50 protein-coding genes, 1 other RNA gene, 2 pseudogenes and 1 riboswitch (1 of these 54 only partly in view) are annotated in these 57,671 nt (G+C 44.6%); of the genes and pseudogenes, 49 read left to right on the top strand and 4 right to left on the bottom strand.

Annotated features, from left to right (window positions below):
- The first annotated feature begins 192 nt into the window (after window positions 1–192).
- The 10 genes from QYF49_RS16035 to QYF49_RS15990 all read left to right on the top strand — a co-directional run bounded on the left by QYF49_RS16035 (window position 193) and on the right by QYF49_RS15990 (window position 10,552).
- Window positions 193–765, top strand: a complete 573-nt coding sequence (locus QYF49_RS16035; RefSeq protein WP_290400614.1) for an SLOG family protein — start codon at window positions 193–195, stop codon at window positions 763–765.
- A 152-nt stretch (window positions 766–917) separates the two neighbouring features.
- Window positions 918–1,226, top strand: a complete 309-nt coding sequence (gene gpsB, locus QYF49_RS16030) for a cell division regulator GpsB (RefSeq protein ID WP_290400613.1) — start codon at window positions 918–920, stop codon at window positions 1,224–1,226.
- A 79-nt stretch (window positions 1,227–1,305) separates the two neighbouring features.
- Window positions 1,306–1,695: RNase P RNA component class B (rnpB, locus tag QYF49_RS16025), an RNA gene on the top strand.
- A gap of 109 nt (window positions 1,696–1,804) precedes the next feature.
- Complete coding sequence (locus tag QYF49_RS16020; RefSeq protein WP_290400612.1) at window positions 1,805–2,941, top strand: THUMP domain-containing class I SAM-dependent RNA methyltransferase; 1,137 nt, start codon at window positions 1,805–1,807, stop codon at window positions 2,939–2,941.
- A gap of 98 nt (window positions 2,942–3,039) precedes the next feature.
- Window positions 3,040–3,234, top strand: coding sequence for a hypothetical protein (locus QYF49_RS16015; protein WP_290400611.1), 195 nt, complete (start codon window positions 3,040–3,042; stop codon window positions 3,232–3,234).
- Window positions 3,235–3,336: 102 nt separating this feature from the next.
- Window positions 3,337–4,854 carry a carboxypeptidase M32 gene (locus QYF49_RS16010; RefSeq protein WP_290400610.1) on the top strand — a complete coding sequence of 506 codons (1,518 nt, stop codon included), beginning with the start codon at window positions 3,337–3,339 and terminating at the stop codon, window positions 4,852–4,854.
- Between the two features lie 107 nt (window positions 4,855–4,961).
- On the top strand, window positions 4,962–5,378 hold the full coding sequence (locus QYF49_RS16005; RefSeq protein ID WP_290400609.1) for a CoA-binding protein: 417 nt from the start codon (window positions 4,962–4,964) through the stop codon (window positions 5,376–5,378).
- A gap of 177 nt (window positions 5,379–5,555) precedes the next feature.
- The gene (parE, locus tag QYF49_RS16000) at window positions 5,556–7,532 is read left to right on the top strand and encodes a DNA topoisomerase IV subunit B (RefSeq protein ID WP_290400608.1); all 1,977 of its coding nucleotides are present in this window, start codon (window positions 5,556–5,558) and stop codon (window positions 7,530–7,532) included.
- Between the two features lie 3 nt (window positions 7,533–7,535).
- Window positions 7,536–9,974 (top strand): DNA topoisomerase IV subunit A, encoded by a 2,439-nt coding sequence (parC, locus tag QYF49_RS15995; RefSeq protein ID WP_290400607.1) that lies wholly within the window; start codon window positions 7,536–7,538, stop codon window positions 9,972–9,974.
- A gap of 77 nt (window positions 9,975–10,051) precedes the next feature.
- Entirely contained in the window at window positions 10,052–10,552 is a 501-nt protein-coding gene (locus tag QYF49_RS15990; protein WP_290400606.1) for a metal-dependent hydrolase, read from the top strand.
- A 39-nt stretch (window positions 10,553–10,591) separates the two neighbouring features.
- Here QYF49_RS15990 and QYF49_RS15985 read toward each other — a convergent pair whose 3' ends face one another.
- On the bottom strand, window positions 10,592–11,020 hold the full coding sequence (locus QYF49_RS15985; protein WP_290400605.1) for a DUF4395 domain-containing protein: 429 nt from the start codon (window positions 11,018–11,020) through the stop codon (window positions 10,592–10,594).
- A gap of 137 nt (window positions 11,021–11,157) precedes the next feature.
- On the opposite strand from QYF49_RS15985, the gene QYF49_RS15980 reads away from it, so the two are divergent.
- The 4 genes and pseudogenes from QYF49_RS15980 to splB all read left to right on the top strand — a co-directional run bounded on the left by QYF49_RS15980 (window position 11,158) and on the right by splB (window position 13,443).
- On the top strand, window positions 11,158–11,439 hold the full coding sequence (locus QYF49_RS15980) for a hypothetical protein (RefSeq protein ID WP_290400604.1): 282 nt from the start codon (window positions 11,158–11,160) through the stop codon (window positions 11,437–11,439).
- A 67-nt stretch (window positions 11,440–11,506) separates the two neighbouring features.
- Window positions 11,507–12,049 (top strand): annotated as a pseudogene (locus QYF49_RS15975) (GNAT family N-acetyltransferase).
- Window positions 12,050–12,156: 107 nt separating this feature from the next.
- On the top strand, window positions 12,157–12,399 hold the full coding sequence (locus tag QYF49_RS15970) for a transcriptional regulator SplA domain-containing protein (RefSeq protein WP_290400603.1): 243 nt from the start codon (window positions 12,157–12,159) through the stop codon (window positions 12,397–12,399).
- Window positions 12,400–12,414: 15 nt separating this feature from the next.
- Window positions 12,415–13,443 (top strand): spore photoproduct lyase, encoded by a 1,029-nt coding sequence (gene splB, locus QYF49_RS15965; RefSeq protein ID WP_290400602.1) that lies wholly within the window; start codon window positions 12,415–12,417, stop codon window positions 13,441–13,443.
- 39 nt (window positions 13,444–13,482) lie between these two features.
- On the opposite strand, the gene QYF49_RS15960 is transcribed toward splB, so the two are convergent.
- Entirely contained in the window at window positions 13,483–13,785 is a 303-nt protein-coding gene (locus QYF49_RS15960) for a WCX domain-containing protein (RefSeq protein WP_290400601.1), read from the bottom strand.
- A 439-nt stretch (window positions 13,786–14,224) separates the two neighbouring features.
- Window positions 14,225–14,325, top strand: a riboswitch (SAM riboswitch).
- Window positions 14,326–14,502: 177 nt separating this feature from the next.
- Here QYF49_RS15960 and QYF49_RS15955 point away from each other — a divergent pair.
- A complete protein-coding gene (locus QYF49_RS15955) occupies window positions 14,503–15,465 on the top strand; it encodes a bile acid:sodium symporter family protein (protein WP_290400600.1) in 963 nt (320 codons plus the stop codon).
- A 305-nt stretch (window positions 15,466–15,770) separates the two neighbouring features.
- Window positions 15,771–17,489 (top strand): annotated as a pseudogene (locus tag QYF49_RS15950) (ABC transporter ATP-binding protein).
- 116 nt (window positions 17,490–17,605) lie between these two features.
- Here QYF49_RS15950 and QYF49_RS15945 read toward each other — a convergent pair.
- Together QYF49_RS15945 and QYF49_RS15940 are read right to left on the bottom strand one after the other, a co-directional pair.
- Window positions 17,606–17,791, bottom strand: coding sequence for a ribbon-helix-helix domain-containing protein (locus tag QYF49_RS15945; RefSeq protein WP_290400599.1), 186 nt, complete (start codon window positions 17,789–17,791; stop codon window positions 17,606–17,608).
- Complete coding sequence (locus QYF49_RS15940; protein WP_290400598.1) at window positions 17,760–19,847, bottom strand: molybdopterin oxidoreductase family protein; 2,088 nt, start codon at window positions 19,845–19,847, stop codon at window positions 17,760–17,762. Before QYF49_RS15940 ends, QYF49_RS15945 begins: the two co-directional genes overlap by 32 nt.
- A 208-nt stretch (window positions 19,848–20,055) precedes the next feature.
- Here QYF49_RS15940 and QYF49_RS15935 point away from each other — a divergent pair, with 208 nt between their 5' ends.
- The 33 genes from QYF49_RS15935 to QYF49_RS15775 form a co-directional block, all read left to right on the top strand.
- Window positions 20,056–20,790 carry a L,D-transpeptidase family protein gene (locus tag QYF49_RS15935; protein WP_290400597.1) on the top strand — a complete coding sequence of 245 codons (735 nt, stop codon included), beginning with the start codon at window positions 20,056–20,058 and terminating at the stop codon, window positions 20,788–20,790.
- Window positions 20,791–20,935: 145 nt separating this feature from the next.
- Window positions 20,936–21,988, top strand: a complete 1,053-nt coding sequence (locus QYF49_RS15930; protein ID WP_290400596.1) for an anthranilate phosphoribosyltransferase — start codon at window positions 20,936–20,938, stop codon at window positions 21,986–21,988.
- A gap of 99 nt (window positions 21,989–22,087) precedes the next feature.
- The gene (locus QYF49_RS15925) at window positions 22,088–22,396 is read left to right on the top strand and encodes a DUF4870 domain-containing protein (RefSeq protein ID WP_290400595.1); all 309 of its coding nucleotides are present in this window, start codon (window positions 22,088–22,090) and stop codon (window positions 22,394–22,396) included.
- Window positions 22,397–22,661: 265 nt separating this feature from the next.
- Window positions 22,662–24,341, top strand: a complete 1,680-nt coding sequence (locus QYF49_RS15920) for a NucA/NucB deoxyribonuclease domain-containing protein (RefSeq protein WP_290400594.1) — start codon at window positions 22,662–22,664, stop codon at window positions 24,339–24,341.
- 136 nt (window positions 24,342–24,477) lie between these two features.
- Window positions 24,478–26,043 carry a PucR family transcriptional regulator gene (locus QYF49_RS15915; RefSeq protein ID WP_290400593.1) on the top strand — a complete coding sequence of 522 codons (1,566 nt, stop codon included), beginning with the start codon at window positions 24,478–24,480 and terminating at the stop codon, window positions 26,041–26,043.
- Window positions 26,044–26,219: 176 nt separating this feature from the next.
- Entirely contained in the window at window positions 26,220–27,683 is a 1,464-nt protein-coding gene (locus QYF49_RS15910; protein WP_290400592.1) for a CoA-acylating methylmalonate-semialdehyde dehydrogenase, read from the top strand.
- A 19-nt stretch (window positions 27,684–27,702) separates the two neighbouring features.
- Entirely contained in the window at window positions 27,703–29,046 is a 1,344-nt protein-coding gene (locus QYF49_RS15905) for an aspartate aminotransferase family protein (protein ID WP_290400591.1), read from the top strand.
- Window positions 29,047–29,362: 316 nt separating this feature from the next.
- Window positions 29,363–30,253, top strand: a complete 891-nt coding sequence (locus QYF49_RS15900; protein ID WP_290400956.1) for a nitrilase-related carbon-nitrogen hydrolase — start codon at window positions 29,363–29,365, stop codon at window positions 30,251–30,253.
- A gap of 29 nt (window positions 30,254–30,282) precedes the next feature.
- Window positions 30,283–31,656, top strand: coding sequence for an NAD(P)-dependent oxidoreductase (locus QYF49_RS15895; protein WP_290400590.1), 1,374 nt, complete (start codon window positions 30,283–30,285; stop codon window positions 31,654–31,656).
- 43 nt (window positions 31,657–31,699) lie between these two features.
- Window positions 31,700–32,986, top strand: a complete 1,287-nt coding sequence (gene preA / locus QYF49_RS15890) for an NAD-dependent dihydropyrimidine dehydrogenase subunit PreA (RefSeq protein WP_290400589.1) — start codon at window positions 31,700–31,702, stop codon at window positions 32,984–32,986.
- Window positions 32,983–34,398: a dihydropyrimidinase gene (hydA, locus tag QYF49_RS15885; RefSeq protein ID WP_290400588.1), complete on the top strand. Its 1,416-nt coding sequence runs from the start codon at window positions 32,983–32,985 to the stop codon at window positions 34,396–34,398. The genes preA and hydA overlap by 4 nt, the downstream gene beginning before the upstream one ends.
- Before the next feature lie 34 nt (window positions 34,399–34,432).
- The gene (locus QYF49_RS15880) at window positions 34,433–34,666 is read left to right on the top strand and encodes a hypothetical protein (protein WP_290400587.1); all 234 of its coding nucleotides are present in this window, start codon (window positions 34,433–34,435) and stop codon (window positions 34,664–34,666) included.
- Window positions 34,667–34,732: 66 nt separating this feature from the next.
- Window positions 34,733–35,980 (top strand): M20 family metallo-hydrolase, encoded by a 1,248-nt coding sequence (locus QYF49_RS15875; RefSeq protein WP_290400586.1) that lies wholly within the window; start codon window positions 34,733–34,735, stop codon window positions 35,978–35,980.
- A gap of 936 nt (window positions 35,981–36,916) precedes the next feature.
- Window positions 36,917–37,579 carry a DUF2642 domain-containing protein gene (locus QYF49_RS15870; RefSeq protein WP_290400585.1) on the top strand — a complete coding sequence of 221 codons (663 nt, stop codon included), beginning with the start codon at window positions 36,917–36,919 and terminating at the stop codon, window positions 37,577–37,579.
- A gap of 340 nt (window positions 37,580–37,919) precedes the next feature.
- Window positions 37,920–39,275 carry an arsenic transporter gene (locus QYF49_RS15865; protein ID WP_290400584.1) on the top strand — a complete coding sequence of 452 codons (1,356 nt, stop codon included), beginning with the start codon at window positions 37,920–37,922 and terminating at the stop codon, window positions 39,273–39,275.
- A 70-nt stretch (window positions 39,276–39,345) separates the two neighbouring features.
- A complete protein-coding gene (locus tag QYF49_RS15860; RefSeq protein WP_290400583.1) occupies window positions 39,346–39,999 on the top strand; it encodes a DUF2642 domain-containing protein in 654 nt (217 codons plus the stop codon).
- A gap of 164 nt (window positions 40,000–40,163) precedes the next feature.
- On the top strand, window positions 40,164–41,165 hold the full coding sequence (locus QYF49_RS15855) for a phosphotransferase (RefSeq protein ID WP_290400582.1): 1,002 nt from the start codon (window positions 40,164–40,166) through the stop codon (window positions 41,163–41,165).
- Window positions 41,166–41,190: 25 nt separating this feature from the next.
- Window positions 41,191–41,907, top strand: coding sequence for a phosphocholine cytidylyltransferase family protein (locus tag QYF49_RS15850; RefSeq protein ID WP_290400581.1), 717 nt, complete (start codon window positions 41,191–41,193; stop codon window positions 41,905–41,907).
- Window positions 41,908–41,919: 12 nt separating this feature from the next.
- On the top strand, window positions 41,920–42,987 hold the full coding sequence (locus tag QYF49_RS15845) for an iron-containing alcohol dehydrogenase family protein (protein WP_290400580.1): 1,068 nt from the start codon (window positions 41,920–41,922) through the stop codon (window positions 42,985–42,987).
- 22 nt (window positions 42,988–43,009) lie between these two features.
- The gene (locus QYF49_RS15840) at window positions 43,010–43,939 is read left to right on the top strand and encodes a CDP-alcohol phosphatidyltransferase family protein (RefSeq protein ID WP_290400579.1); all 930 of its coding nucleotides are present in this window, start codon (window positions 43,010–43,012) and stop codon (window positions 43,937–43,939) included.
- 166 nt (window positions 43,940–44,105) lie between these two features.
- The gene (locus tag QYF49_RS15835; RefSeq protein WP_290400578.1) at window positions 44,106–44,330 is read left to right on the top strand and encodes a hypothetical protein; all 225 of its coding nucleotides are present in this window, start codon (window positions 44,106–44,108) and stop codon (window positions 44,328–44,330) included.
- A 141-nt stretch (window positions 44,331–44,471) separates the two neighbouring features.
- Window positions 44,472–45,089 carry an NUDIX hydrolase gene (locus tag QYF49_RS15830; protein ID WP_290400577.1) on the top strand — a complete coding sequence of 206 codons (618 nt, stop codon included), beginning with the start codon at window positions 44,472–44,474 and terminating at the stop codon, window positions 45,087–45,089.
- 303 nt (window positions 45,090–45,392) lie between these two features.
- A complete protein-coding gene (locus tag QYF49_RS15825; protein ID WP_290400576.1) occupies window positions 45,393–45,998 on the top strand; it encodes a TetR/AcrR family transcriptional regulator in 606 nt (201 codons plus the stop codon).
- Between the two features lie 81 nt (window positions 45,999–46,079).
- Window positions 46,080–47,141: an SDR family oxidoreductase gene (locus tag QYF49_RS15820; RefSeq protein ID WP_290400575.1), complete on the top strand. Its 1,062-nt coding sequence runs from the start codon at window positions 46,080–46,082 to the stop codon at window positions 47,139–47,141.
- A gap of 10 nt (window positions 47,142–47,151) precedes the next feature.
- Window positions 47,152–48,705, top strand: coding sequence for an aldehyde dehydrogenase family protein (locus QYF49_RS15815; protein WP_290400574.1), 1,554 nt, complete (start codon window positions 47,152–47,154; stop codon window positions 48,703–48,705).
- Window positions 48,702–49,949, top strand: coding sequence for an esterase/lipase family protein (locus QYF49_RS15810; protein ID WP_290400573.1), 1,248 nt, complete (start codon window positions 48,702–48,704; stop codon window positions 49,947–49,949). The genes QYF49_RS15815 and QYF49_RS15810 overlap by 4 nt, the downstream gene beginning before the upstream one ends.
- Window positions 49,950–50,111: 162 nt before the next feature.
- Window positions 50,112–51,296, top strand: coding sequence for an acyl-CoA dehydrogenase family protein (locus QYF49_RS15805; RefSeq protein WP_290400572.1), 1,185 nt, complete (start codon window positions 50,112–50,114; stop codon window positions 51,294–51,296).
- Entirely contained in the window at window positions 51,256–52,482 is a 1,227-nt protein-coding gene (locus tag QYF49_RS15800; protein ID WP_290400571.1) for an acyl-CoA dehydrogenase family protein, read from the top strand. Before QYF49_RS15805 ends, QYF49_RS15800 begins: the two co-directional genes overlap by 41 nt.
- 45 nt (window positions 52,483–52,527) lie before the next feature.
- Window positions 52,528–52,890 (top strand): SCP2 sterol-binding domain-containing protein, encoded by a 363-nt coding sequence (locus tag QYF49_RS15795; protein WP_290400570.1) that lies wholly within the window; start codon window positions 52,528–52,530, stop codon window positions 52,888–52,890.
- Between the two features lie 80 nt (window positions 52,891–52,970).
- Complete coding sequence (locus tag QYF49_RS15790; protein WP_290400569.1) at window positions 52,971–54,851, top strand: AMP-dependent synthetase/ligase; 1,881 nt, start codon at window positions 52,971–52,973, stop codon at window positions 54,849–54,851.
- Entirely contained in the window at window positions 54,852–55,685 is an 834-nt protein-coding gene (locus tag QYF49_RS15785) for an SDR family NAD(P)-dependent oxidoreductase (protein WP_290400568.1), read from the top strand. It abuts the gene before it with no gap.
- A gap of 41 nt (window positions 55,686–55,726) precedes the next feature.
- Window positions 55,727–56,890, top strand: coding sequence for a thiolase family protein (locus QYF49_RS15780; RefSeq protein ID WP_290400567.1), 1,164 nt, complete (start codon window positions 55,727–55,729; stop codon window positions 56,888–56,890).
- Window positions 56,890–57,671, top strand: partial view of an enoyl-CoA hydratase/isomerase family protein gene (locus QYF49_RS15775; protein WP_290400566.1) — the 5' portion only. Its footprint extends 7 nt past the window's final position; 782 of the gene's 789 nt are visible here — the first part of the coding sequence; it begins with the start codon at window positions 56,890–56,892; the stop codon falls past the right edge of the window. The genes QYF49_RS15780 and QYF49_RS15775 overlap by 1 nt, the downstream gene beginning before the upstream one ends.

Here is a 57,671-nt window from a genome sequence, read left to right as displayed (position 1 = left end):
CCTGTAAAAATATGCTAGTATATTAAGCGATGGAGAGATGTAACCGTGAGGCAATGGGTAGTATTTGCATTTTTTCTTGTTTTGGGTCTGACGTTTTTTATTGCAAGTGAATTTAGTCATGTGACGTGAGGGAACTGATCATTTTGATTGGTTCCTTTTTTCGAAGTAATCGAAATGCTGGGAGCGAAATTCATGGTGAAAAACTTGCTGGTTACTGGATATAAATCCCATGAACTCGGGATTTTTAAAGAGAAGGATCCGGGGGTACACTATATAAAAAAAGCCATCGAGAAGCAGCTGACGGCCCTCCTGGAAGAAGGATTGGAATGGGTGATCATCAGCGGTCAGCCCGGTGTTGAAATTTGGGCAGGAGAAGTAGCGGTTGAGATGAGAGAAGAAAGGTTCCCGGAGCTGAAACTGGCTGTGCTTACGCCGTTTTTGGATCAGGAGGCGAATTGGAACGCGGCACGGCAAGAGCAGTATCATGAACTGCTGGCACAGGCGGACTTTGTACAATCGATCTCCGATAGGCCTTATTTCAGCCCCAAGCAGCTCGCTGCCAAAAATGGGTTCCTTGTGCAGAAAACGGACGGAATGCTCATTGTATATGATGAAGATACACCGGGAACCCCGCGTTTTTATCTTGACCCTGCTCAATTAAGGCAAGAAAAAGACCCTTCATACGAAGTAATATATATCACACCGTATGACCTTGAACTGATCTATCAGGATGAGCAGGAAGCCAACGGGGAATTTTGGGAATAAAAAGGATAAGAAATTGACTTTTTCTATTGAATTTGAAAAAATATAGGCTAGATTTAAGTTAAAAGTCATCAAGTATAAATGAAGAACGGTGTTTTGGTTTTAACCGTGCAGCGAATGCAGTAAAAAAGAAGTTAAACATTGAGGTGAGCCCGATGAATGGAGAAAAACGATTGAATCTGACTGCAAAAGAAATTCTTGAAAAAGATTTTAAACAGGGTTTTCGAGGTTATGATCAGGATGAAGTAGATAAATTCCTTGATTTAATCATCAAAGATTATGAGAACTTCCAGAAGGAATTTGACAAAGTGATTCAGGAGAACAACAGGCTCCGCAAAGAAGTTCAAAACACATCTGAACAAACAAGAAGAGTTCCTGCTTCTTCTATGAACATTAATTCCGACATTCTTCAGCGTTTGTCCAATCTCGAAAAGCACGTATTCGGAAGCAAGCTGTACGACTGATTTAGTCATTATTATCCATTTGATTTTTAAACAGCTTCCTGTTATACTGAATTTTGCTTTGACAAATTAAAAACTAATAACGTTCGGGTAATCGCGGCATCTTTTTAAGGATGTTGAGGAAAGTCCATGCTCGCACGGTCTGAGATGGCCGTAGTGTTCGTGCCTGGCGAAAAGATAAGCCAGGGTATTCCGGTTTCGACTGGATTAACGGCAGGGAACTCACCTAAGTCTTCGGATATGGTGACACTACCTTTAAAGTGCCACAGTGACGTAGTCTTTCCGGAAACGGCAAGAGTGGAACGCGGTAAACCCCACGAGCGAGAAACCCAAATTATGGTAGGGGAGTTTTCTGAGCGGAATTGAACGCGAAGAAGAACAGATGATCATTCATCTGTAGATAGATGATTACCACCGGAGTACGAGGCGGAAGCCGAATGCAGTACAATGGAACAGAACATGGCTTACAGAACGTTATTGGTGACACTTGAGAATGTGAGAGGCCCTAGTGGCCTTTTTTCTTTTTACATAAGTTATTTTGGGTATATTAATACTGGAAAACAAACATAAGGAGATCACTTATGAATCTGACGTATATTGCAACAGCGGCCATGGGCCTGGAATCCATCGTCGCACAGGAAGTACGGGAGCTCGGCTATGAGGATGTAAAAGTTGAAAACGGCAAGATTATTTTTAAGGGTGATGAATCTGCTCTCTGCCGCTCCAATCTTTGGCTGAGGACTGCAGACCGTGTAAAACTGCTTGTCGGTGAATTTAAAGCAGAAACTTTTGATGAACTGTTTGAAAAGACAAAAGCTTTGCCTTGGTCAGATTTTATCCCTGAAGATGGGGAATTCCCTGTTATCGGAAAATCGGTGAAGTCCAAATTATTCAGTGTATCCGACTGTCAGGCCATCGTAAAAAAAGCGGTAGTTGACCAAATGAAGAACGCTTATCAAAGAGAAACGTGGTTTCCGGAAGACGGTGCTCTTTACCGTATTGAAGTCGCTCTATTGAAAGACGTGGCTACTTTGACGATCGATACAAGCGGGACAGGCCTCCATAAACGCGGTTACCGTGCCCTCCACAGTGAAGCGCCTTTAAAAGAAACGATGGCTTCCGCTTTGATCAAATTAACGAACTGGACGCCGGACAAGCCTTTCGCCGACCCGTTCTGCGGATCGGGAACCATACCGATCGAGGCAGCGATGATCGGGCAGAATGTGGCACCGGGACTAAACCGGGAATTTGCTTCTGAAAATTGGAACTGGATCGATAAAAAAGTATGGTACGGGGCTGTAGAAGAAGCGAATGATCTCGCAAAATATGATACACCGCTTGATATACAGGGCTCTGATATTGACCATAAAATGATCGACCTTTCGATCAATAATGCTGAAGAAGCGGGTTTTGGCGATTTTATTACGTTTAAACAGATGCAGGTCAGAGACTTTACCACAAGAAAAGAGTACGGCTATGTGGTCAGCAACCCGCCTTACGGGGAACGGCTTGGTGAAAAAGAAGAAGTAAAACAGCTATATAAAGACATGGGTGAGGTCTTCCGCCCGCTCGATACTTGGTCGGTATATGTCATTACCTCCAATGAGCAATTTGAGCAGCTCTACGGCAAAGCAGCAACAAAAAAAAGAAAACTGTATAATGGGCATATTAAGACCGATTATTACCAGTACTTCGGCAAAAAACCGCCACGGAGCTAAACTAAGGATCTCCCTCCAGATGAGGGAGATCCTTTTTTTGTTCGGCAAGTAATGAGGAACGTGTGAACCGGCCATACTGTGAGCAGAGGTGATGGACAATGGATGAAAAAACGGAATATATCCTGCAGCTGAAACATGCATATGAAACGATAAAGGCATTGAATGAACAATACGGCGAACGGTATCAACACGCTTTAATAGAAGCGGATCATGCATTAAAACAGGCGCTGTCTTACGAATTTGGCATCAGGGGAGAACATGGAACCTGCTCTTTTCTGGACCGGCTGCATTAAGGGCATTGTTGGGGCTTTTCTTCCTTTGAAGGAGTTTTCTGTTTTCTGCCGAATAGTGAGGTGGTATGGTTAAATTACGTTAAGTTAGAGAGGAAGAACATAATGTCACAAACCTTGCAATCGGTGGAAAAGAAATTTCTTGATTATTTGAAAAAAATGGCGCATTTGAATGAAGCCATCGGATTAATGTATTGGGATCTCCGTACAGGTGCGCCTAAAAAGGGTGTCAGCCAGCGTTCCGAAGTCATCGGCACTCTGTCTGCAGACGTATTCGCCATGTCCACATCGGAAGAAATGAAAAAATACATAGAAGAACTTTCTGAACCGTCCGTTTTCGATTCACTTGCGGAAGTAACGAAAAAAACGCTGGAAGAGGTTAAAAAAGAATATGACCGCAATACAAAGATTCCGGCTGATGAATTTAAGGAATACGTGATCCTGCAGTCCAAAGCAGAAAGCATCTGGGAAGAAGCGAGAGCGAAGTCAGACTTTGCTATGTTCCAGCCCTTCTTGGAAAAGCTTGTAGAGTTCAATAAACGTTTCATTGAGTACTGGGGGTATGAAGGCAACAAGTACAACACCCTCTTAGATATGTATGAGCCGGGAGTAACAGTAGAAATCCTGGATGAAACGTTCGCTAAACTCCGGGACCGCATCGTACCTCTTCTTCAGAAGGTGACGGACGCAGGCAAGCCCGAGACGTCATTCTTGTTTGAGCCGTTCCCTAAAGAGAAACAGAAAGAGTTCAGCCTTCACGTTTTAAAAGAGATGGGTTATGATTTTGAATCCGGCCGTCTGGATGAAACGGTTCATCCGTTCGCTATCGGATTAAACCCCAGAGATGTCCGTGTGACGACCCGCTATGTGGAAAATGATTTCCGCACTGCGGTTTTTGGCACCATCCATGAGGGCGGCCATGCTCTTTATGAACAAAACCTGTCAGAAGATCTTGTAGGTACGCCTCTTTGCACAGGTACCTCCATGGGTATCCATGAGTCACAGTCCCTGTTCTGGGAAAACTTTGTGGGACGCCATATAGGGTTCTGGAACCATCATTATGCTTCGCTCAAACAATGTGCTGGATGCCAGTTTGAAAGTGTAGACCTTGAAAGCTTCTATAAGGCGATCAATATTGTAGAACCTTCCTTGATCCGTATTGAGGCGGACGAGATGACATATCCCCTTCATGTGATTGTTCGGTATGAAATTGAAAAAGGCTTGTTCAATGACGAAATAGAAGTGAAAGACCTGCCACGCATATGGAATGAGAAAATGCAGGAGTACTTGGGAGTAACACCTGAGAAAGACAGCGAAGGTGTCCTTCAGGATGTTCACTGGTCAGGGGGAAGCTTTGGTTATTTCCCTTCCTATGCACTGGGTTATATCTATGCCGCCCAGCTCAAACAAGCTCTTGTGCGTGACCTTCCTGAATTTGATCAGCTTGTTGAAAAAGGGAATCTTAAACCGGTTCAGGAGTGGCTCAGCAAAAATATTCACCAATATGGAAAAATGAAAAAACCGATGGAAATTCTTCAAGATGTGACAGGCGAGGGCTTGAATCCGGACTATCTGATCCAATATTTTGAAGAGAAGTATTCCTCCATCTATCAGCTGAATTAGTCGTTTAACGTGCCAGCCGGATAACGGCTGGCTTTTTCAGGTGTTTGAAAATCCGATTTTAGGTCCATATATAGAGTAGTAGACGATATCTCAAGGGGGAAATCAACATGCATTTTAAAAATCCGACGGATGAAGAAATCAAAGAAATTCTTACCTCAAAAAAAAGAATCGCAGTTGTAGGGCTTTCAGATAACCCGATGAAAACATCTTACATGGTTTCCGCTGTTATGCAGGATGCCGGCTTTGAGATCATTCCGGTAAATCCGTCAGCTGATGAAGTCCTCGGAGTGAAAGCGGTAAAGACCTTGCAGGATATCGACGGGCACGTGGATATTGTGAATGTTTTCCGCAGAAGCGAGTATCTTCCTGAAGTCGCGAAGGATGCTGTTGCGATTGGAGCTGATGTTTTCTGGGCACAGCTGGGACTTGCGAACGATGAAGCATACGATTATCTTAAGGCGCATGATACGGTTTCCATCATGGACAAATGCATCAAAGTCGAGTACGCAAGGTTAGTCAGATAAGCTTGGACCACCCGCTCTCAGGGGGTGGTTTTTTGTGTAGAATCAAAAGGTTTTTGCACGATTGAAGCAGAAAAGATAAAATAGAAAGCGGTCTACTCTTTTTTTGTTTTGTGGAATAGAAACAAATGTTCTGATATGATTAGTTATACTGCAAGTTTTTTGAAGGGAGAAAGTGTTTTGGCTAGTAAACCACAATTAGATTATAACGATGATGCCATACAGGTATTAGAAGGCCTTGAAGCGGTCAGAAAACGTCCTGGTATGTATATCGGCAGCACCGATAGCCGGGGATTGCATCATCTTGTTTATGAAATCGTAGATAATGCCGTAGATGAAGCGCTGGCGGGCCACGGCAATAATATATATGTCACGATACATAAAGACAACAGTGTAAGCGTCAGGGACGAAGGACGGGGGATGCCGACGGGTATGCACAGAATGGGGAAGCCCACACCGGAAGTTATCCTGACAGTTCTCCATGCGGGAGGTAAGTTCGGACAGGGCGGATACAAGACGTCCGGCGGACTCCATGGGGTAGGCGCATCAGTCGTGAACGCGTTGTCTGAATGGCTCGAAGTAACCATCCACAGGCACGGAACCGTTTATCAGCAGCGTTTTGAATTCGGAGGGAAGCCGGTAACAACGCTCGAGGAGATCGGTACGACCAGAAAGACCGGAACAATCATCCATTTCAAACCGGATGCCTCGATCTTCAGCACGACGAGTTATAACTATGAAACGCTGAGCGAGCGGTTAAGAGAAGCGGCATTCCTCCTAAAAGGCGTAAAGATAGAACTGACAGACAAAAGGAGCGGACAGAGCGATACGTATCAGTATGAGTCAGGCATTGAAGCCTTTGTGACCTACTTGAACGAGGATAAAGATGTACTGCATCCTGTCGTCAGCTTCGAAGGTTCGCAGAATGACATCGAAGTCGACTTTGCGTTTCAGTTTAATGACGGATACGCAGAAAATGTTCTTTCATTCGTTAATAACGTCCGGACAAAGGATGGAGGCACACATGAATCAGGAGCAAGAACCGCGATTACACGGATCATGAATGATTACGCCCGCAAGGTATCTCTTTTAAAAGAGCGCGATAAAAACCTTGACGGATCCGACATCCGTGAAGGATTGACTGCCATAATCTCGGTCCGTATTCCGGAAGAAAAGCTTCAATTTGAAGGCCAAACGAAAAGCAAGCTGGGCAGCAGTGATGCACGATCAAGCGTCGACAGCGTCGTTTCAGGCAATCTCTCGTACTTCCTGGAGGAGAACCCTCAGATCAGTGAAATGCTGATAAGGAAGGCCATAAAAGCCGCCCAGGCGCGCGAAGCGGCACGCAAGGCGAGGGAGGATGCGCGAAACGGCAAGAAGAACAAACGAAAAGACACGATGCTGAGTGGAAAATTAACCCCGGCAACTTCAAAGAACCCCGCCAAGAACGAATTGTATCTCGTAGAGGGTGATTCTGCTGGCGGTTCGGCCAAACAGGGGCGCGACCGGCGTTTTCAGGCGATCCTGCCGCTCAGGGGTAAGGTGATCAATACGGAAAAAGCGAAGCTTGCAGACATCTTCAAGAATGAAGAGATCAATACGATCATCCATGCTCTGGGAGCAGGAGTAGGTTCTGATTTTGCGGTTGCAGACCTTAACTACGAAAAAGTGATCATCATGACTGATGCGGATACGGATGGCGCCCACATTCAAGTTCTGCTGCTGACGTTCTTTTACCGATATATGAAACCGCTGATCGAGAACGGAAAAGTCTATATCGCTCTTCCGCCGCTCTATAAAGTCAGCAAAGGCAGCGGAAAGAAAGAAATTATCGAATACGCTTGGGATGATGATGAACTGAAAACGGCAATGAAAAAAGTCGGCAAAGGTTACGTGATCCAGCGCTATAAAGGTCTGGGAGAGATGAATGCCGACCAGCTGTGGGAAACAACGATGGATCCTGAGACACGGACGTTGATCCGTGTGAAAATTGATGATGCTGCTCGAGCGGAAAAGAGGGTTTCCGTCCTGATGGGAGATAAAGTAGAGCCCCGCAGAAAATGGATCGAAGAGCATGTTGAGTTTGGGTTAAACGAGGATACGAACATTCTGGATAATGAAAATTTATCAGATCAGCAGTATTCCGAGGAGGTTTAGATTTTGTCATTATTAGAACGATTTATGGATCTGCCGCTCGAGGAGGTCATCGGAGACCGCTTTGGGAGGTATAGTAAATACATTATTCAGGACCGTGCACTGCCTGACGCGAGGGACGGATTGAAGCCGGTTCAACGCCGAATTCTGTATGCAATGTTTCAGGAAGGAAACACCTCGGATAAACCGTACCGAAAATCGGCAAAGACCGTCGGTAACGTAATCGGTAACTACCATCCGCATGGTGATTCCTCGGTTTATGAAGCAATGGTGCGGATGAGCCAGGACTGGAAAGTAAGAAATGTCCTTATTCAGATGCACGGCAATAACGGCAGTGTTGATGGGGACCCGGCAGCTGCGATGCGTTATACCGAGGCAAGGCTTGCTTCCATTGCTTCTGAATTGCTTCGTGATATTGAAAAGAATACCGTGGAGTTTGCGCCAAACTTTGATGATACGATTGATGAACCCGTTGTTCTGCCAGCGAGGTATCCGAATCTTCTAGTGAACGGTTCTACAGGCATCTCCGCGGGTTATGCAACAGATATTCCTCCGCATCACCTTGGAGAAGTCATTGATGCGGTCACGATGCAGATCGTGGATCCTGATGTAAGCCTTGATGATTTGATGACAGTGATGAAAGGACCTGATTTTCCTACAGGTGGGATCGTTCAAGGTAAAGAAGGTATTCGAAAAGCGTTTGAAACAGGAAAGGGACGCGTGATCGTACGTGCAAAGACTCAGATTGAAGATCTAAAGGTCGGAAGGCAGCAGATCGTCATTACCGAGATCCCGTATGAGGTAAACAAAGCCAACCTGGTCAAGCGAATTGATGAGCTCCGTCTGGATAGGAAGGTCGAGGGAATTTCCGAGGTCAGGGATGAGACCGACCGTACGGGTTTGCGCATTGTCATTGAACTGAAAAAGGATGGCCATGGTGAAGGAGTATTGGCCTACTTGTTCAAGAACACAGATCTTCAAATTTCATTCAACTACAACATGGTCGCTATTCACAATAAAACGCCAAAGTTAATGGGACTCAAGCAGATCATTTCGGCTTATATCGAGCATCAGAAAGAAGTTGTCACGAAGCGTTCGCAATATGATTTGAACAAAGCGAAAGAACGGCAGCACGTGGTGGAAGGGCTCATTAAAGCGATCTCGATCCTTGATGAAGTCATTGCGATCATCCGAGGTTCGAAAGACAAACGCAATGCCAAAGACAATCTGATCCAGCAGTATTCTTTCACAGAAGCACAAGCGGAGGCAATCGTTACCTTGCAGCTATACAGGCTGACGAATACAGACGTAACGACTCTTGAAAACGAAGCTTCTGAGCTTGAAAAGAAAATTTCCCATTTATCGGGCATCCTGAACAGTGAGGCTAAGCTCTTCAATGTCATCAAGAAAGAATTGGCCGAGATCAAAAAGAAATACAGTGATGAACGGCGATCGAAAATTGAAGATGAAATTGAAGAAATTAAGATCAATATGGAAGTTATGATCCCATCAGAGGACGTAATGGTTACAGTTACGAAGGATGGATATTCCAAGCGTTCCTCCATTCGTTCTTATTCTGCTTCGAACGGTGAAGCGCCTGGTATGAAGGAGTCAGACCGGCTGCTCATGGCTTCTCAGCTGAACACAACGGATACCATCCTGATTTTCACGAGCAAAGGGAACTACATCTTCATGCCGGTATACGAACTTCCAGAAGCCCGCTGGAAGGATTCGGGCCAGCACTTGGCGAGTTTGGTAGGATTGGACCGGGACGAAGAACTGATTAAAGTGATACCTGTGAAAGAATTTCAAGAGCATCAATTCCTCCTCTTCTTCACGAAGCAGGGGATGGTAAAGAAAACCGAATTAATGCAGTATAAAGCACAGCGGTATAACAAGATGCTCATGGCTCTTAAGCTTAAAGGTGACGATGAAGTTGTCGATGTTCACCTGACGAATGGCGGTGGGGATGTATTCATTGCTACTCACTACGGATATGGCCTCTGGTTCAGCGAGGAAGAAATCAACGTGGTCGGACAGCGGGCTGCAGGAGTGAAAGGGATCAACCTGAAAGACGGGGATTATGTAGTAAGCGGAAAAGCACTGCATGACAAAGAGGCCAGCCAGCTCGTCTTAATCACCCATCGAGGTTCCGTAAAGAAGATGAAGATTACTGAGTTTGACAAATCCTCAAGGGCGAAGCGGGGGCTTGTGATGCTTAGGGAACTGAAGAGCAATCCTCACCGGATTATTGATCTGGAGCTGGCAAGCACCGGTGTAACTTATGAAGTGAAGACAAAGAACAACAGTATCGTACTTGTTGATCCGGCAAAGCTGAAAAATGCAGATAGGTATAATAATGGTTCGTATGTGGTAGATATCAGTGATACTGGAGAAGTGACGGAAGTTTGGGAACACATCAGCACGGAAGAAAACAAGGAGTAGCACTGGCTGCTCTTTGTTTTCAAACTAGTTAACCTACATAACATTATGTAAACTAACATCAAGGAAAAAGGTGAACGATGAAAGGAAACACACATTTAATGGGAGGATTGGCTTCGGCTGCCCTCGTAAACGAATGGGTGGATGGACCGGCATCACTTGACCACCAACTCGTTTTTTATGGAGCTGGACTATTAGGCAGCCTGCTTCCAGACCTGTGCCATCCAAATTCTTGGGCGGGGCGGAAAACAAAGCTATTTTCAAAGTTTGTTAGCAAAGCATTCGGGCACCGGACAGTTACTCACAGCTGGCTGTTCATCGCAGCTGTGATCTGGCTGACCAATTCTCTTCATTCAGCATACAGTTTGAATCTAAAGTATGGATTGCTGTCTGGTGCGATCAGCCATCTCATACTGGATGCCTGCACATCAAGAGGCATACAATTTTTGTATCCCGTTCCTTTGCGGTTTCGGTCTCCGCTGTACACCAAGACGGGATCAAGTACAGAAACCGCTGTTTCAGGTATCTTAATGATTGCAGCTCTGCTTTTATTGGCGAAACAGCATATCTTTAACATATAACAAAAAAAGCAGTGTTCCCTTCATAGGAGCACTGCTTTTTTAACGGCTGGATGATCTGCGGTATTGGAACTGCTGCCACTGAAATCGGATAAAACAACCGACGCAAAATCCGAGGATCGCGACAAGCGCTGCGGAGAAAACCATGATTGAAAAAACATACGCCGCGATTGAGTAATGAAAAAAGTAAGAAAGATAAGCCAGGAAAAGGCACGCTACAGCAATCACTTGGTTAAACTGCTGCTGTTTCCATTCTTCCGGAATATAAGAAGAAGACGGCTTCTGAAGAAACAGCTTCCCAAACTGCATGACAGGATTAAACCTGAACAAAAGTCCAGACAGTCCAGCAGCTAACGGGAGAAGAAGGAGCCACTCGGCACTTGTGATCCATTCGGCTGCCACTGACAATACGATAAACCACTGATTAAGCCGGACTAATGGACGAGGGACAGAAAACGGAGGCTTGCGCATGTTTATCCGACCTTTCTGATTGGAATAAACCTATTATAGCGAATTTGTTAAGTAAAAGACACTGAAAGTAAGAATATACGAAATAGACGAATAATTATTCCTATGAACGTCTATGATGGTTATAAAGGAGGATCAAAATGAAAAGATTAATTGATTTTGTTTGGGAGGGGCTGACGCTTCAACATCTGCCTGCAAGCCGGTTCACGGTCTTTTATATCGTGCATTATGTCTTCCTCTTTCTGTTTTCAATGACCTTATTTATTTTTTCTTTCAGTGTACTGCTTTTATATAAATCGATTCACGCCGTTCCACCGTTTGGAATCTGGGCAGGTATCTTGGTGTCGGCATCGGCCGTCTGCTGCATCGGGTTCATAGGAGCCGCAGTGTTCAGGAAAAGGAGTAAACAAGCTCCAGTGTGAAAAAATATCCTTTCGTGGTAATGTTTAGTGGTTGTTAATAGAGGTAAAGCAGTAAAAGGGGAGATCAATGTTGATAGGTAAGAGAGTAATACATCAGGCCGTTCGAGTTAAAGGATGCAGAGGTGCTCCTTCAATTGCAGGAGAAGAACCGAGCTTTTTTCGAAGAATTTTCAATGGGGCGCCGGGACGATTTTTACAGTTTAGAAGGCCAGAAGAAGAGGATCAGCGATTATGAGAAATGAAAAAAAATGATCCTGACTATCAGTTTGGGATATTTACCATGGACAAGCATGAGTTAATCGGCACCATTAATCTCTTTCAAGTTTTGCGAGGCTACCTTCAAAGTGCGTTCATCGGCTATTTTCTGGATCAGGAGCTTAACGGGAAAGGCTACATGACAGAAGCGGCCAAGCTGATCGTACAGTATGCATTTGACGAACTTAAACTTCACCGCATCGAACAGGGTGTTATGCCGCATAACATTGGATCGATCAGAGTTTTGGAAAAGGCAGGTTTTCATAAAGAAGGCCTGGCCATCAAGAATATAAAAATCAATGGCAAATGGGAGGATCACCAGGTACTGGCCATCATAAACCCTCACGATGAATAGGGCTTTCCAATGGGAGAGTCTTTTTTAATGGGCCTCTTAACATAAAATGAGGAGACAGAGGCAAGGATAGTAACGGAGTGCAATTTATCAGGAAGGAATGGGCCAACATGGGAAAAAGGGAATATCAAGCGGGGGATCAAGTCTTTGTTATTTATAGAAACCCGCATACGCCAAATGTAGCTAATATCACAGAGGCTGAAATCGTAGAGCACCCTGAACATGAAAATCAGGTGGCTCTGTTTTTGCACGAGTCCTATCATCTTCTGGCTGATGATGATGCCGTCTATGACACATTTGAAGAAGCGGAACAGCACTATAAAAAAATCTTTGATTATGACCAATACCAGTAAAAGGAGAGTGTACTTTTGATAAAACCTTTTGTCCCGCAGCTGGTTTACATTGAACCCAGGGCGCTGGAGTACCGTCTAGGAGTCCAGCTGAAACAGAAATTTGAAAATATGGGACTCGAGATCCGGGAAACAACTTCACATAATCAGGTACGTAATATTCCGGGAGATAACGACCTGCAAAAATACAGGAATGCCAAATCAACCCTTGTGGTCGGCGTCCGGAAGACTTTGAAATTTGACTCGTCCAAACCATCTGCGGAATATGCCATTCCGTTTGCCACTGGCTGCATGGGGCATTGCCACTACTGTTATCTGCAGACAACGATGGGAAGCAAACCATATATCCGCACCTATGTAAACGTCGAAGAAATATTGGATCAGGCTCAAAAATACATGGAAGAACGTGCCCCCCAGATCACACGTTTTGAAGCTTCCTGTACATCTGATATTGTTGGGATCGACCATCTGACTCATACATTGAAGCACGCGATTGAATATTTCGGACAGTCCGATCTCGGCCGGCTAAGGTTTGTTACAAAATTTCATCATGTCGATCATCTGCTCGATGCAGAGCATAACGGCCGCACACGGTTCCGTTTTAGTGTGAATGCGGATTATGTGATCAAATATTTTGAACCGGGAACATCACCCCTCGACATGCGGATCGAGGCTGCGAAAAAGGTCGCCGAGGCCGGATATCCGCTAGGTTTTATTGTCGCCCCCATCTATATTCATGAAGGCTGGCAGGAAGGCTATCGCGAGCTGTTTGAAAAGCTTGATGCGGCACTTCCGCAAAGCGCCAGGGATGATATTACGTTCGAGATGATTCAGCACCGCTTCACAAAGCCTGCCAAACGCGTAATCGAGAAAAACTACCCAAAAACAAAGCTTGAGATGAACGAAGAAGAGCGGAGGTATAAATGGGGGCGTTACGGAATCGGAAAATATATCTACAGCAAGGAAGAGGAACATGCACTGCGGGAGAGCTTGGAGTCTGATATCGACCGATTTTTTCCTAACGCGAAAATTGAATATTTTACGTAAAGCCAAAAACCGGGCTCCCTTTGTGACCCTGGTTTTTTTTCATCTGTAAACGTCCGATAATTCTGTCAGCCGTTTCCTTAGGGGATCCAACAGCTCATGAGGCCGTTTAACAGTCGCTTTTCTGCCCATTCCTATAAAAAATTCCGTAAAGTAGTCTAGGTCGGTGTTAGGAATGGAGCACTCCAGCCATCCAGTGCCATCGTTTCGTGTCTTTAGCTCGGGCGACGTCCAAATCTCAGATTCACACTGCTGGACACATTCTTTGCTCAGTTCAAGTTTTTCCCCAGGCTGGTTTCGGTTGGCAGTCAGCATTAGTTCCAGGATACGTTTCGATTTTGACATCTTATTTTTCCCGAATTTTTATTTATTTTATTTATCTGTCACAAAACGACAGCAAGTACATAAGCGCAGCTAGAAATCAAATAACTGAATGGGAGTGGGCAAAATGCAGGGAATAAAAGAAAAGAAAGAGTTGCTTCTGGAAGAGTTGGAGCTGATTGTATGAACTTCAACAAATTTAATCGGTAAACTATCAACCAACCACTAGGATTACCGGCCAAGAGAAAACATGAGGTCATTGCATGAACTGGTGCTGCACCTCGTTTCCGCCCCTTCTGCTGACCTTCTCATCCTGTAGGAGAAAGGTGAGGAAGAGGTTGGGAAACTCGAAGCTGAGGTTGCTAACGATCAAGCGCCGGATCAATGGTATTGACAACAGGTTTTAAGTTCTTTAATATGATTGCTATATTTAAAATGTTAAGAAAATTCCATATGTTTGATTTATCTATCAAGAGAGGTGGAGGGACTGGCCGTTTGAAGCCTTGGCAACACATTTTATTTTGCCAAATCCAGCAAGCTGAGGCTTGAAATCAAAGATAGGAAAGAATCACATGATCTTTTATGAAAAAAATCATTTACTCTTTCCTTTGAGGAAAGAGTTTTTTATGGAATAGACGACACATTTAAAACGTGGGAAAAGGGTGTATTTTGAATGACAGTATTGATGACAGCTCCATCCAACGAACAGGGAAGAACAGAACATAATAGTGAGGGGACTTCATGATGATTATCGAAAAGATCAGTTCTTTTGCAGGGAAAACATTTACGTTTTGGGTTATTCTTTTTTCAATTATTGCCTATATGTTCCCCGCCAATTTCAATTGGATTGGAGGCTATGTAGTTCCCTTGTTAGGAATTGTAATGTTTGGGATGGGACTTACATTGTCCGCGGCAGATTTTAAAGAAGTTTTCCGGCGGCCAAAGGATGTAGCGATAGGTGTGGTCTGTCACTATATCATCATGCCGGGATTGGCGTTCTTATTGGCTTGGGGGCTGGACCTGCCGCCGGAAGTGGCTGTTGGCGTCATCCTGGTAGGATGCTGTCCAAGTGGAACGGCATCGAATGTTATGGTTTTTCTGGCAAGAGGGGATGTGGCCCTTGCTGTGTCCATTGCATCGGTTTCAACCATTCTTGCACCCATAGTGACTCCGCTGCTTATATTGCTGCTAGCAAGTAAGTGGGTGGACATCAATATGTGGTCATTACTTGTTTCTATTCTTCAAGTGGTCATCATTCCGTTAGCCCTCGGGTTTCTCATTAAGAAATTCTTTGGCAGACAGGCGGAAGCGAGTGTAAAGGTATTGCCCCTTGTATCTACCGTCGCTATTGTTTTGATTGTTGCTGGTGTAGTAGCAGGCAGTCAGGCTAAGCTAGCCACCACAGGGCCGCTTATTTTTGCTGTCGTTATCCTGCATAATGTATTGGGCTTTTTGCTTGGTTTTTTCCTCTCCCGTCTTTTTGGAATGAATTTAGCAAAACAAAAGGCTGTGGCCATGGAAGTAGGGATGCAGAACTCCGGATTGGGTGTAGCCATTGCAACAGCTAATTTCTCGCCATTAGCTGCTGTACCGAGTGCGATTTTTAGTGTATGGCACAATATATCTGGTTCTATTCTCGCATTTATTTTCAGCCGTCTGGGAGACAAAAAAGAGAACATATCAAACTTTACAATTAACAAATGATCTTCTATGCAAGGTGGGGAAGGCATGGAGGCTGTTTATTTGCCCCTAGCCCCTTATCAGCAAAATTTAAGCTGATAGATGTACTGCTTAGTAGGTATAAAAAGCGTAAACCCCTCCTTAGCCAGAAGGAGGGGTTTGCAGCGTGAGAATCTATACTTCAAGAGAAGGCGGACTATTGTAAAGGTTGTTTTTGAATCTTATAATTGATTATTATTCTCAATCTGGATAGGATGATAGTAGAAGCAGAATTTTCTCCTTCTCATTTTTTTGAGATTCCTATTTTCAGCAAGAAGGAGGGGGCATCCATCGATACGATTAAACGATTTGCCTCGTACTATAAGCCATATAAAGGGCTGTTTGTTTTAGATTTTAGTTGTGCGGTCTTTGTGGCCTTGCTGGAGCTGGCCTTTCCGCTAGCGATGAACCGCGTCATTAACGAGCTTTTGCCGACCAATAATTGGAAATGGATTTCGATTGCGTGTATTGTACTGCTGTTTGTTTTTATCCTCAGTACATTTATGAACTATGTGGTTACCTACTTCGGCCATAAGCTCGGTGTTGGTATTGAGACGGATATGCGAAGAGATTTGTTTGCCAAGCTGCAAAGGCAGTCTTTCTCGTTTTTTGACAATAATAAAACCGGTCACCTTGTCTCCGGTCTGACGAATGACTTGATGGACATTGGAGAGGTAGCCCACCATGGACCGGAAGATCTCTTCATCGCGTTGATGACGATTCTTGGTTCGTTTGCCATTATGTTCAACATCAATTGGCAGCTTGCGCTTGTTTTAGCCGTAGCGATCCCGATTATCATTTTTGTTTCTTTGTTTTACAGCAAAAAGATGTCGCAATCCTTCCGCACGATGTATGAAAAGATTGCAGGCTACAATGCCCGGATTGAAAACAATATCGGCGGAATCCGTATTGTGCAATCGTTTACCAAAGAAGAGCACGAAATTAATTTATTCAAAGATACAAACGCAGGTTTCCGGATTGCCAAACTGGTGGCATATAAAATTATGGCTTGGAGCAGTTCGATCAACTTTGCCTTGATGAAAGTGATCCTTATACTCGTCCTAGGGTGCGGCTCCTGGTATGTCATTAACAACCAAATGACATAAGGAGAATTCGTGGCGTTTGTGATGCTGTCGAATGTCTTCATAGCGCCGATCAAGCATATCAACCAGATTTTGGAATTGCTGCCGAAAGGCTATGCCGGGTTTAAGCGTTATATTGAAGTGCTTGATCTGGAGCCGTCCATCAAAGATAGGAAAAATGCAATTGAAGTGGAAAGCCTCCGTGGAGATATTACCTTTCAAGATGTATGCTTTGACTACGAAACAGATCAGCATGTACTTCAAGATATTTCTTTCAATGTACGAGCTGGAGAAACACTGGCACTGGTCGGTCCTTCAGGAGGGGGAAAAACGACGCTGTGCAGTTTAATCCCCCGCTTTTATGATGTAGCAGAAGGAAAGATCACCATCGATGGGATGGATGTCCGCGATTTAACGTTACAATCTTTACGAAGCCATATCGGAATCGTGCAGCAGGATATTTACTTATTTGATGGAACCATTCGCGACAACATCATGTATGGTGACTTTGAAGCAAGTGAAGAGGTGCTTTTTGATGCGATCCTAAGTGCGCAGCTTGAAGAATTGATTGAGAGCCTTCCGGAAGGGCTTGATACGATGATTGGGGAACGGGGCGTGAAGTTATCCGGAGGGCAAAAGCAGCGAATCTCCATTGCCCGCATGTTCTTAAAGGACCCGGCGATTTTAATTTTGGATGAAGCGACATCCGCTTTGGACACTAAAACTGAGTACGCCATACAAGCTGCACTGGATAAGTTATCAACAGACCGCACAACCATCATCATCGCTCATCGTTTATCGACTATTCGAAACGCCGATAAAATCATTGTGGTGAAAGAAGGAAAAATTCAGGAAGAAGGCAGCCATGAAATGCTGGTCGCCGGTGAAGGAGATTATTATCAGCTCCTGCAGACGCAGACAGTGTAGAATCACGAGCAAAAATACACGAGGAATTCAGGAATTCAACCTCTCATTATATATTTCATCGGCCAAAAGCAAGTTAAAGGATGTACACCTCACCTGGGGCGTACATCCTTTTTATCTTATTTTGGAATCCTTTGACTTTTATATTTTTCAAGTACATGCCGCATGCCTTCTTCTAAAAGATCGTTTGCAGGTCTGTCAAGCTTTGCTGCCAATGCTTTTAATTCTTTATACAGTGACTGGCTCAAGGTCGTATTGACGTTCTTTCGGTCATCATTTTTTGGCCGGATGCTGCTCTGATACATCGGTTCCTCCTATTAGTCTCATTTTTTCAATGCTGATGCGGCCAGAGAAGAAGGTTGCCCCGCCGCCCATATCCGCAATTCGGTCCGGGGTCAGCGTGTTGACGAGTTGTTTTGTCCCCGGCAGATCGGCCCACAGGCCCTGGGTAACGGCCACACCAGGCAATACATTGTCACCAACGGCTGCCTGAAGGAAACATTCTCCGCGGTCATTCCAAATCCGAACCATTTCTCCATTTTCAACCTTCAACTCTTGGGCATCCTTTGAATTAAGATGAAGTTGAGGTGTTCTTTCTAGGTGTATATGTTTTTCGTTATTGTTGAACGTCGAATTTAAGAAAGTATGGTTTGGCCCCGGTACGAACAAGAAGGGATGATCACCGTCGGATATCAGCGGGATATATGTCGGCAGTGCCGGATAGCCATCTTCCTCCATCCTTTTGGATAAGAGCTCTATTTTACAACTCGGTGTCGGTAATGGCCCTGAAAATAGGGATGAGTCCTTTGCTTTAGCATACTGATTTGTCTTTAACATTTGGAGATCGATGTCCGAAAGGCAGGGATTGGCTGGATGGTTGAATGCCTGATCAATCATATCCTCATCCGAGTCCTTGAACACATCCTCCTCAAAGCACATCGCTCCGGCCAGAAGGCGGAAGACATCGGGATTGGATTTACTTTCTCCGAAGGGTTCGATCACCGGCAGCTGAATCTGTGTATATTTGTGCCAGTAGGACGTGTAAAAATCCGTGTTCTCGAACGATGAGGTAGCAGGCAGTACGATGTCTGCATAAGCTGCCGTTTCGGTCAGAAAGAGATCGTGAACCACTAAAAAAAGATCTTCCCTTTCCAGTCCTTTGCGTACTTTCTGGCCCTCTGGAGCTACAACCGCCGGATTGGAATTGTATACAAACATCGAGGAAATGGGAGGCTTTGTGTCAAGCAGAGCATTTCCGATCTGGTTCATGTTGATGACGCGTGTCTCTTTATCTTTTAGCAGATCTGGCCGTTGAACCGCAGCTTTATTATGAGCAAGGTAGCCTGAGTTTCCTTTTATCGCGCCTCCTCCTTTTTTTAGCCATTGCCCCGTTATGGCTGGAAGGCATGCGATGGTACGCACAGCCATGCCTCCGTTGTCATGATGCTGCAGACCGTTTCCGATGCGTATGAATGACGGTGAAATTCCGCCATACAATGCTGCAAGTTCTTGGAGCTCTTCCACAGAGACACCGGTGATGGCAGATACGGTATGGGGATCATACTGTTTAACATGCTCCTGAAGCTCTTCATAGCCTACTGTATATTTACGCAAAAATCCGAGGTCGGCAAACCGCTTTTCGAAAAGAATGTTCATTAAGCCTAGGGCGAGTGCACTGTCGGTGCCCGGAAGGATGGGAATAAACCAGTCTGCCAGAATACCGGTCCGGTTTTTATGCACATCGATCACGACAATTTTTGCTCCTTTTTTTCGTGCCTTCTGTGCCAACGCGACCTGATGCATGTTGGTGCTGACCGCATTGATTCCCCAAAAGATGATTAACTTGGAATGAATGGTGTCTTCAGGATCCATTCCAAAACTGCCGCCCATGGTGTAATTGTAGCCGACAGAACCTGCGACAGAACAGATGGTCTGGTCCAGACGGCTGGCACCCAGCCGGTGAAAAAAACGCCTGTCCATACCTTCAGCGCTCAAAATTCCCATGTTGCCATAAAAACTGTAGGGCAGGATGCTTTCAGCGCCTTCAGTTTCTATCAGATTCTTCCATTTGGAGGTGATGGAGCCAATCGCCTCTTCCCAGGTAATGGGCTCAAATTGACCGGAACCTTTAGGGCCGCTCCGTTTTAAAGGAGTGGTAAGCCGGTTAGAATCATAGATTCGTTCCGGCATATTTCTTACCTTGTTGCAAATGTTCCCTTTTGTAACCGGATGGTTTGGATCTCCCTGAACTTTTATTATTTTTCCATCTGTTTTATGGAGAATCAGACCGCATTGATCCGGACAATCCAGAGGGCAGACGGAGGGGAAGATGCCGTTCTGCTGTTTCGTATAGTTGCTCATCATTTTCTCCTTTCAACCTCTTGTTTATCTAAGGATAAGTTCATTTCCCCAGATTATCAATGACTTCTTTCCAAATGAAATAAGTGACCGCCATTTGAATTTAATTAAAATGAAATAAAATTGTAAAAAATGTAATCTTCTTCCTGCTGAGGAGCATATGATTTATTGTTTGGCGACAAACGTAAATTTAAAGTAAGGAAGGGAACAGATGAAGAAACTTTTAGTGCTCCTCTTAACGTTCAGTTTTGTGCTTTTTTTTGCCCAGCCTGCCCGTGCAGCCGGAGCAAGCCAATTCATTATCATCAACAAATCGAAGAATCAGCTGGCATACTATGAAAACAGCAGGCTGAACAGTGTGTTCAAAGTAGCTACAGGCCGGCAAAAATCATTTACGCCTGAAGGTAAGTTTAAAATTGTAAACAAAATCGTCAACAGGCCATACTATTCGGGCCATATTCCTGGTGGAGATCCGAGGAACCCGCTTGGAAACCGCTGGCTCGGACTGAATGCCAGAGGGACATGGGGGACCACTTATGCTATTCACGGGAACAACAACCCGGGCTCCATTGGAACCTATGCGAGTGCCGGATGCATCCGAATGTACAACAACGAAGTACAGTGGCTTTTCAGCAAAGTGAAAGTCAATACACCTGTTGTTATCGTAAGTTCGAGCAAATCTTATGACTCCATCGCCGCTGCATACGGTCTGAAATCATCGTCACTTCCTGCGAACTCTTCTGTAAACCTCAAGCTAGGCAGCAAAGGAACTGAAGTGAAAGAGCTGCAGAGAACTCTTACCAATAAAGGATACAGCACGAAGGGAATCGACGGCATCTTCGGGAAGAATACCGATACGGCTGTCCGCAAGTTCCAGAAAGCAAAGAAACTGAAAGTTGACGGGATTGTGGGTCCGGCAACCAAAAAGATGCTCGGAATGCTATAACAGGAAACACAAAAGAGATTCTTTATAAGAATCTCTTTTATATTTAACCCTGTTTCAGCCAAATTCATTGGAGATTTATTAGGGTTTATTTTCACGGTGAAAAATGAGATAATTCTAAAATTAACAGATAGGAGAGGTGTCGGATATGCAGCAATGGATTAAAGAAGTTGGACGAGGCAAGCGGGGGGCTAAAGACCTGACGTATGAAGAAGCGCTGAAAGCGGCTGCCTGTATTACTGAAGGGGAGGCAACAGATGCCCAAATCGCCGCATTTTTCATGGCTGAACGCATAAAAATGGAAACTCCGGATGAACTTCTCGCTTTTATTCACGAGTTCCGAAACCATACCGGGCATTTAACTCGGAATACCCGAAAGATACTTGACTGTGCAGGACCTTATAACGGCAGAAACTCATTTGCGGCGACAATTCCTGTGAGCATTCTTTTATCGCAGCAGGGTTTGCCGGTATTTTTGCATGCTGATGAATCGCTTCCTCCCAAACACGGAACTTCATTAAAAACCATACTGGAGCATCTAAAAGTTCCGGTCGCTCAGAATTTAAAAGAAATAGAGTCTTCGCTTGATCGAACAGCGATCGGGTTTGGATGGACGGAAAAGCTTTGTCCACCGCTCGGTTCATTAAGGGATATACGCAAAGAAATCGGCGTGAGGACAATTATGAATACGGTTGAGAAGCTCCTGGATATTTCGAGTGCAGCATACATTATCCTTGGTGTCTTTCATCGAACCGCAGTCAATAAAATCATACCGAGTCTTCAGCGGTTAAACTATGAAAAAGCCTTTATCGTACAAGGGGCGGAAGGTTCAGAAGATCTTCCTGTACACAGAAGCAGCTTTATATATGAAGTAACCAGGGAGAAAAGTGAATCGATCATTATTAATCCGGAAGACTATGGAATAAAGCATGCAAAGGAAATAAACAAAGAGAGACTTACTCCAGCTGAGCAAACTACAATCATCGAAAGTGTACTGGCAGGCGAAAGGTCAGAGAAGCTTATTCCATATCGAAATCAGGTCGTTCTAAACGCCGGGCTCCGTTTCTATATACTTGGGCATACCCAGTCCGTAGCCAAAGGAACAGCTCTTGCGGAACAGCTTTTGAACGACCGCAAAGGGCTGGAGCAGCTGCAGTCCTGGCAGCAGCAGGCTAATGCTGCTTATAGCCCTAGGTCTTGAGGCGTACATAAAATTGGACTCAAGGCGAGTTGCAAAAGGGAAAAATTCCTATAAACTAACCATATACTCTATTACTGTTGAAAAGGGAGATTTTGATAATTGGAACATAAAGGACTTCGAATTCTTATTCACGCCAGTACTTGGTTTGCGCCGTTGCTGGTTCCGCTCATCGTTTACCTGCTCATATCCGATCGGGAGGTTAAAAGCCTGGCACTGCAAGCTGCGCTCTTCCACATTGTTATCGGGTTGTTAATCGGTATCTCGGCGTTTTTCTCATGGGTGCTCATCGGCTTGCCATTCCTTATTGTTTTTGGATTAATGGCTATCATTGCGCCTTTAATGGGCATTGTGCGAGCTTTAAATGAGCGGCCATACCGATACCCCATTGTTGGTTCATGGGTCAAATAATTTTTCAGCAAAGCATTCTCCCTTTCTATTGGAGAATGCTTTTTAAGTATGACATTTGCCGTTCACCTATCTACCCAGTTCCTTATATCTTAAAATACTCCATTAGTATTTTGGAAGTATTTTCTATGGGATGTATTGTAAATGATAGATTTGTATAGTAACATGTCTCCGATTTGGGGGATGTAAAAAAGGAAACAATAGGCCGATATGTGGAGGAACTATTAAATCCTAATTTCCAAATCAAAATAATAGAGGAGGTTATGAAATGTCCAGATCGTACAGGCTGATCGTTTCCGCTTCACTCATGTTATTTTTGATCATGGGCCTTATTACACCAGCAGAGGCACAATCCAATCCAGAAGGAGGCGGTTATTGGCTTCGAGGAGCAAACACGGTAAAGGCAACAAAGCTCATGAAGGAAGGGAAATCTGTTGAAAGGTACAGCGAGAAATCAATAAAGGAAAAAACAGAAAAAGAGGTTCAGACGTTAGAGGATCTTAGAAACGAAGACAAGCAAAGCAGTTCTGTTTATGAATCAAAGATGGGACCGCCAAGGTACACTGCATTGGGCTGGGAGCCGCCGGCATTCGATTATGATCATATCAGTACCGTGGAAGAGTGCAGAAACAACCCATCCAGCGGATCAGAAACAGGTTATATTAAAAATCATTACTCTTTCTGCTGGTCCCATGTGGCTACATACCAGATACCAAGGTCATGCCGCTTTGGTATTTGTACGTATGACGGTGTGCAAATTCAGTTTACTGAAATCGGATACGGATCCAATCAGAGCCGGAAAATGAGAGTCTATTACAGCATTGATGATATTCTTGTTACCAACCCTTCATTAAACGGTGCAAAACTGAAAATCGACCTCGTTTGTCAGGCTAAAATCAATCCAGGTGATTGCAAACCCGATTCAAAGACCCCAGCCATAGAACGTACGATCGCCCAGTGGAAAAACACAAATTATGGTTTGAAAACTTTCCTTTCAGACGCTCCCCCGGCCACTGATAATAACCCGGATCGAATCGGATACATGGATTTCTGGCCCAAACTCACTATAAAGCATGCACCCAGGAAATTTACTAAAACGATCGATGGAATCAAACAGAGAGTCCGGTTTGATTCAGCAAAATACATGTTTGCTTTTCCCGACCAGCATTTTTGGCAGGGGGCTATATTCAGTAAAACAGATGCGGTATTGAATGTACCCGTCACCCAGCCAGAGTTCGCTCCATTAAAAGAAGCGGGTGAACATTGGAAGTTTGCCATGGATCAACCAGAGAAGACGAAACCTTATAAGCTGGGGAAAAAAATACCTGGAGCATTGGGGGACCGCCCGCTGACACGTATGTATACGAAAAGGCATCCTGAGGAATATGCACAAAACCGGGCGAAGACGAGATCCGTCTGCAACAAGGAATTTAAGGATGAAGATCGGACGGGAAAGGAGTGCGATGAATTTCCTTTTGCCTCAACTTGGGAAGGGTCATCAACCAATGGGCAGGATTGGTTTTCGGTAAGACTTATTCCAAAGGAATCCAATAATGCGGCAGGAAGATGGCTGGCGGCATGGTATGCGTATGACCGGATTTTGGACAATGATCCGTTTTACGTACAAGTAAAAGCTCCTGTAAAAGTGGGGACCATTTCATCCTATGGTACTCCCAAGCCCGGACAGGATCATAGATCCAGCGATAATTTTTCACTGAAAAACATTCCTGCCTATGCCAGCAAACTCCAATGGAAAGTCACCTCAGGTCCGGCAGGCGCACAGTTTGATGTAATGCATGATGACAAATTCGGCTTCGATGAGACCATTTTTAATGATCTGAGAGACGGATCTACAACGGATATAAAAACTGTGGACGACATCTACCTTGCAAACCCGGAAAAAACAAACGATCAAGAATTTACCGTAGAAATCTATGCCATTCCCTAAAGCAAAGCCTAAAGGCCTCTTTTAGAACAAGAGGTCTTTTCTTTTTGAAAAGAAAGTGCCTCCCAGCAAGGACTGTTGTAAAATAAAAGAATGAATAATAAGTAAATTCCGACAGAAATGGGGTGCCGGTATCGTTTTGCATCTGAATATTACGATGAATGATGTTTTGAAGAGAAACACCTTTTCCAAGGCGAAAATAGCTGCCGGCAGCAAGGGACTGAACCGTCTGGTCAAATGGGTTCATGTGATGGAGGTCACACAGATCGGAAATCTCCTGAACGGAAATGAGCTGATCCTTTCGACGGGCATGGCATGGAAAGACAACGAGCAAGTCTTTCTTTCTTTTGTGCTGGAGCTTATTGAATTAAATGTTTCTGGTTTGTGCATCGAACTTGGAACCCAGCTCTCGGCTGTGCCTTCATGCATTCTTGAAACAGCTGAAAAGCACGGGTTTCCCATTATCCTGTTTGAAGAAGAAGTCCGTTTCATTGATATTACCCAAGACCTGCATACCTATCTCATCCAGCAGCATTATGAGATGATCACAAAGCTTGAGAGTTTTTCACAAGCGTTGAATCAGATTCTGCTGAGCCCAAATCCTCAGGAAAACATACTGAATCTTCTTCACAATTCCATTAACATGCAGGTGGTTTTTATACATAGCCAGAAAAATGTGACACTAGTCCCTGCCCTGGATTCCTCAGAACAGGAAAATTTGCTTGTTTTTATTGAACAGGAACAGGAAACCTCTTTTGTAGTAAGGCAGCCCATTCAGGTGCTGGACCATCCATTTGCAGAGTTGATTCTCTGTTCGAAAGATCGGCCCATGACTGATCTGCACGTCCTGTTGGCAGACAGGACAGCGACCGCATTGGCCAACCAGCTTCTGCGGGAGATGTATGCTGCTGAAAAAAAGAGGGCGGAAGAAAACACCTGGATGCAAGAGTGGCTGGAAGGCCGTCATCGTGACGATGAGATTGAAAAACATCTCAGTTACTTGGGGATGAAGGGCCGGCATCAAGGAGCATCTGTTTTTTGTGTAGAAATGGAAAATAGAGAGGCAGGTGTCTCTGAAACACAATATCCATATATACAGATTGTTATCAGGTCCATTTTCGAACCGCTCGGTTTTTATATTCTCCCCTATGTAAAAAGCGACCATCTCATTTTTATCCTCATTAACCTAAGGGAAGTCATGTCTTACAAAGAAAGGGTGCGCCAAGGGATTCTTCTGGCAAGGGAAAATCAAAAGCTACCATCCCTCTTTATGGCGGTCGGCAAACGGATAAACAGGCTCGGAGCACTCGATAAAAGCTATAATACAGCCCTGAACGCTTTAATGGTTCAAACCAAACTGCCGAACGGGAAAAGCAGTCCGCTATACGATGACCTCCATATGTACCGCCTGATTTCCATGATTCAGGACAAGCACGAGCTCGAAGATTTTATTCAAGATTATCTCAGACCGGTGATTGAGTACGACGCAAAAAATAATACAAGGCTTCTGACCACACTGAAGGTCTTTCTGATGTGCGGTGGATCCAAACAAGAAACAGCAGGTCAGCTATATATTGTCAGGCAGACCTTGTACCACAGGATTAAGCAGCTGGAGGAGCTGCTCGGCAAAGATTTTATGGAACCCGGAAAGCGCCAGGCTGTGGAATTTGCAGCAATGGCACATGAATACCTGGAACTGCCTTAGAGGCTGAACCCCAAATCCACATAGAGATTGGGGCTCAGCCTCTTTTATTTACCGTTATGTATACGTATCAGGTAAATGATTTTACGATATGTCTAATGAATGTCCGCAGTTATCGGGTTATAATGGAATAGAGAAAGTTTAGAATATTTAAAAAATGGATACGGGAGGTTTTTATTGTGACAGTGACGACGAATAAAGCCCAAACGCTCAAAAATTTTGTAAAGGGCAAGTGGGTGGATTCCTCAGCCTCTGAATTCCTTGATGTCCCTAACCCGGCTACTGGAGAAGTGCTGGCGAGTGTCCCAATCTCAACAAAGGAAGAGGTAGGACAGGCAGTTCAGGCCGCAAAAGAAGCGTTCAAAACCTGGAAGAAGGTTCCCGTGCCGAAGCGCGCCAGAATATTGTTTAAATATCAGCAGCTGTTAACAGAAAATCATGAGAAGCTGGCTCAGCTCGTTGTGATGGAAAACGGGAAAAGCTTTAAAGAAGCACATGGCGAAGTGCTTCGCGGCATCGAATGTGTTGAGTTCGCCTGTGGGGCACCTTCTCTGATGATGGGTGAATCCCTTGGAAGCATTGCTGAAGATATTGATTCTGAGATGTTCCGTTACCCGCTCGGGGTTGTAGGAGGGATCACTCCGTTTAACTTCCCGATGATGGTTCCATGCTGGATGTTCCCGCTGGCGATCGCATGCGGAAATACGTTTGTGCTGAAGCCTTCAGAACGTACTCCAATTCTGGCTAACCGTCTGGCAGAGCTGCTTTCTGAGGCAGGATTGCCGGAAGGAGTTTTTAATATTGTCCATGGGGCCCATGATGTCGTTAATGGACTGATCGAGCACGAAGAAGTGAAAGCGGTTTCATTTGTTGGATCCCAGCCGGTGGCGAAGTATGTCTATGAAAAAGCAGCAGCTCAAGGGAAACGTGTTCAGGCATTATCAGGGGCAAAGAATCATCACATCGTCATGCCGGATGCTGAACTCGACAAAGCTGTCCAAAATATACTCAGTTCCTCGTTCGGGAGTGCGGGCCAGCGCTGTATGGCGTGCAGTGCTGTCGTTTTAGTCGGACATCAGGATACTTTTGTTCAGGCGTTAAAGGAAAAAGCCGACGAAATGAAGATGGAGTCCGGTTTAGACGATGATGTGTTGCTGACTCCGGTTATCCGCCATAGCCATCGTGAAAAAGTATTAGGATTGATTGAAAAGGGCAAGGAAGAAGGTGCAGTTTTAGTTCGGGATGGAAGGGAGGATATGGGAAATCATGCAGATGGAACCTTCCTTGGAGCAACGATTTTCGACAGAGTAACAGCAGACATGACGATTGCAAGGGAAGAACTGTTTGCTCCCGTTCTGAGTATTCTTCGTGCTGCGGATTTGGAGGAAGCTTTGGAGATCGTTAACAAATCAAGGTTTGGAAACTCTGCAACCCTATATTCACAGGATGCAAAGGCCGTTCGGCAGTTCCGTGAGGAGGCAGAGCCGGGCATGCTCGGCGTGAATGTCGGGGTGCCGGCACCAATGGCTTTCTTTCCGTTCTCCGGTGCAAAGGATTCGTTCTATGGAGATCTTCATGCAAACGGCAAGGACGGACTTAACTTTTTCACTAGAAAAAAGATGATCACCTCCCGTTTTGTATAATCTGAAAGGAGAGACTGTGATGCAAATCGAGCAGAAGGATCAACTGCAGCAAAAAGATGAACAGTACATCTGGCATTCGATGAAACGGTATAATCCTTCAACCATGGTCGTAAAATCCGCTGACGGATCATGGATCGTCGATAATGAAGGGAAAAAATACCTGGACGGTATGGCTGGGCTATGGTCTGTGAATGTTGGCTATGGCAGAAAAGAACTTGCGGAAGCAGCCTACGCCCAATTAAAAGAGCTGCCGTATTATCCCCTGACCCAAAGCCATCAGCCAGCCATTGAACTTGGTGAAAAACTGAACCAGTGGCTTGGTGGAGATTATGTTATTTTCTTCTCAAACAGCGGTTCAGAAGCAAATGAGGCCGCTTTTAAGATCGCCAGGCAGTACCATCAGCAGAAAGGCGAGCAAGGTAGATATAAATTCATCGCGCGCTACCGGGGATACCATGGAAACTCGATGGGAGCTCTCGCCGCGACCGGGCAGGCTCAGCGAAAATACAAATATGAACCGCTCGGACAGGGGTTTATTCATGTTGCTCCGCCTGACAGTTACCGGTTTCCGGATTACCATAATGCGGAGTCTTACAGTGAACATTGTGCTTCAGAAATTGACCGTGTGATGACATGGGAGCTTTCTGAGACCATTGCCGGTGTTATCATGGAACCGATCATCACAGGAGGCGGTGTTCTCATACCGCATGATTCCTATATGAAAAAAGTAAAAAACATCTGTGAAAAACACGGGGCGCTGCTGATCTCTGATGAAGTCATCAACGGGTTTGGGCGAACGGGTAAAGCGTTCGGTTTTATGAACTATGGCGTACAGCCTGATATCGTCACTATGGCAAAAGGGATTACAAGTTCCTACCTTCCGCTGTCAGCAACTGCCGTAAAACGTGAGATTTATGAATCATTTAAAGGAGAAGGGGAGTATGATCACTTTCGACATGTGAATACATTCGGCGGCAACCCCGCTTGTTGTGCGGTTGCACTGAAGAACTTGGAGATCATGGAGAAGGAAAACTTGATAGAGCGCTCTCGAGAGAAGGGAGAAGACCTTTTAAAAGCGCTCATTGATCTGGAAGCACATCCTCTTGTTGGAAACGTCCGTGGAAAAGGGTTGTTGTTCGGCATTGAGCTTGTTCAAGATAAAAAAACGAAAGAGCCGTTGCCTGCAGACCAAGTGAATGCAGTAATCGGCGCGTGCAAAGCGAAAGGGCTGCTGATCGGCAAAAATGGCGATACAGTCTCAGGATTTAATAATGTGCTGACTCTTGCGCCGCCTCTGAATATAACAGATGAGGATGGAGCTTTTCTTGTAAAAACATTGAAAGAAGCTATTTATACCCTTTAGATCGAACATCATGGCTCCCACTTCACAAGAGCCATGATGTTTCCCTCATACTGAATTTAACGAGGTGTAACAAAATCGTGCTTTACAATTTGACGGTATGTATGATGAAAAATTATTTTAATGCAAGTATAGTAAAAATATTCAAAAATTTAGAATGATTACATAGTGTTCATGGCGAATGATAGTAAGTAAGACGAACTACCCTTCCACTTACATGAAATTTTTTGTTTCATGCCTCACTTTGCATCGGTTGCGCTCTCACATTCGATTTGTATTATTTCCAGTTCACCATCCAATTTAATAAAGGGGAGATATGATGTCAAACGTGGTTAAGATTGGTCTCATTCAAGCTTCCAACGAAGCAGATGGAAATGAATCCGTTTCGGTACACAAAGAACAGGCGATTGAGAAGCACATCAGACTCGTAAAGGAAGCCGCACAAAAAGGAGCTCAAATCATCTGTTTGCAGGAGATTTTTTATGGTCCTTATTTTTGTACGGAGCAAAATTCCAAGTGGTATGATGCCGCGGAGGAAATTCCGAACGGCCCAACGACCAGCCGCTTTCAGGCATTGGCTCGTGAACTGGGTACCGTCATCGTTCTTCCAATCTATGAAAGAGAAGGCATTGCAACCTATTACAATACTGCTGCAGTGATTGATGCAGACGGCTCCTACCTTGGCAAATATCGAAAACATCATATTCCGCAAGTGAATGTTGGCCATGAAGGCAACGGATTCTGGGAAAAATATTACTTTAAGCCCGGTAATCTGGGATACCCGGTATTTGACACTGCGTTTGCCAAGGTAGGGGTTTATATTTGCTATGACCGCCATTTTCCGGAGGGGGCCAGACTGCTGGGGTTAAACGGAGCTGAAATCGTGTTTAATCCTTCTGCCACAGTCGCTGGCCTTTCAGAATACTTATGGAAGCTCGAGCAGCCGGCTCATGCGGTGGCTAATGGATATTACGTCGCTGCGATCAATCGAGTCGGTACAGAAGGCCCATGGAACCTTGGGGAATTTTACGGTCAGTCGTACCTTTGTGACCCGCGTGGAAGCTTTGTGGCCATGGGAAGCCGTGATCAGGACGAAGTTGTCATTGGTGAGATGAACAAGGAATTGATCCGCGAAATAAGAAACACATGGCAATTTTTCAGAGACCGGCGACCTGAAACCTATCAGGAAATGACCACACTTTTGCCTTAATTCCAATGAATAGAGGGGGCGCACGAGAGATGAGTAACGGAAACCGAGCGTTTATATCACTTCAGGATCTTCAGCGAAATTTTGACGAGGTAAAATCAGGATTAACTCCTGCAGAGGCAAGGGATGAATCGAACAGATGCCTTTACTGTTATGACGCTCCATGCATTCAAGCCTGTCCGACGGGAATCAATATCCCATCGTTTATTAAAAAAATCGCTTCCGGAAACTTAAAAGGTTCAGCGAGGACCATCATGGAGTCCAACCCCGTCGGAGCTAGCTGTGCAAGGGTTTGTCCGACTGAGGAGCTCTGTGAAGGAGCTTGTGTACTTAATGACTCCACTAAACCGATCATGATCGGTGACCTTCAGCGGTATGCTACCGATTGGGCGATTAAGAACGAACAGACATTGTTTAAGGCTGGAGAGAAAAACGGCTTAAAAGTGGCAGTGATCGGTGGAGGCCCTGCCGGCTTGTCTTCCGCCCGTGAACTTGCTCTTCTCGGTTATGAAGTTACCATTTTCGAAGCAAAGGAAAAGGCAGGAGGACTAAATACGTATGGTATTGTTTCATTCCGCCTGCCGCAAAAGGTCTCGCTTTGGGAAGTCCAGCAAGTTGAAAAACTCGGTGTGAAAATAAAAACGAATACGATGATCGGCCGAGATATACAACCTGAAGAAATACTTGCAAACTATGATGCTGTCGTCCTTGCAGTGGGCATGTCCAAGGTTCCGATGCTCCGGATTGATGGAGAGGATCTGGTTGGTGTTCATGATGCGATTCAGTTTGTTGAAGAAACAAAGACAAAAGAACTTTCTGAAGCTTATATTGGCAAAAGGGTAGCGGTGATCGGCGCCGGCAACACAGCCATTGATGCAGCGACGTGTTCCGTCCGGCTGGGTGCGGAAAATGTTAAAATCCTTTATCGCCGGACACAGGAGGAAATGACCGCCTACGATTTTGAGTTTGAATTTGCCAAGCAGGATAATGTGGAATTTCGGTGGTTGACCGCCCCGAAAAGAATCATTGGAGATGAAAAAGGACATGTAAAGCAGTTGGAATGCATCCGTATGCAGCTTGGCGAACCTGGCGCCGACGGGCGAAGAGGACCTGCTCCGATTGAAGGGTCTGAATTCCTGTTGGAAGTTGATGTTGTGATTAAAGCCATCGGGCAGACAAGATTTACCGATCTGATTGAGTCCTTTGGCCTCGAACATCAATGGGGAACGGTCAAAGTCAATCTCGAAACATATCAAACTTCCAATGAAAAGGTCTTCGCTGCGGGTGATGTTATTTTTGGTGACGGACAAGGTGAAGCGATGGTTGTAACAGCAGCCCAACAAGGGAAAAAGACAGCTTATGCCATCCATCAGGCATTAAAGAATTCCATTATTGAGACCGCGTAGCCATCCACTCTGTTTTTCAAAAATCATTTAGGAGGGCCTTTATATGGCAGATTTGCGTATAAACCTTGCAGGGATTGAATCGCCCAATCCATATTGGCTGGCTTCTGCTCCACCGACGAACTCGGGTTATCAGGTTCAGCGGGCATTCGAAGCAGGCTGGGGTGGAGCGGTATGGAAAACACTTGGTGAGCCGATCATCAATACGACAGCACGTTTTGCGGCCGTCGGTTTTAACGGAAAAAAAGTGGCAGGGTTCAATAATATAGAATTGATTACGGACCGCCCGCTGGAAGTGAACTTAAAAGAAATCTATGAAACTAAGAAGAGGTTTCCAAACCACGCCATCATCGCATCTTTGATGGTAGAGCCGAATAGAGAGAAATGGCATGAAATCGTCAAGCGGGTGGAGGATGTTGGTGTCGATGGCCTTGAACTGAATTTTGGCTGTCCACACGGTATGGCTGAACGAGGAATGGGAGCGGCGTCAGGCCAGCAGCCCGATCTTGTTGAAGCACAGACGATGTGGGTGAAGGAAGCGGCAAAAACACCGGTTATCGTTAAATTGACCCCAAACATAACGGATATTACGGTTACAGCCAGAGCAGCTGTTCAAGGCGGAGCCGATGCGATCAGCATGATTAATACCATTAACAGCCTGGCTGGTGTGGACATCGACACGTGGAACACCATCCCTCATGTGGCCGGGAAAGGAGCGCACGGTGGATATTGCGGTCCGGCCGTGAAACCAATCGCTCTTAATATGGTGGCCGAATGCGCAAGGAACCCGCATATCAATGTGCCCATCTCGGGTATTGGGGGCATCTCTGCTTGGCGGGATGCAGTGGAATTTATGCTTATGGGTGCAGGCGGGGTTCAAGTATGTACAGCAGCCATGCACCACGGGTTCAGCATCGTGGAAGATATGATCGACGGATTAAGCAATTATTTGGACGAGAAAGGAATCTCCTCTGTTCAGGAAATCATCGGAAAATCAGTAGAACGCTATTCAGACTGGGGCAACCTGGATCTGAACTACAGAATTGTGGCCCGCATCAACAATGACGTTTGCATCAATTGCAACAAATGCCATATTGCCTGTGAGGACACTTCCCATCAATGTATTGACATGCTGACAGATCCTAACGGACAAAAGTATTTGGAAGTTCGTGAAGATGATTGTGTTGGCTGCAACCTCTGCTCGATTGTATGTCCGGAGGACGGTGCGATCGACATGATCGAACTACCTCAGGAGCAGCCGCCGATGACTTGGAACGAACGCCAGGCTGTACTGGCTGGATATAAAGATAATGAGAGGGAGGCAGCAAAATGAAAAAAGTAATAAAGAACGGTACGATTGTTACCGCATCTGATACCTATGTAGCAGATGTCCTCGTAGAGGACGGCAAAATCGCAATGATCGCAAAGAACCTTCCAAGCGAGGGCATGGAGGTCATCGATGCAGAAGGGTGTTATATTTTTCCGGGCGGCATCGATCCCCATACCCATTTGGAGATGCCGTTCGGCGGGACGGTTAGCAGGGATGATTTTGAGACAGGTACAATTGCTGCAGCATATGGAGGAACGACCACAGTCATTGATTTTTGTTTAACCGACAAAGGGGTTCCGCTTAAGAATTCCATTGAAACATGGCACAAGAAATCAAGGGATAAAGCGGTCATCGATTATTCCTTTCACCTTATGATCGGCGAAATCAACGACGATGTGATGAGGGAGATTCCGCAGGTTATTGAAGAAGAAGGAATAACGTCGTTTAAAGTATTCATGGCGTATAAGAACGTGCTTCAGGCAGATGATGAGACCTTGTTTAAGACACTGGTTATGGCTAGGGAGCAGGGAGCACTCGTTATGGTCCATGCAGAAAACGGGGATGTGATCGATTTTCTGACGAAAAAAGCTCTGGAAGAAGGCAAAACGGATCCCATCTATCACGGCTTAACGAGGCCGCCTGAACTGGAAGGCGAAGCTACTGGACGAGCCTGCATGATGACCGGCCTTTCTGGCTCTCAGCTGTATGTAGTTCATGTTTCCTGTCAGGAAGCGGTGGAAAAGATTGCAGAGGCGAGAAAAAAAGGCTTCAACGTCTATGGAGAAACTTGTCCACAATACCTTGTGCTGGACCAATCCGAAATGGAGAGGCCGAATTTTGAAGGGGCTAAATATGTCTGGTCTCCTCCACTCCGGGAAAAGAAACATCAAGAACCATTATGGAATGCGTTGAAAAATGGGCAGCTTCAAACGCTTGGCTCTGACCAATGTTCGTTTGATTTTAAAGGGCAGAAGGACCTCGGGAAAGGAGATTTCACGAAGATACCTAACGGCGGTCCTTTTATTGAAGACCGGTTTTCAGTCCTCTTTTCTGAAGGCGTAAAAAAAGGAAGGATCACGCTGAACCAATTTGTAGATATTGTTTCAACCCGTTCCGCCAAGCTGTTTGGGCTGTTCCCTGAAAAAGGAACGATCGCTGTCGGAAGCGATGCGGATCTTGTCATTTTCGATCCTGCAGCAGAACGCACGATTTCAGAAAAAACACATCATATGGCCGTTGACTATAATGCGTTTGAAGGAATGAAAATCACGGGCGAACCGGTTTCAGTTTTATCCAGAGGTGAGTTTGTCATCAAAGATAAAGCATTTGTAGGGGAGCTCGGGAAGGGCCGCTACATTAAACGGAAACGATTCAATGCGGAAGGACAGAAACAACTGGCAGTCCTGTCAAAATAATAAATAGGAATATTCATAAAGAGGAGGCTGTTCAATGTCAGCGTCACAAGAATATTTTGAGGAAAAAGAAAAAATAGATTTTTTGTTCTATCGGGGATTCAGGGTGACGAGAGTGACTGAGAACCTGGATGGCGCTGCGGTAGAATTTGAGCGAACAGGGGCTGCAGGGCAGGAAAAAGAAGTTTTGCATCTTCAAACGGCAGATGCCAGAAAGTATTTCTCTTCCATCCTGTTTCATCAGCAAAGAAACCTGACACCTGCAGAGTAACAAAGCAACAAGGCTGCTGAGTCAGTAACAGCAGCCTTTTGTTCGTTATTAAAGGAGGCGCGTACGATGAAAGTAGAACAGTTGAAGATCAATAGTGAACGGCTGAATACCCATTTGCAAGCGCTGGCTGAAATCGGAAAGATCGGTGAGACGGGTGTATGCCGGCCGGCCCTTTCTTCAATTGAAAAAGAAGCATTTACACTTGTTGGAACCTGGATGAAAGAAGCAGGGATGTCGGTCAGGATCGATCATTTTGGAAATTTGATCGGCAGAATGGAAGGCAAGGACAATAAAGCCCCCGTCCTCATGATTGGCTCTCACCTGGATTCACAGCCATATGGAGGGCGTTATGACGGACCTGCAGGTGTACTGGCAGGAATTGAAGCCGTTGCCACACTCAAGGAACAAGGGATAACCCCAGATCGGCCAATCGAAGTCGTATCATTTTGTGATGAAGAAGGTTGGAGGTTCAACCGGGGTTTATTTGGGTCAAGAGGAATCTTGGGCAAGCTGGATGAAGGGGATTTAACGCGTAAAGATCAGGACGGGATTAGTAGAGAACAGGCACTGCGTGACTTCGGATGTGATCCCGGAAAATTTCATGAGTCGCAGTATAAGCCCGGCAGCATTCACGCTTTCTTGGAACTTCACATTGAGCAAGGTCCGGTACTGGATAAATCGAATCTTCCACTTGGTGTGGTGGCCGGAATTTCTGGTCCTTTATGGTGGACGGTTAAGCTGAAGGGATTTGCCGGGCATGCGGGATCCGTTCCGATGGCAATGCGCCAGGACGCCATGCTTGGAGCTTCTGAGATCACACTGGCTCTCAATCGGATTGTACAGCAGGAACCAGACGCACCAACGGTTGGAACCGTTGGCCACGTCCAGGTCTTTCCTAACTCACGAAACATTATTGCTGAAGAAGTCACGTTTACTGTGGACCTCCGTGATATTGATCAAAACCGGCGCGACCGTTATGAGAAACAGCTGAGGCGGGAAATAGAGAAGATCTGCGAAAAGTATCAGCTGAACTACGAGATTCAGGAAGATACGAACAGCGAGCCTCGCTATTGTGCCGACTGGATTAAGAAGATCATGCACAGCGAGAGCGGACAGATGGGGCTGAAAACACCGGAGCTCATGAGCGGTCCTTTCCATGATGCCTTAATGCTCTCATATGCATGTGATTACGGTATGATCTTTGTCCGCTGCAAAGACGGTATCAGCCACAATCCAGCAGAATATTCCACGCCGGAAGATCTTGCGAAGGGTACGGAACTGCTTTATCGTACGATGAGGAGAATGCTGATATAAACGTTTGTTCAGATTGCCATTTCGTTTGTTTCATTAAATACCAAAAAAACCTAGGTCCCCTCATTTTGAGCCCTAGGTTTTTTCGTTTTAAATAAATAGTGACGATTTGCTGCTAAAGATTAAACTTTATGACCATTGAATATAAATGCCCAATGGAAGAGAAAATCCAAGTAAAACGGTCACCGTTAATACCGCTAATAAAACAATCCAATTAAGTTTAAGTGAAGCCCCTTTAATTTTCCGAGTAAAAAAGATTTCCATTAAACCTAAAACAGAAAGGCCTAAAATAAATTTAATAAAACGACCAACTGCATATATCGCATTTTAGTATTACAAGTTGGACAACTGTTATAAGAAAAAAGTTAGAAATACAATAATGTGTTTTTTCATTTTGGATTACTGCGTGTTTCAATAGGTTCTCCTCCCAGATACTCAAGTCGAAACGATCAGGGACAGAAAAACCGAGATTGCAAGATTAGTAAACGGTATTTTGGAAGTTTGGCCTGAACAAGAAAGGCAAATCTACTTAAGTGTAAGAACTCCGACAGAGCATACCGGACTTTGGCTGCATGATCCGGGAACCATAGCTTTAGCGTTTAACAGACCTTTATTACTGAAACACTGCTGCATGCTGCTGCAGCATACGCACAAACACTCATACCGCGTGATTTATTAATAAGACAAGACAGAACCATCCCCAAAAAGCTGCCCGCTAATTGTAGCAGTCGATATCGATGCGACGAGATTTATTGAGCACTTTACAGACTTATCTGCAGTCCGGTTGCCGACCTTATCCAGTAAATGGTGTTTATTGTAAAATTTTATCTATAAAGCCGCCCCTTTTTAATCCATTCATTGTAATTTTCTTTTCTAAAGTGTTCAGTTTGTACATATATATTGTAATACTATCCTGTTTTCATGGTAGGGGGAGTTTACTTGGGCATTTCAGTATTATGCGGAAAGCAAGTTGATGTCGTGATTTCGGGAAACACGTTTTTTCAAGGGATACTTATTGAGACCGGTAAAGATATTCTTGTATTATTTGATGGCCGAAAATTTGTTTATATCCCATTATTACACGTTCATAGAATAAATGTGAGTTCCATTAACAATGATGATATAAGTGCGCCAAATGAAACCTCTTTAGCAAAAGATAAAGAATCCATTTCCTATCGTAAGATTCTAACCAACGCAAAAGGTCTGTTCACCGAGGTTTATGTGACAGGCAACGTCTCCATACATGGGTATATTATGAATGTTCGCAGTGACTATTTTGCGTTTTACTCACCTGTCTACAAAACAGTGCTCATTTCATTGCATCATTTGAAATGGCTGATTCCCTATCATTTAAAAAACCCTCCGTACAATCTTAGTCATGAAAAGGTTCCAGTGATCCCCTCCAACATCCCCTTACTTAGTTCATTTGAAGATCAAATCAAGAAATGGGAGGGGGAGCTTGTGGTTTTCGATATGGGCCATAATTCAACGAAGATAGGATTAATAAAAAAAGTCAGTGAGGCAATGATTGAGCTTGTTGATGCCAGTGGCGAGGTCATATACTTAAAGCTCTCTCATATTAAATCGGCGCATTTACCTTAATTTTTCTTAAATTTAAATAAGTAGTCGAATTACGGGACCGCCTGTTTCCCACGGTGAGGTCCTTTTTTTTTGTATTCTTCTAGGCATACACCCATAGTCAAACCATTTCCGTATTTATGGAATAGTCACCTGTCTAACTCTTAAAGGATAAATAACGATGGTTACAGGCAAACATCTACTAAATATAGAGTGAATCAAAAACCCATTATGGCAAACAACCATTTTTGCCTTTCTAGTCTCGTATCTAGTTCCTTCTTTATAGATTTACATATGCTATAGGACAAGCAAAAAAGTTACATTGCTTATATTTTGTAAAAGAAAGAAGGGACAAAAAACGACGATGGATATTCATATCATGATTTCAGTTTTCGTGTTCCTAATGACCACTTTAGTTATATTTTGGAGACCGAGGGGGATCAATGAAGCCTGGCCGGCCGCTGTAGGCGCAGCGATCATTTTACTGACCGGCGTGGTATCACAAGCGAATATTGTGGACATTATCCAAAAAATTGGCGGTGCCTCGATCACCATTATCGCAACGATTGTAATGGCTGTTATATTGGAAAGCTTCGGTTTTTTTCATTGGGCAGCGGCACGGCTGGCAAGCTTATCTAGGGGTTCGGGTTATCGTCTCTATTGGAACATTCAGTTGCTGTGTTTTTTGATGACACTTTTGTTTAATAACGATGGCAGTATACTTATTACAACTCCGATTCTAATATTACTTCTTAGAAATCTTCAAATGAAGCCCCATCAACAAATCCCCTATCTATTAACTGGGGCACTGATCGCGACAGCATCAAGCGCGCCGATTGGGGTCAGCAACATTGTGAATTTAATTGCATTGAAAATTGTCCATATGACGCTATATATGCATACTGCGATGATGTTTCTGCCCGCAATGGTTGGATTGGTGTTTATGTCATGGTTGATGTATATATTAGTCAAAAGAAAGCTGCCGAAACAACTGCCAAACTCCGCATATGATATTGAACAAATATTTTTTACCAGAAACTTCCATCCGTTAAAAGGGCAGATTACCGTCGAAACCAAAAGCCAGCGCACCAAATTGATGCTGAAAATATTGCTGTTTGTCTTTATTATGCGCTGTTCACTCTTTGTTGCCTCTTTTCTTGCGATTCCCATAGAGATTGTTGCTGTATTCGGATCTCTTGTTTTACTCGTATGGAGATGGTATCACTTACGCACCAATCCAGTGGATATATTGAAAAAAACCCCGTGGCAAATATTGGTTTTCGCATTTTCAATGTATGTGATCATTTATGGTCTTCATAACTCGGGGCTTACAGACCTGCTGCTGAAAATTTGTGAACCTATCGTACATCAGGGCTTATTCGAAGCTAGCTTTCTAATGGGGGGATTGGTTTCCTTATTATCTAACTTCTTTAACAATCATCCAGCCTTGTTAATAGGAACGATTACGTTAACAGAAATGAATCTCGATCCCGTAACGATGAAGACAATGTATCTTGCCAGTATTATTGGCAGCGATATCGGGTCATTGTTACTGCCTATCGGGACACTAGCCTCTTTAATTTGGATGCACATATTACGGCAAAATAAGATCAAGGTGCATTGGAAAGATTACTTGAAGGTTTCATTGATCGCCGTGCCGCTAACGTTAATCGTAACGCTATTTTTACTCTATTATTGGATCCAATTCATCTTTACGTGATCGCGTATCTGATAATAGATGAAACGACGAGCAGGTTTACTGCATTTAAATGAAAAAGGAGAGAATGTTTTTGAAAAGCGTAATGCAACTAATCAATCAGCAAATCATGGTGAAAGTCACAGGAGGGAATTTCATCCAAGGGATTTTCACAGATATAGGAAATGACATTTTAGTTTTATTTGATGGACAAAGGTATCGTTATATTCCTTTGATACATGTCCATAAAATAAAGCTTAGCAGCCAAGAAGAAGAGGAGATAAGCCAGCCAACCGGAAATTCTTTAATTCAGCAAGAAAAGGAGATTTCTTATCGTTCCATTCTAACCAATGCGAAAGGACTTTTTATCGAGATCCAGGTGAGCGGTAAACAGCCATTGTATGGATATGTCACAGGTGTGTTAAGCGATTATTTTGTATTTAATTCACCCATTTATCAAACCGTGTATATACCGCTAACGCATTTAAAATGGTTAACCTTGCACGATCAAAATGCAACGCCTTATACCATTACCAGTTTGCCCATACAGACGCAAAATCTAAGCCGTTCTTTTGAAGAACAATTAAAGAAATTGGAGGATAATTTAGTCGTGTTTGACTTGGGTGAAGATCAGGACAAGATTGGATTACTGAAAAAAATAGAAAACAACCTCATCGAACTTATAACGGCCAATGGTGAAACGGTGATCTTAAATCCGGCCCATGTCAAATCGGTATATGTTCCCTAATGGAGAGCAAAGGTTAACTTGTATCACCGATCCTTTAGAAGATAGGATCGGTTTTTTATGTTCAAACATTAAATCTTTTAATCTTTCAAAGTTTTACGTCCATACCATTTTCTAAAGAGATTCATATATTAAAAGAACCGCTAGAATCTAAGAGGTGATGATAGATGGAGATAACAGAGAAAGCTGTTGCTGAAATCTTACAAAAAAATTATGGGATCCAGCCGGATAAGATGGTCCTAATAAGACGAAAATCGGATAGAGAGTTATGGAAGATTACCGATATAAACAAAGGTGTCTATGCACTAAAATACCTGACTAAATGCGAAAGAGCCCCGATCATCGCTGCAGTCAATGGGTATATGCGCGAAAAAGGGGTTCCGGTCACGACTGTTCTATCAACTTTGGATGGAACTTCGTTCGTAAACGTCAATAAAGGCTGTTTCCTGCTGTTTCAATGGTTGGAAGGGGAGCAGCCCGGATATGCAGAGTCAGAAATGATAGAAAGAATGGCTATGCTGCTTGCAAAATTCCATGTTGCCTCCGAAGGGTATGCTGCTGCAGGACATCCGATTTTTGATACCCGTCTCGATTGGAATGAAATCTATAAAAGAAAGGTTAAAAAGATGGCAAAATGCCAAGTAAAGGCCAATATTAGCGGGGATCCGTTCTCAAAGGTTTATTTGTGCCATCTGCCTTGGCTTCAATCCCGTGTCAACTGGGTACTTGATCAGCTTCCCCATACGGCTTTAAGTCATCTGTTGGCTGCCGCAAGGCTTGATCCACATCTCGCACATGGCGATTATTCCCCTCTTAATCTGCTATGCAGTAACAGTAACGAATTAACCGTCATCGATTTTGATACCGTAAGCATCGCTCTTCCCATGAGGGATATATCCCATCTCATTACTTGGATCAATCATGCTCTAGGAGCATGGTCCGGGGAAAGATTCCAATTCATTGTGGATGCATACCAGCAAATTCGCCCACTTTCTGCTGAGGAATATGATCTTCTTCTGCTTGACCAAATTTTTCCCCATAAAGCGATTCGATACGCACATAAGTATTTCAACGATTCAAGAAACCCGAAACTATTAAATGAATTGGAACGCTGCATTGCGATCGACGAACAAAAACTAACCGACCTTGGGATGGGGCCAATGTCATAAACGGTTATAGATAGGAGGGTTACGTATGAAAGTAGTGATATTGGCTGCTGGAGTTGGAAGCCGGTTACATCCTTATACGATGAACAACCCAAAAGCAATGGTTAGAATTAATGGAAAACCTTTAGTGCAGTACCAGGTAGAAAGTGTGATAAACTCCGGTTTTGCCTATGAAGATATCTATATCGTAGGCGGCTATATGTTTAAGAGAATTGAAGAGTATTTAACAGGAACAGGAGTCCATTTTATATACAATCCACACTATGAATCAATGAACAACATTTATTCATTTTTACTTTCCCAAGCTGTGGATGATGATTTATTGCTGGTCAATTCAGATGTCATTTTCGACCATCGATTAATTTCATTGATCTTGAAATCACAGTTTCCCACTTGTATTTTGGTAGACCGGGAAAAAAAACTAACGGATGAAGCGATGAAGGTAAAGCTGAATGACAAACGCTTGCGGTTCATCAATAAGCAATTGAATAAGGATGGTACGGATGGCGAATATATTGGGATTTCTAAATTGGCTCTAGATGATCTGAAAATTTTATACCAAAAAGCTACAGAGATGATTGAAGCTGGGGGAGCACGGTACTGGTATGAAAACGTGTATGAAGCTTGTGCTGCAGACGTGCCGATTATGGTTGTTAATACGGATGGATACCCATGGATTGAAATAGACGATGTGCAAGATTTGAATTGCGCGAAACAGCTTATTACTGCCATGTGGCCATCTTAAAGGGGGGGTAAAATGTCGAAGAAGGTAAAGGTGGAACTCCCGACTCATTTAATTCTTCAGTCCAAAGCATTCGAACATTTGCATGGAAGTGAAATTGTTGAATTTTTGGCTGAACGGAGAGTGGTTGTAATGAGTGGGAGAGGTCCCACTCGTCAAATAGGTGAACAGCTGATCACCGGCCTGAACCTGCAGCCGACACAGGTGAAGGCACTGTACTGCAAAGACAACACGCTTCAGACGGTTGATGAGTTAGAAAATGAAGCACAGCAGGTTTTTGCAGAAATGATCATCGGAGTTGGAGGCGGTAAGGTATTGGATGTATCTAAGGTCGTCGGTACGAGAATGAATTTGCCTGTCATACTTGTACCGACAGCATTATCCAGTGATGCAATCTGTTCACCCGTAGCCTCGATCCGCGTAAGCCAAACCAAGAATATTAGCATTGAAGTTAGAATGCCTCGGGCTGTCGTGATAGACTTTGACACCGTGGCCCGTTCACCCGCACGGTTATTTTCTTCTGGAATCGGAGACTTGCTATCCAATAAGACGGCGCTTGAAGATTGGAAACTGGCGCATCAAGTGAAGAAAGAAAAAATGAATGGCTTTGCTAGTTTAATTGCCGATAAAGCGACAGAAGCTTTTTTGAATAAAATCAATCAAAAAAACAAAAGCAATGAAGTTTTGATGCAGGTGGCTGCCGAATCACTGATCATGAGTGGAATGGCGATGGCGATCGCGGGTTCGAGCAGACCGTGCAGTGGTTCGGAACACTTAATCAGCCACGCCCTGGATTATTACTGTGGAGGAAAAGCACTCCATGGGGAACAGGTTGCCTTGGGGATGTTAGTTTCTGAATATTTGCAAGGTAATCACAACTCAGAGAACAACATGAGACAATATTTTAAGCGATTAGGTCTTCCTCTCCATTACAGAGAGCTGGGTTATACGAAGGAGGAGATGTGCCTGGCGATTCAGAATGCCGCTACCATACGGAATCGTTACACTATTTTAAATGAAACGGAGCTAACGGCTAAACACATTAGCCATGTTTTAGATGAGGTATTTCCTCTCTCACCATAAGATAATAAGGAGTGTGGTTTATTTGACACCCAACAAATATTCAATGGAAGATATTAAGAATTCTTATAAACAGAAAGATGCCTGGTGGACCGTTTTTTTGGTGGATCCAGTCGCATCCCGATTGATGTTCCCACTAGCCAATTACACGAAGGTTACCCCCAATCAACTTACGCTATTAGCATTCTTCACTGGTCTATTAGCCGCCTATCAGTTTTATCAGGGTACCTATTCTGCGATAATCATTGGTGCTGTTTTATATCATATCAGTTTTTCTTTAGATTGCATGGATGGGAAAATATCCCGCCTTAAAGGAACCGGTTCCATCTTCGGGGCGTGGTTAGACTATATTTTGGATCGTACCCGTGTTGCTATCTGTGCTTTTTCATTGATGCTTGGTCAATATCACCAGACAGGACAAGCCGTTTATTTTTATTTAGCTGCGATCGTTTGCTTTTTGGATAGTACACGATACATGAATTCGTTGCTAGCCTACAAATCGCTGAATGAAATGCGAAAAAAAATAGACAAGGCAAAGAGCACATTTATAAATGAAAAAAAACGTGTAATGACTTCGCGCCTCAAGTTGGTCCAAATGTTTAAAGGCAAGCCATCATTGTGCTGCAGAAAGGCCGCCAAGGAAGACCTGCGTATACAAGAGAAGTTTTTAGGGGAAGTCGTCTACCGGTTTCCCTCCTATATAAAAATAAGATCGTTCTTTTTAAAAAGAAGGGTTCGCTTGCATCTCATGAGCGGAATTGAATACCAAATGTCCATTTTTATCATCGCTCCACTAATCGGCTTCATAAAAGAAGGAGTAATCCTCAGCTCTATTATCATGATACTGTTTGAAGCAGCTCTCATTTATAGGCTTTGGCTGCAGACCCTTCATTTCAAGCGACAGCTGAACGCTTTAACTAAGAATAGGAATAACCCGCCAAGAGGAATCGCTTAAATTCATATTGTAAAAAAATTCTGTATCCACACATTTGTAAATAGTTAGGAATACCATCGTCCGATTTCATTGGTCTCATCATTCTGTGTGTTGAAAATCTACAATAGTTAATTGGTATCGAAAAGGTGTATCCTAGCTGCATAGTACCTTAATGAGGCTGATAGTTATGAGCCACCGAGTGTGTAAAGACACAGAGTATTGGCTTGTTCATTTTTGCAATTTTTGCGACGTCATCTCTTCATTGAAAACAGCTGGTGAAAGCAGTGGTACTGAAGTATGTTATAACAGTTTTAGAGGGGAACCATGCAAGACTTTTCCTCCAGGACAGGATATTGCCTACGTCGGTGACGGGTGGAACGACCAGATCAGTTATGTCCATGTACTAAGGTAATAAAAAACGAGGCTCCGAAATTGGAGCCTCGTTTTTTATAAATGACGGCTTTGATCATTCACAGTCAATTTTCTTCTTTTACAGACTTTTAAGAGAAACATATGGTAATATTTAGGTATAATGGTATTGGTGGTGAGATATATGGAACCCAAATGGCTTGAATGGTCGAAGCAGCTTCAATCTATTGCCCAGGCTGGATTAACCTACTCCAAAGATGTTTACGACTTGGAAAGATTTGAATCGATCAGAAAAATCAGTGTTGAAATATTGTCGTCCTTTACTGATTTAGATGAGTCAGCCATAAGCGATTTGTTTGCCAATGAAACTGGTTATGCAACACCTAAAGTGGATATTAGGGCTGTTGTATTTAGGAACAAAAAATTATTAATGGTCAAAGAAAAAACGGATGGAGGCTGGTCATTACCCGGAGGCTGGGGTGATATAGGACTGTCACCAAGTGAAGTAGCTGTTAACGAAGTAAAAGAGGAATCTGGGTTTGATGTAAGAGCAATCAAGCTGTTAGGAGTACTCGATAAAAAGTGTCACCCGCATCCTCCTTCTCCTTATCACACTTATAAAATTTTTATCAAATGTGAAATAGTAGGTGGACAGGCACTCACTGGAATTGAAACGACCGCAGTGGACTTTTTTTCTCAAGAGGAACTCCCGGCATTATCAATAGACAGGAATACGAGATCTCAAATTGAGATGGCTTTCAGGCAATTGCATCATCCGCATGAACCCGCTTATTTTGATTGACCCAGCTGCCTGCGAATCAGGCTATTAACACCTTTCATCTTAAGTGATCAAGAAAATGGAGGAGATTTACCAAAGAACTGGCTGCAGAAAGCTAAGTTGTTGGACCTACTTGCACTGTCCGTTTATTAAACAGGAAGAAATATGGAGCAGTAAGAATAAAGGATATAAAGAGACTGATTTTACATACAATCGAATAATGGGATACGTATGAAGCCATCGGATTTTTTTCTGAAATTCTTGACATTGATGGCTAAAGATTCGTAAAATACTAATACGTACTAGTACAATCTGAAGAATGGACTGATGAATTTGCTTTTTGTAACAGAAATGCCGATAGAAGCTCGGGACAAGATGCTATATGCTGCCCTCCATCTTTTTACGTCCAAAGGGTTCAAGGAAACTTCGGTTCTTGAAATTGTAGAAAAGGCACGGGTCTCAAAAACTACCTTTTATCAGACCTATGGCAGCAAAGAGGAGATGCTTGCCGCCCTGTGCAGGCAGCTGGCTGAGGAAATCATTGAAGATGTCGAGGAAACGGTAAAGCGTGAAGACAAAATCAGTGAAAAAGCATATGTGGGAATTCGCCGTTATATCGAAATATGTGAAATTTGGAAAACGGCGGCCAAATTATTATTAATTGATTCTGTAGGGGTAAGCCAGACGGTTGAAAAAGTTCGCAGAGAAGCCTACCACCGCTTTGCTGTTTTGCTTTATCAAACGGTGCAGGGAGCCATGCCGGCCTCAGTACCTGACCAGGAGGTTGTGGTCGTTTCCCAGGCAATGGTTGGAGCCATTAACGAAGTAGTGATTCAAAACCTTTTTGAATCAGAATCAACGATGGATCTGGATCGTATTGCCCGGTTACTAAATCGCATTGTGGTCGGTGCTTATGTAAATCTATCTCTATAAGATCGGTAGTTTGCCGATTTTTTTAGGCTATTAATACCAGTACGTATCCGTATTAAATTGATGGAGGAGGGATTTGTCATCATGCAAACGTATTTACTGACAGGCTATCCGGGTTTTTTAGCTTCGAGGCTGCTTGAGGAGTTGATGGAGAGACATGAAGGGGATCATTACGCATTGCTTGTCCATCCCAGTCAATTTGAAAAAGCAAAAAAACTAACGGTGAATAAACGCAATGTTGAACTGTTTCCAGGTGATATTACAAAAAAGGGTTTGAATTTGACTTTTGAACAGGCAGAATGGCTCCGGGAAAATACTGCTTATGTCTTCCACCTCGCCGCGGTCTATGACCTAGCTGTGCCAAAACAAATTGCAGAAGCTGTTAACGTGACTGGGACGGACAATGTCAACCGGTTCGTTCAATCCCTTACCAATTTGAAACGATATATCTATTTTAGTACGGCGTATGTATCCGGACAAAGGACGGGACTTATTAAGGAAGATGAATTGGACGCGGGCCAGACCTTTAAAAATCATTATGAATCTACCAAATTCGCCGCTGAAAGACTGGTTGCAGAGCTCACAGGAGTTACCTACACGATTATACGCCCCGGAGTGGTGGTGGGACATTCACTTACTGGGGAGACCATAAAGTTTGATGGCCCATACTTTATTATGCGGTTTTTAGACCGTATCCGTTATATGCCGATCCCTTATCTAGGTAAATCAGAAGCTTTGTTTAATGTGGTGCCCGCCGATTACATCATTAACGCGACCCTGTGTCTTTCCGAATCCGAAGAAGCTGTTAACCGGGCTTTTCACCTCACAGACCCCTCACCATACGAAAGCCGAGAGCTCTATCGCATGATTTGCGAAGAATTACTAGGCAAAAAACCATCCTGGACGATCTCACCTGCATTTGTTGAATTTGCCCTCTCATTTTCTGCCATCCGGCGTTTATTTAAAGTAGAAAAAGAAGCCCTTGAATATTTTCGCTGCACCTCGCAATATGACGCAAGCCAGGCCAAAGAAGTGCTGGAAAAGCGGGGTGTCCGCTGTCCGGACTTTAAAGATTATGTAGCGAACTTGGTACAGTATTATAAAAATCATCGAATGGATTCTGAAAAACTAATCAACGTCAAATAGGAGGTTCGTTATGGGTACACTAACGGCCGTTAACCCAGCAACAGGGGAAACAATCAGTGAAATGGAGGCTACCCCGCTTGAATCAGCCGGATCCATAATGGCAGATGCTCGGCTGGCTTTTAGATCGTGGAAAAATCTTAGTGTTTCACAAAGAGTAAGCTATTTTAAAGCTCTTCGTTTAACGATGCTTGACTCTCTTGACCATTGTGTGGATGTCATTGCTAAGGATGCGGGTAAGCCGAAAGTGGAAGTCATTACTGCAGAAATCCTGACGACAGCAGAATCCATTAAACACCTTGAGAAGCACGCTGAAAAGCTATTAAAAACAAAAAGAGTAAAAACCCCGATCACACTCCTCGGGAAGAGATCCTATATATCTTATGAACCGAGGGGAACAGTGCTCGTCATCTCGCCGTGGAACTATCCTTTTTCTCTCGCCATGATTCCTGTTCTAAGTGCACTCGTTTCAGGAAACTGTGTGATTTTAAAGCCGTCGGAAGTGACACCGATGATCGGAAGGCTGATGGAATCACTTTTTTTAAAGGCTGGTTTTCCGTCTGGTACCGTCCAGGTGGCACATGGGAAGGGAGACCTCGGCGCGAAGTTAATTGAAGAAAAACCGGATTATATTTTGTTTACGGGTTCAGCAAAAACCGGAAAAATTATTCAAAGGGCAGCAGCTCAATTGTTAATTCCTACTACTCTTGAACTTAGCGGCAAAGACCCGATGATCGTTTATGAGGATGCGAATCTCGAGCGTGCTGCAAAGGGAGCATTGTGGGGAGCACTCACCAACAGCGGCCAGGTGTGTATGTCGATCGAGAGAATTTACGTAGAAGCCAATGTTTACAGGAAGTTTATGAAATTATTAAAAAGTGAAGCGGAAAAACTTTTACATGACGGAAGTGTCGACAGCGACCTCGGTTTCATGACGTTTGAACCTCAGGTAGAGATCGTGAAAGAACACGTAAAGGACGCCGTTGATAATGGCGCGGTTCTTGAGATGGGGAGCCTTCCGGAAAAATGGCCAAAAGAAAAAAACTTTAAGTTGGAGCCTCTCATCCTTTCTAATCTGACTCAGCAAATGAAGGTCATGCAAGAGGAAACGTTTGGTCCGGTGATCTGTGTCCTGCCGTTTAAAGGCGAAGAAGAGGCAATCCGGCTTGCCAATGATTCACCGTATGGATTGAATGCCAGCATCTTTACCCGTGACCTGAAGAAAGCAAAACGAACCGCAGCCAGGCTGGAATCAGGTGCCGTCTGCATAAACGAAGTGATCATATCTTTTGCCAATCCTTACCTCCCGTTTGGGGGTGTGAAGGGAAGCGGCATGGGCCGATATCACGGTGATATCGGCATTGAGATATTCACAGAACCCAAGGCGGTTCTTGTGGATCATGGCTGGAAGAAGTCAGAGGTGAACTGGTTCCCGTATAGAGGGAAATTTCCTCTTTTTTATGATCTTATTCTGGCCTATTACGGCAAACGGAAAAATTGGATGCGCTTTCTCGGGTCTTTCCTGAAGCTGTTGAAAAAATCCTCTATTGAAAGAGGGATGAAATGAAGAAAATCTTAATTGGAGCTATATTGGCTGTATGTTTGTGGATGGGGAATTTTGCACTTCCCGATCAGGCGGCTGCGAGCCCGTCTGCACCAATTAAAAATAATGAACCCATTGTGCTTGTCCACGGCTTGGCCGGCTGGGGAAAAGGGGAATTGGCAGGTTACCTTTATTGGGGAGGACTAAAAGACATCGAACACGATCTAAACCAAAAAGGCTTTAAGACCTATACCTCTGCAGTCGGACCCTTTTCGAGCAACTGGGACAGGGCTGTGGAACTGTATTATTTCGTAAAAGGCGGGACAGTGGATTATGGGGCTGCACATGCCAATAAGTATGGACATGCGAGGTTCGGGAGGACATTTCCCGGCCTTTACAGCCAGTGGAATGAAACTCATAAGGTGCATTTCATTGGCCACAGTATGGGGGGGCAGACGTCAAGAATGCTGGCAGAACTTCTTGAACATGGAAGTGCGGAAGAAAGGCAATATTTCAATTATCATCGAGAAGAGGGCATGTCTCCTTTATACCAGGGAGGGAAGCACTGGGTTAAAAGTGTGGCAAGCATTGGGACACCGCATAATGGCTCAACCTTTGCAGATGAGGACCATCTCATGCCTTATATTAAATCGTTCGTACTTAAGGCTGCCAGTTTATCCGGGAGTACACCTGAGTCGATTGCCTATGACTTTAAACTGGATCAATGGGGATTGAAACGCAAGAAAGAGGAATCATTTATACAATACTCAAATCGCGTTTACAGCAGTCCGATTTGGAACAGTAAAGACATGAGCACATATGATCTGACGACTTACGGGTCTGCAGAAATAAACCAATGGGTAAAAACGCTTCCCGATATCTATTATGTCTCTTACACAGGAAATGCCACTTTTAAGGCGCCGCTTACTGGCTTTGAACACCCATTGCCAACGATGAGCACACTCGTGATTGGATCTGGTTCCTACATTGGCTCCTATTCGAGAAAACACCCCATGCCGGAAATCGATTCATCGTGGTGGGCCAATGATGGATTGGTAAGTGTTACTTCTTCTCGGTTTCCTGCAGGACAGCCGCATCAACCTTTTTGTCAAAGGTTAAAGAAGGGGGTATGGAACGAAATTCCCGTGAATTATGGATGGGATCATATGGACTTTATAGGCATTGACCCCTCTGACCGGATTAGGAATTACAGACTCTATCCATTCTATGAAAAAATAGCCAGGCAGCTATCCGGTGTAAAAGAATAATAGAATATTATTTTATTTTTCAGACAATAATTGTTGAAATTATATATGGGGGATTATATAATGATACCAATACGTACTCGTATCATTTCTAAACTCGAATACCTTTTATTTTTTTGTTTGATACGTACTAATACGTACTAGTATTTTAAAGGAGGAGATCTGTTGATTTCGTTTCAGCCTACCGTGGATGAAATAGCTTTTAGGAATCTTGCCAGAAATTTTGCGAAGGAGAAACTTCGCCCTTTGGCACGCGATTTTGAAGAAAAAAGGCAAGTGTCGGACGAAATATCACGAGGGATTAACGAACTGGGATTTTCGGCTCTCGAACTTCCGGCAGATTGGGACGGCCTTGAACTGCCATTGATCTCACAGGTGCAAATTGTAGAGGCTTTAAGCGCCGGAGATCTTGGCGGCGTCCAGGGATTCAGGGGACCCGGTGAAGCGGCTTCTCTGTTTCGATTGGTCCCTGCTCATCCACTCTTTAATAAAATAAAAAAGACAACAAGAGAAAAAACATGGCCTGCTGTCGCTTTTTTAAATGGCAATAAGCCGAACCATTCGTCATCTCTACGACTGGAATTGCAATCCAGCGGAGGAGGCTATCTTTTAAACGGAACTTCCCGACCGCTTAGAATGGCAAAATACGCTGGCTATCTTTTGGTTGGTTTAAAAGATACTACAGGCGAACAGCTTCTGATTTGGCTTGAAGATCATGGACAATGGAGACTGCTTGAAGGAGATTACCGGCTCGGATTGCTGGCCTCGGGATTCTCAAAAATACAATTTCATGACACCGTCATTACAGACGAACAGGTGCTGGCCAAAGGACACGAAGCAAAGGTGCTGCTTTCACAAATGCTGACAAGAACCAGGGTACTTGAAGCTGCAAAGGAAGTAGGCGCCATGGAAGCAGCATTGGACCATGCGGCAGTTTATACCGCACAGCGTAAGGCATTCGGACAGGAAATCGCCAAGTTTCAAGGCGTATCTTTTACACTCGCAGATATGTCCATTAAAACACAGGCAGCCCGCCATTTAGTCTGGCAGTCTGCACTGAAGGTTGATGATCGTGATCCTGAAGGTGAAGCCGCTTCACAAAGTGCACTCCAATTTGCGCACCAGTCGCTTCGTTTTGTTACAGATTGTGCTGTCCAGCTTCTAGGTGGGCACGGGTATGTTCAGGACTTCCCGGTGGAAAAGTGGATGCGGGATGCCCAGGCGCAGATCATTTTTACGGAAGGAGAAAGCGAGTTGCTGTTGGATCATGGGGAACGGCTGATAGTTGGAGAGGAAAGGGGTGGCCTGCATGATTTCATTCAAAATGTCGCCGCATCAAATCCAGGTTAAGGAGGTTGTCCATTGGTTTGCTGAAAATGAGATGCGTCCGATATCATTGGCTTCCGATCAGCACAAAAGGGTGCCTGATGAGTGGCTGGAAAACATCAATCAGCTTGGAATCCAGCTCAGTACGTCCTCCTTCGGAGATTCAGACAGCACCAGCGAAGAATCAGATCAGACGGAGAAAAGAAAAAAATCAGAACGACAGGGAAACAGATTGGCCGTAATAGCTGCTGAAGAGCTTGGCTGGGGAGATCCTGCCATTGCGCTGACTCTTCCGGGCCCGGGCCTAGGCGGTCCTCCAGTGCAGGCCAGTGGGACTCCTGAACAAAAACGGCGTTTTATGTCTATCTTTTCAAGAGACGAACCGCCTAGATGGGGAGCATATGCGTTAACTGAGCCTGAAGCCGGATCAGATGTTTCAGGGTTGAAGACTACTGCTGTTAAAACGAACGGAGGCTACATTTTAAACGGGCAAAAGGTCTTTATTACGAACGGTGCCCGCGCTTCCTGGGTTGTTGTATTTGCCACAGTGGACCAAAAATCAGGGCGTGCCGGGCACAGGGCATTTGTCGTAGAAAAGGGAACACCCGGTTTTAGCTGCACAAGGCTGGCAGATAAAATGGGTCTCCGAGCTTCTGAAACCGCAGAGCTTCTTCTCGAAGATTGTTTTGTGCCAGAGGAAAACCTTCTTGGGGGTGAATCCTACTATGAAGAGAAAAGTGCGGGTCATACCGGATTTCGTGTGGCCATGCAAACCTTTGACAATACCCGTCCTATTATTGCCGCTATGGCTACGGGGATAGCGAGGGCTGCTTTTGAATACACACTTGATTTCGTACAGCATGAATATCCAAAACACGGCCGCTCTTTCCATACAGCTTCAACAATTCTGGCAAAAGCGCAGCAGGAAATTGATGCATCAAGACTTCTGACCTGGGAGGCAGCATGGAAAGCGGATATGGGTAAGCCCAATGCAAAAGAAGCAGCGATGTGTAAAAGTTTTTCCGGCACCATTTCTCTTGGAGTGTGCAGCAGATGTCTTGAGGTCTTGGGGCCGGACGGCGTCGAAGGGCATCTTGTTGAAAAGCTTTACCGGGATGCAAAGATTTTTGATATTTTTGAAGGCACGAATCAAATACAGCATTTAATCATAGCGCGTCACCTGTATGAACCGCTTGGAGTACGCATCTAGATTAATAGATCTTTAACCTTATCTAATTAAAGGAGGAAACGTAACATGGCAAAGGCAATTGAGGAATATTCTGTACAGGAAACAGGACAAAAAATCGAACAGGTGCTGAATGAAAATCCTGAGCCCATTAAGGAGATGAATGTAATCTATCAATATGACATCACAGATGAGGATTACTCTTTTCAGCTGCATTTGGCTGACGGAACAGCAAAGGTATCAGTAGGATCTCCTGACAAGGCAGACTGCACAATCCAGATGTCTTTTCCAGATTTTAAGAAGATGCTGCTTGGAAAATTAAACGGAACCGTTGCTTTCATGTCGGGAAAACTGAAGATCAGGGGCGATATCGGGAAAGCGATTAAAATAGAGAGCGTTTTGCGCCAGTACAACGTTGTTGATCACTTGTAGCAGCTGGCCGGCAGCTTCACAAAAGAACTCGAGAGCTATGGACGAGGTGGGGAGGAACAGTTCCTGTTTGGAGGTGTTTCATGAAAGCTGAAAATCTAGTTGAAATGGTCAAGTATTCGGTAGATCGGTATTTTGATAGAACTGCTCTCATGTGGAAGAGCAAGGGGCAATTTGAAAGCATGACCTACGGGGAGTTTTGGGGGAGAATCCGGAATACAGCGGCTGGACTGGCGCTGCTTGGTGTAGGGACAGGTGATAAAGTAGCCATTCTTTCTGAAAATAACCCGGTGTGGCCAATTTGCGATCTTGCTATCATGAGCCTCGGAGCTGTTAGTGTTCCGGTCCACGCTGCTCTTCCGCAAGATCAGGTTGCTTTTATTATCAATAATTCAGAGTGTAAGGCGGTTATCGTACAAAATGATGCACTGCTCCGAAAGGTAAGCACCGCAGAGACGGGAGTTCTCTTCATTATCGTAATGGAGCCGGACGAAGGTCATCATGACACTGGACAGGTTTTTACGTATGAAATTCTCATGAAAATGGGTGGGGATCATCCGCTGCAGATGTGGGAAGAGATGTGGAAACACATCGACAGGATGCAGCTGGCCACCATTATTCATACATCAGGCACAACCGGGCATCCAAAGGGTGCGATGCTGACGCACGGGAATATTTTATCAAATGTGGAAGGCGTGCAGTTTTGGGTACTGGAAGCCAGGCCAACCGATGTCCTGCTTTCACACCTTCCGTTATCTCACGTTTTCGAACGGATGGCGGGACAATTTGTTCCGCTATCTGCGGGATCTGCCATCGCTTATGCGGAGAGTATGGAGAAGGTGTCTGAGAACCTTCTCGAAGTGAGACCCACTGTACTTGTAAGTGTGCCGCTCCTTTTAGAAAAAGTGTATACGAGGGTTCAAGAAAAAATTGAAGCGGGGACTCCCCTGCGAAGAAAAATTTTCAGCTGGGCATTAGGAGTCGGTATGAAACGGTATGAGGGTTATGTCACGCAATCGGTGGATGAGATCATGAAACAAGGATCTGTTCCCAAAGCGTTACGAAGAAAATGGGCACTTGCTAATTGGCTTGTCTATAAAAAGGTTAAAAAACAACTAGGTGGCCGGCTCAGGGGGCTAATTTCCGGGGGCGGTGCGCTCAGTCCTGAAATCGGGAGATTCTTTTGGGCGATCGATTTGCCTGCCCTTGAAGGCTATGGGCTGACTGAAACTTCGCCAGTGATTGCAGCTAATCCTATGATACGGACGAAAGTGGGCACGGTAGGTAAAATCCTTCCTAACCTGGAAATGCGTTTGGCACCTGATGGAGAGGTGATGGTTAGGGGCCCGAGCGTGATGACAGGCTATTACAATAATGAAAAGGCAACAAGGGAGGCATTCAGGGACGGCTGGCTGTTGACAGGAGATCTTGGGAAACTGGACGGAGACGGGTTCCTCTCGATCGTCGATCGAAAGAAGAGGATCATCGTCCTGAAAACAGGGAAAAATGTGGCTCCTCAGCCTGTGGAAAATGCCATCAATTTAAGCTCCTATATCGAAAATTGTGTTTTGATCGGCCAAAATCAGAAATACGTCATTGTTCTCGTTACTCCTGATTTTTCGGTCCTAGTGCCGTGGGCAAAGAAGAGAGGTTGGCCTGATCATTATGAAGCGATCGTCAGAAACGAAGAAGTACAGAAATTATTGCGGAGAGAAGTCGATGAGCGCACAAAAAAGTTTCCGCGTTATGAACAACCGAAAAAAGTGGTCATCCTGGGGGATGAATGGACAACCGGTACAGGAGAGCTAACGCCCTCGTTAAAGGTCCGCCTGCCGGTAATCGAGGAAAAATATAAGAATATCATTAAAAAGGTCTATGCTGAAGAACACCCAGTGGCAGCCAGCAGTGCAGCTGATGAGATTGCAGTGGGTTTGACTATGCATCAATCAGGGAGGGATGAATAGATGAAATTGCCGCTAGAAGGGAAGGTGGCTTTCGTAACAGGAGCTTCAAGAGGATTGGGCAGGGTAGATGCTCTTGCATTGGCTGAAGCAGGCGCTGACGTCATCGTGACTGATATTCTTGTGGAAGATGATGAAAATCTGGATGAAACGTCAGAGAGGCTGGGTCCCGTCGCGCAAGTAATGACCATGACCAAAAAAATATTTACAAAAACGACAATGGAACAAATTAAACAAATGGGGCGCAGGTCGGCCGCTTTTCGAATGGACGTGACGAACCGTGAAGAAGTTAGCAGGGTTATGGCCGAGGTGAATGAACAATTCGGGCATATAGATATCCTGATCAATAACGCAGCCACTCTTGATCACACGGTTAAGCTCGAGGATCAGAATGATGCGTATTGGGAACGAGACCTTTCCGTTAATTTAACCGGGGCTTACAACTGCTGTAAAGCGGTCTGGCCATATATGAAAAAACAAAAGCGCGGCCGTGTGATCAACATGGCATCGGTAGCCGGGACACACGGCGGTTATGGACAAGCAAGTTATTCCACAACAAAGGCAGGAATTTTGGGCCTTACTCGGACACTGGCATTGGAAGGGGCAAGATACAATATTACTGTAAACGCTATTGTGCCAGGGATCATTAATACAGAGGCGTTCCAGATGACCAATCCGGATATGCGGGAACGGATGATTGCAAGAACGGCCCTTAAACGTCCGGGTGAACCCGAAGATATTGCCCATGCGATAACGTTTTTGGCGTCTGATCAAGCGAACTATATAACCGGTGCAGGCCTTCCTGTAGCAGGAGGAATTGATTTATTCACCTTTTAAACAACAATACAGCGACATCTTAAAAATTCGAAAATGAAAGGATGAGGATGTTGGCGGACAGGGATGCGGTCATTATTGATGCCGTTCGAACTCCCATCGGCAGAAAAAAAGGGTCACTGTCAGGAACCCGCCCGGATGAGATGGCGGCGTCCGTTTTAAAAGAATTGGTTTCCCGTAATCACTTAAACCCGGCGGAGGTGGAAGATATTAAAATGGGATGTGTAACGCAAATCGATGAACAGGGGGCAAATATCGGCCGTATGGCGGGCCTCATTGCCGGATTTCCAGTGGAGGTATGCGGAGTAAGCGTCAACCGGATGTGTGCTTCGAGTCTGGAAACGCTCGCCCAAGGGACTCATGCCATTATGGCCGGAATGTCAGACTGTGTGATTGCAGCAGGAGTTGAGAGCATGAACCGGGTGCCGATGGGAAGCGATGGGGGAAATTACAGCCCTCACCTTCTCGATCAGTATACGATCATTCCACAAGGGTTTTCCGCTGAATTGATTGGCGAGAGATGGGGTATTACCCGAACTGAGATGGATGAGTTCTCGTTTATAAGCCATCAGAAGGCTCTGAAAGCACAAAATGAGCGGTGGTTTGACCATGAGATTGTTTCGATTGAAGGCCGGAGTGCTGAAGGTGAACAGTTCTTGTTGGAAGTAGATGAAACGGTTAGGCCGGACACAACGAAGGAAGCCTTGGCAAACCTTCGTCCTTCTTTTCGACCGGACGGCCATATAACAGCGGGAAATTCGAGCCAGATCAGCGATGGTTCTGCGGCTGTTCTTCTGGCATCAAGAAAAAAGGCTGTGGAAATTGGCTTGAAGCCGCGTGCCAGGATTGTAGCGACCGCGCTTGCCGGGGTTGATCCGGAAATCATGCTGACAGCAATTATTCCTGCTACAGATAAAGTTTTGAAAAAGGCAGGCCTGGCCCTCACGGAGATCGATGTATTTGAAGTGAACGAGGCATTTGCATCCGTTGTATTGGCATGGCAAAGGGAAACGGGTGCCGATCCTGGTAAAATCAATCCAAACGGAGGAGCCATTGCTTTAGGACACCCGCTCGGTGCAAGCGGTGCAAGGATCATTGCAACGATGACGAATGAACTGGAGCGCAGAAATGGAAGATTCGGTCTGGCCACCATGTGTATAGGCTTTGGGATGGCGGTTGCGGTGATCATAGAAAGGGAGGCGGAATAATGAATAAAACCGAAAAACAAGGTTTGCTTGAGCTAAAGGAGAACGTGGCTCTTATCACCATTAACCGGCCTCCTGCCAATGCGCTTAATAATGAAACATTATATGAACTTCAAGCCGTGTTTCGTCAACTGGAGCTTAATCCTAATGTCGGTGCAATCGTTCTGACCGGTTCAGGAGAAAAAAACTTCTCTAGCGGAGCGGATATTTCCGAGTTTGGGGAAATGGCGGATAGAGGCACCGCAGACGTTACACTTAACCGCATGCATGATTTTTTCAATTATATTGAAAGGTTTCCTAAACCGGTTATTGCCTGTATTAATGGAAAAGCGCTGGGCGGCGGAAATGAATTGCAAATGGCGTGCCACCTGTCCATCGCCTCCGATACGGCAGAACTTGGTCAGCCTGAGATCCGGCTTGGGATAATGCCAGGTTATGGCGGCACACAGCGTCTTCCACGGCAGATTGGGCAGCGCAGGGCCTTGGAACTCCTGTTGACCGGAGATCGAATTTCTGCTCAAAAAGCAGCAGATCTAGGTCTGATCAATCGGATTGTCCCACAGGAACGGCTGTTGGATGAAGCGTTGAAATGGGCGAAACAGCTCGCAGACGGACCGCCTTTGGCGATGAAAGGCATCCTTGATGCGGTTTACCGAGGATCCGAGGTTCAATTGGATGAAGGTATGGAAATTGAACGAAATAATGTAAAAAGAGTGATGACATCAGAAGACGCAGTAGAGGGTGTCATGGCGTTCTTTACTAAGAGAGGGCCGAAGTTCAAAGG

Origin of the sequence: Fictibacillus terranigra, from assembly GCF_030412265.1 — a bacterium.
Taxonomy (GTDB): Bacteria; Bacillota; Bacilli; order Bacillales; family Fictibacillaceae; genus Fictibacillus_C; species Fictibacillus_C terrinigri.
This window is presented reverse-complemented; position numbering and strand designations above follow the sequence as displayed.

Excerpts from the sequence above, each read along its gene's own strand:
- QYF49_RS15780 (WP_290400567.1), top strand. The coding sequence starts at position 55,727 with ATGAGGATGTTGGCGGACAGGGATGCGGTCATTATTGATGCCGTTCGA.
- QYF49_RS15880 (WP_290400587.1), top strand. The coding sequence starts at position 34,433 with ATGTCAGCGTCACAAGAATATTTTGAGGAAAAAGAAAAAATAGATTTT.
- preA (WP_290400589.1), top strand. The coding sequence starts at position 31,700 with ATGGCAGATTTGCGTATAAACCTTGCAGGGATTGAATCGCCCAATCCA.
- QYF49_RS15930 (WP_290400596.1), top strand. The coding sequence starts at position 20,936 with ATGCAGCAATGGATTAAAGAAGTTGGACGAGGCAAGCGGGGGGCTAAA.
- QYF49_RS16020 (WP_290400612.1), top strand. The coding sequence starts at position 1,805 with ATGAATCTGACGTATATTGCAACAGCGGCCATGGGCCTGGAATCCATC.
- QYF49_RS16010 (WP_290400610.1), top strand. The coding sequence starts at position 3,337 with ATGTCACAAACCTTGCAATCGGTGGAAAAGAAATTTCTTGATTATTTG.
- QYF49_RS15790 (WP_290400569.1), top strand. The coding sequence starts at position 52,971 with ATGAAAGCTGAAAATCTAGTTGAAATGGTCAAGTATTCGGTAGATCGG.
- QYF49_RS15815 (WP_290400574.1), top strand. The coding sequence starts at position 47,152 with ATGGGTACACTAACGGCCGTTAACCCAGCAACAGGGGAAACAATCAGT.
- QYF49_RS15945 (WP_290400599.1), bottom strand. The coding sequence starts at position 17,791 with ATGTATCAGAGCAGCATCCGGCCAAAAAATGATGACCGAAAGAACGTC.
- QYF49_RS15905 (WP_290400591.1), top strand. The coding sequence starts at position 27,703 with ATGCAAATCGAGCAGAAGGATCAACTGCAGCAAAAAGATGAACAGTAC.
- QYF49_RS15825 (WP_290400576.1), top strand. The coding sequence starts at position 45,393 with ATGAATTTGCTTTTTGTAACAGAAATGCCGATAGAAGCTCGGGACAAG.
- QYF49_RS15985 (WP_290400605.1), bottom strand. The coding sequence starts at position 11,020 with ATGCGCAAGCCTCCGTTTTCTGTCCCTCGTCCATTAGTCCGGCTTAAT.
- QYF49_RS15810 (WP_290400573.1), top strand. The coding sequence starts at position 48,702 with ATGAAGAAAATCTTAATTGGAGCTATATTGGCTGTATGTTTGTGGATG.
- QYF49_RS15850 (WP_290400581.1), top strand. The coding sequence starts at position 41,191 with ATGAAAGTAGTGATATTGGCTGCTGGAGTTGGAAGCCGGTTACATCCT.
- QYF49_RS16035 (WP_290400614.1), top strand. The coding sequence starts at position 193 with ATGGTGAAAAACTTGCTGGTTACTGGATATAAATCCCATGAACTCGGG.
- QYF49_RS16015 (WP_290400611.1), top strand. The coding sequence starts at position 3,040 with ATGGATGAAAAAACGGAATATATCCTGCAGCTGAAACATGCATATGAA.
- QYF49_RS15835 (WP_290400578.1), top strand. The coding sequence starts at position 44,106 with ATGAGCCACCGAGTGTGTAAAGACACAGAGTATTGGCTTGTTCATTTT.
- QYF49_RS15970 (WP_290400603.1), top strand. The coding sequence starts at position 12,157 with ATGGGAAAAAGGGAATATCAAGCGGGGGATCAAGTCTTTGTTATTTAT.
- QYF49_RS15935 (WP_290400597.1), top strand. The coding sequence starts at position 20,056 with ATGAAGAAACTTTTAGTGCTCCTCTTAACGTTCAGTTTTGTGCTTTTT.
- QYF49_RS15980 (WP_290400604.1), top strand. The coding sequence starts at position 11,158 with ATGAAAAGATTAATTGATTTTGTTTGGGAGGGGCTGACGCTTCAACAT.
- gpsB (WP_290400613.1), top strand. The coding sequence starts at position 918 with ATGAATGGAGAAAAACGATTGAATCTGACTGCAAAAGAAATTCTTGAA.
- hydA (WP_290400588.1), top strand. The coding sequence starts at position 32,983 with ATGAAAAAAGTAATAAAGAACGGTACGATTGTTACCGCATCTGATACC.
- QYF49_RS15865 (WP_290400584.1), top strand. The coding sequence starts at position 37,920 with ATGGATATTCATATCATGATTTCAGTTTTCGTGTTCCTAATGACCACT.
- QYF49_RS15955 (WP_290400600.1), top strand. The coding sequence starts at position 14,503 with ATGATGATTATCGAAAAGATCAGTTCTTTTGCAGGGAAAACATTTACG.
- QYF49_RS15900 (WP_290400956.1), top strand. The coding sequence starts at position 29,363 with ATGTCAAACGTGGTTAAGATTGGTCTCATTCAAGCTTCCAACGAAGCA.
- QYF49_RS15920 (WP_290400594.1), top strand. The coding sequence starts at position 22,662 with ATGTCCAGATCGTACAGGCTGATCGTTTCCGCTTCACTCATGTTATTT.
- QYF49_RS15940 (WP_290400598.1), bottom strand. The coding sequence starts at position 19,847 with ATGAGCAACTATACGAAACAGCAGAACGGCATCTTCCCCTCCGTCTGC.
- QYF49_RS15785 (WP_290400568.1), top strand. The coding sequence starts at position 54,852 with ATGAAATTGCCGCTAGAAGGGAAGGTGGCTTTCGTAACAGGAGCTTCA.
- QYF49_RS15795 (WP_290400570.1), top strand. The coding sequence starts at position 52,528 with ATGGCAAAGGCAATTGAGGAATATTCTGTACAGGAAACAGGACAAAAA.
- QYF49_RS16005 (WP_290400609.1), top strand. The coding sequence starts at position 4,962 with ATGCATTTTAAAAATCCGACGGATGAAGAAATCAAAGAAATTCTTACC.
- QYF49_RS15960 (WP_290400601.1), bottom strand. The coding sequence starts at position 13,785 with ATGTCAAAATCGAAACGTATCCTGGAACTAATGCTGACTGCCAACCGA.
- QYF49_RS15990 (WP_290400606.1), top strand. The coding sequence starts at position 10,052 with ATGAAAGGAAACACACATTTAATGGGAGGATTGGCTTCGGCTGCCCTC.
- QYF49_RS15895 (WP_290400590.1), top strand. The coding sequence starts at position 30,283 with ATGAGTAACGGAAACCGAGCGTTTATATCACTTCAGGATCTTCAGCGA.
- QYF49_RS15855 (WP_290400582.1), top strand. The coding sequence starts at position 40,164 with ATGGAGATAACAGAGAAAGCTGTTGCTGAAATCTTACAAAAAAATTAT.
- QYF49_RS15875 (WP_290400586.1), top strand. The coding sequence starts at position 34,733 with ATGAAAGTAGAACAGTTGAAGATCAATAGTGAACGGCTGAATACCCAT.
- QYF49_RS15830 (WP_290400577.1), top strand. The coding sequence starts at position 44,472 with ATGGAACCCAAATGGCTTGAATGGTCGAAGCAGCTTCAATCTATTGCC.
- QYF49_RS15845 (WP_290400580.1), top strand. The coding sequence starts at position 41,920 with ATGTCGAAGAAGGTAAAGGTGGAACTCCCGACTCATTTAATTCTTCAG.
- QYF49_RS15820 (WP_290400575.1), top strand. The coding sequence starts at position 46,080 with ATGCAAACGTATTTACTGACAGGCTATCCGGGTTTTTTAGCTTCGAGG.
- QYF49_RS15800 (WP_290400571.1), top strand. The coding sequence starts at position 51,256 with ATGATTTCATTCAAAATGTCGCCGCATCAAATCCAGGTTAAGGAGGTT.